This window comes from Thalassoglobus sp. (assembly GCF_048270125.1).
GTDB lineage: Bacteria > Planctomycetota > Planctomycetia > Planctomycetales > Planctomycetaceae > Thalassoglobus.
Genome location: NZ_JBLWTN010000010.1, coordinates 1 through 57,671, shown reverse-complemented (window position 1 = coordinate 57,671; position 57,671 = coordinate 1). Strand labels below are relative to the sequence as shown.

Genomic DNA, 57,671 nt, shown 5'->3' with positions numbered 1-57,671 from the left:
ACTGCATTCGAAAACGCACTGACGTTGACAAAGCAGGAGCCTGAAAAAAAGTTTCTGAATAGAAAGCTCAACGAACTTTCCTCTGCAACGACCAGTTCTCAATAGCAGTTCCAAAGTGTTTTACCTGTGAAAACTGTTACTACGACTCCATAGGCTGCTTGCCACGAGGTCGAATGTGAATCTCGGTGTTGGGTTCGTTCCAGCGATTTCGATCACTCAATGTGAACCAAAATATTGATCAGCTTTCCCAACGGGTCACGAACATAGAACCGTCGGACTCCCCAGGGTTCACTCACCGGCCCATATTCTGGTTGGAGTCCGGCCTCTTCTACACGTTTAAGTGCCTCGTCAAGGTCGTCGACTTCGATCGACAAATCAGGGACGGGAGTCCCTGAGCCTCCTTCGCTGGCGAAGTTGATTTGCACCCGCATTGTCTCTTGCGAACCGAATGTCGTGATCCATCCCTGGTCCATGAGAATTTCAAGGCCGAGAACATCTGCGTAGAAACTCCTCGCAGCGTCTAGCAGATCTGTTTCGATATTGGCAACGATTCGTTTGACTTTCATTGACGGAGAATATGTCAATCTGAGAAAAAGTTCGAGAGCCTGTCGATTTAGTCTTATCCCAATCGACAATTAGATAAGAAGCAGCATAGGCTGCGGAAATGAAATTTCAGAAAGGGTAACGACATGAAATTTATTTGTCTGGGATATATTGAGGAGGCGAAGTGGGACAATCTGTCCGACGAGGAACGACAACGGCTCATGAAGGACTGCTTTGACTATGATGATGAACTGCGTCGTGGTGGTCACTTTCTTGGTGGTGAGGCTCTTGATTCAGCTCGCCATGCTGTCACGTTGCGTGTGAAAGATGGTTCGGTCGATGTGACTGACGGTCCGTATGCCGAAACCAGAGAAATTCTCGGTGGGATACTGCTGCTCGAAGCTCGCGATCTCAACCATGCAGTGAGCCTGATGTCGAATCACCCTGGTGTGAAGATGGGACCGTTCGAAATTCGGCCCGCTGCTGAGGAAATTAACAGTCAAATCGCTGATCGGGACAAAGCATTCGCAAACGAGAAACATTCTCAGTAATCACTTCTGTGGAATGCGATTCGAAAGCAGCTGCAGCGAATCCATGTCAAATTTATTCTTCACAAGAAGATTTTCTCTGCTTGAACACACAGTGACTCCGCAGTTTGGTGGCGTATTGAGTCATCGATTTTTCTTGGCACTGGACAATATATGAATATTCAAAAATAAGTGGTGAAGCCTGTCGATTTGTGGACGAAGCCATCGACAACATTGTGTGAACGGAAAAGTAATTTGACTCGAAAAGGAAAAACAGCATGAACGTCATCGTATTTGTGAAAGCGACCAAAGAGTCTGAGGCGGGGGAAATGCCCAGCCAGGAATTGCTTGAAGCGATGGGGAAGTACAACGAAGAACTCATCAATGCTGGGGTTATGAAAGCAGGTGAAGGTCTTAAGCCAACTTCCGCAGCGAAGCGAATCACATTTCGCGGGAGCGATCGAATTGTGACCGACGGCCCATTCGCTGAGACTAAGGAGCTAGTCGCCGGTTACTGGTTGTGGGAAGTCGATTCGATGGAGCAGGCCATCGAGTGGGTCAAAAAGTGTCCCAACCCAATGAAAGATGAATCCGATATTGAGATTCGCCCGATCTACGAGATGGAGGATTTCGCAGAAAGTGACCCGGACGGAACCGTGATGGCTCACGAAGAATGTTTGCGAAAAAAACTTGCCGATCGTGAGAACCAAACAGCAATGAACCCGGTGGGCTGGTTCGAAATTTACGTGCAGGATATGGATCGTGCCGCGAACTTTTATGAGTCGGTCCTCGACATCAAACTCGAACATCTTCCATCCCCTTTAGAGGAGATCGAATTGATGGCGTTTCCCATGTCGATGCAGTCTTCAGGGGCAGCAGGTGCGTTGACGAAGATGGACGGAGTCGCTTCCGGCGGGAACAGCACGCTGGTCTATTTTACCTGTCAGGACTGCGCGATTGAAGGATCAAGAGTCGAAGCGTCTGGCGGTCGCATTCAGCGCCCCAAGACGTCGCTCGGGCCGTATGGATTTATGGTTTTGGCGGTCGATACGGAAGGAAACATGTTCGGTCTTCATTCGCAGAAGTAACAAAGCCATTTTGAACCTGTCCGGAAAGATGTGGTTTGTCAATTTTTCGGTGTTTGAGAAAGTAAAATCAACGTTGGATTTTACGCTCACCCTTCTGGCGAGCAGTCTATGAAGCCACGAGCTTGGCCATCACTGGCAGGACAAGCATTGAAAATACTCTAGGATTTCCAGTTTGAATAAGGAGGAAGCACGATAATGGGACAGCAAAAAATTGAGACCTGTCTGTGGTTTGAAAGGGACGCTGAGGAGGCGGCAGAGTTTTACGTTTCAGTCTTCGACGATTCTCGAATTCACAACAAGATGCTCAGCCGTGACGACTGGCCTGGTGGTCAGGCAGGTGATGTGATCCTTGTTGAGTTCGAGCTGTTGGGCCAGCGCTATCAGGCTCTCAATGGTGGTCCAAGCGACCCGTTCAACGACAGGATGTCGCTCTCGGTCAGGTGTAAGGATCAGGCGGCAGTCGATCATTACTGGGAGGCGCTGACCGCCGATGGTGGTGAGCCTGTCATGTGCGGGTGGCTCAAAGACAAATATGGTGTGCGATGGCAGATTGTCCCCGAAGCGTTTCTTGAAATGATGCAAGATCAAGACGTCGAAAAATCTCGCCGCGCCATGCAGGCGATGATGCAGATGATTAAGCTCGATGTCGAAAAACTGAAGCAAGCCTACGAAGGAAAACAATGAAATACATACTCCTGATTTACGGAGCCGAAGACTGTTGGACGGACGATGAACGCAATGAGTGCATGATCGAGTCGATGGGCATTTGCGAAAAGCTCAAAGAGGAAGGAAAGCTGATTGATTCCTCTCCGCTATTTCCCGTGGCAGCCGCGACAAGTGTTCGCGTTCGAGATGGTCAACGTTTCATCACTGACGGGCCATTTGCAGAAACAACGGAGCAGCTTGGCGGTTATTATCTGCTCGACGTCGATGACTTAGACGCAGCCATCGCAATCGCTGCCCGCATCCCCCCAGCAAAGAAAGGGACGGTTGAAATCCGTCCGCTGTTCCCGCTACCGGAAATCAAGGATTGATGACAGGCAGCATTGTGTCGATCAACTCAATACGAGTGGCTTCGTTGAGCGATTTTGTTGTCTTTATGACTTTGAAGTCCAGTGGATTCGTGCAAGGTTATCGAACTGAATCCGTTTCCATGACTGCTTCCGTCAGTATGGATTCGGATCAGGCTTCTGATGAATTCGTTGAGCCCAGCCAACTGACCAGATGATTAGCAAGGCTTTCACCAACCTGCTCTTCGTCACCGGCGACAGCGTGTGCTCCGGCTGTTACGAAACTCCCGGTATGGATTTCGTAGCGAGAGCGGACAATTACGTGGGTGTTCGGGGCGTTCTTTCGGACGTGTTCAAGAATCGTGATTGCAGATCTGTGATGCGGGACAGTGATCACGACCGCTTTGCATTCATGTAGACGGGCATGTTCTAGCACTTCACTTTGAGTGGCATCTCCAATTTCTCCATGAAATCCAAGTTGCTTCGCCTTACGGATGCCGTTTCGGTTGAGTTCGATGACCACGACTCGCAAGCCTTTGTCAATCAGCGGGCGAGCTGCAATTTGACCCGCCGGCCCAAATCCGATTATGGCGACCTCAGGAGGTTCTTGCAGCTCAGCTTCACTCTCGGAAGCAAGCTGTTGAGACTGAACCAGCCCCGCAACCCAGTTTCCAATCTGTGGAGCTGCAGGGACCAGGAACGCACTCAAGAAAAACGAAACGATGGCGATGGAGACGACCAGAGCGTATGTCGCTTCGGTCACCACTCCACTGGATCTCCCGATTGACCCGAGAACAAACGCAAATTCACCAATTTGTGCAAGGCACAGGCCAGTCGCCACTGCGACCCGAGTCGATTGACCGAATGCGAGGAAAGTCGCCCAAATGACGAGTAGCTTTCCGATTGTCAGTGCGATGACAACTGAGCCAACAATGTACCAGTTTGTCAGAATCCAGATCGGATCAGCCACCATGCCTGCCGCGCCGAAGAACAGTGTCAACAGCACAACCTGAAGGGGGGAAATGTCTGCACGAATTTGTGTCGCAAAGGCTGAGCTTCCGAGTAACATTCCCGCAACAAAGGCTCCCAAAGCTGGTGAGATTCCGATTGAGTGCGATGCCCAGGCAGCCCCTAATCCTGTGACAACAGCGAAGAGGACCGTCAGTTCACGATTCCGGTGAAGAGTCAGTGTTCCGAGTGCAAGGACAGCAACTTTGGTAAGCAGGTAAAGCCCAATGACTAACCCGCTCGCCATGACTAACAGTCTCCCCACGTTGGAGGCGATTTCGCCGACACTCCCTTCGCCGCCCAGAACAGTCATCATCAAAGCCAGAGGGACCACGGCCATGTCTTGTGTGAGCAGGACGCCAAGGCTGTTGCGACCGTGCGGCATTTCCATTTCGCCGCGTTCCATCAAAATCCTCAATACGACCGCAGTGCTGCTCAGAGATACCATCGCTCCGAATGCGAGTGCTGGCTTTACGGAGAGCCCGATGAGACTTGCTCCTGCGAATGCGAGAAGGATCGTCAACACCACTTGAGCTGCCCCCCCCAGAAGAGGCTTTGCACCAAGTTTTTTCAGTCGCTCAATAGAAAATTCAAGACCAAGACTAAACAGTAAAAGAGCAACGCCCAGCTCCGCGATCGCCTCAATCGGTTGCTCGGAACCAATCAACTGAATACTGCCAGGGCCACCGAGAAACATCCCAGCGAGCAAGTAACCCATAATCGGGCTCTGGCGAAATCGCGAAAAGAGACCGCCGACCAGTAAGCACGCGCCCAGCAAAACAACGATGTCACGGAGAATGGGCCAAAGATCCAATATTTCTTCCCGTTAGAGTATTTTCAATACTTTTAGTACCCGTGAAGTTCGCGTTCACGACTTCATATCTGGTTGCCACATGGCAGAACGCGACTATGAGTTCATTCATTGCTCATTGGGAAAATGCTTACAAAGATTGCACCATGTCGGGGGTGAGGTCATTGAGCGATGCAAGTTGGAAATCAGCGATGGCAAAATGTTTCTCTTTGGCGAACGAAGGTTCAGGGACAACGATTGTTTTCATTTGTGCAGATTTTGCTGAGAGCAATCCGACAAACGAATCTTCGAGTGCTAAGCAGTGTTGTGGCTCGATATTTAATTCGTCGCAGGCATTCAGGTAGACTTCCGGATGTGGCTTTCCGTACCGCAAATCTGCACCGGATGATTTCACTGAAAAGATGCCATCCAGTTTCAGAACATCAATGGTCGCATCGATGAGACTCATCGGGGAAGAGGATGCGATTGCCAATTGCACCCCTTCTTGCCGACAGACTTCGATGGCATGGTTCAACCCCGGCATGGCTGGCTTGTGTTTACGGATGGAATCCAGCACGTAATCGAGCATCTGATCACACGCCTGCTGATAGCGGTCCTCGGTCCATGGCGACTCAGCAAAGTAGATTTTGACAATCTGGTCGATACGCATCCCTGTCGTATCAACCATGTCTTGCTCCGCAATGGGAGTCCCAAGCTGTGAAAAGAATTCAACCTGAGCCTCGTGCCAGTATGGCTGCGAGTCGATCATCAAGCCATCCATGTCAAATACAACCGCTTTAATCATTTTCTCTCACTTGATGCGTTAAAAGCCCTCTCGGAGAACCTTCTATTGAGGAATATTCTCAGTGTTTGAAAGAGCAATTTCAGGTATTTGGATCAGTTTTCGTTTGACTGTGCAACATCTTCGCGAATCGCCGCTGTGACACAGCCCACGCAAATGATCTGTGGTATCTCGGCTTGAGGATTGTGCTTTTGCGTGTTGAGTGACTTAAGTCTTTTGTGTCGAACGTCTTAGGAGATTGTATTGTGTTCTCGCGGTCCTGGATCGGCAGTTGTCTTGAAGTCTCCCTCCGACGCTATAACTTGCTGGCTTCACAAATGTCGTTGGATGTTAATCCAGCTTGAATGAACCACAAGTCGCAATGTGGCGTGGTTCAGCTCAAAGACACGAAGAAAATTGCTGTAATTGTCATGTTTGCTGTCATTGTAAGCTGTTGTTCATGATTCGTGAGAGCTGAGAAACTTAGGCTTTCGGGTACAACCAGCCTTGGAAAAGCTTCGTCAGAAGCGGCAGGACGATCCATGTCATCATTGCGACACTGGTGGCTGCCAATAGTGCACTTGCTAAAAGTTGTGGAATCCCGTCCGTCAAGGGTCTCAGGATAGAGATCATTGGCAGGACAGCCAGGTAGACTGCAATCCAAACCACGACAAACATTTTATACTTCGGAGGTGCTTTGGCCGTCGCATCTGAGCTCTCGGGAGGAATGAACCATGTCTCAAATCCGGTCAGATGCTGGACTTCTGCGGGCTGTTGCTCGAACGGTTCGAGCTGTGCAATTTTTGCTTCACGTTCATCGGATTCGTACCAGCGACGCATGTTTTCATGGGTGTCGAACTTGGTGATCACGCGATAGTAATGCTGATCTGGAGATTCAGGTTGCAGAACCATCGAGCCTTGATGACCGGGGAAGGTCGATGAAGTTCGAATCAGATCTCCGAGTGCTTGTTCCCATTGATGTTCCTGCCCCGGAACCGGAAAGGCAGTCGCGAAGATCGCGGCTTGGGAGACTTGATTGTTTTGGTCTTTGAAGTTCATCATTAACTTTCGAGTAACTTCCCGATCAATCCGAGTAAGAAACCGAGCAGAGCACCAAGGGACGGAAAACGACTGTTCTTCAGCGTGACCTGTGGGGCGACGTCCTCAAAAACAAGGTAGAGGATGCCAGCAGCTGCAAACACTTGCATCCATCCGAGGATTCTTGTCTGTTCGGCGATGATCTGATATCCGAACACGCCCAAGAGCGGACCGAGCATCGCAGCGATGGTAAACCAAAACAAGATTCTCTTCCTCGGAATCCCGCTGCTATTGAGTTCTCGATAAGAGTTGAATCCCTCAGGGACATTTTGCAACGCAATGATCAACGCTAATAAAACGGCACCTGTTTTCCCGCTCGCAATAACAGCTCCGAGTGCGATGACTTCGGGAATGAAGTCGGACAACATTGCAGCGAGTTGCGATGCGGAGGATTGACTGCGGTCGAGTAACACTTGCAGCCCCCAAAAACACAGTCCTCCCAATGCAAAGGCCACAATCACTTCCCATGTGGCGATCATTGAGGTTCCATCAGGGATCAGCACCAGTGCGACTGCAGAGATCAATGCCCCTCCACCGAACGCCATGACGGTGTGCCGAAATTCTTCCTCCAACCATTGCGGTCGGATATGTTCGATTGAGGCAATAAAACCACCGACTGGAATGGCGGCTCCAGCGATGGCTGTTAATAAAATGAGTTGAGTGATTGGATCCATTCAAGGAGTTTAATAAGAACTGGTCCGAAAATCTTTCATCATGGCGATTTCTGGATTGGAACAAGTGGTTCACTCATGCTGAAATGATATCCCGGTGGAATTCGATGAGTGGGGCAAAAAGTCTGCTCAAGCCTTCGAGACACGTCTTGATTCATCCAAGTTCGGAGGGTGCAGGTCAGTTGTTGACTCAACTGTAGACTCAGCTGTCGGCGAATTTCGCAAGGATGCCTTAGCGGGCGCAGATTGCTATATTGATCTGGCAGAGAGCAGAGCGAATCTGCATCGAAGAAGTTACGACGACTGGAGATGAGTGAAATGACCACTTTGCCCCCTTGCCCCGAATGCCAATCGGTTTATACCTACGAAGATCGCAATCTTCTTGTATGTCCCGAATGCGCCCATGAATGGACTCGTGATGAAATGGAGGCATCGGAGGAGGCTCGTGTGTGGAAAGATGCGAACGGGAATGAGTTGAATAACGGCGATGCGGTGTTGGTGATCAAAGACCTCAAGGTTAGAGGGGCGTCATCTGTGCTGAAGGCGGGCACGAAGGTTAAAAACATACGGTTGATCGAAGGGGACCACGACATCGATTGCAAGATCGATGGATTCGGGTCGATGCAGTTGAAGTCTGAATTCGTCAAGAAAGCCTGACGACTGACTGACTGACGTGAGCCGAGTCCCCTTGCAACACTGTTGTCGGTCTTCACAGTCTCGGAATTCTTAAGGCGATGAAGATTCTGGTTGAACGTTAAGATGGAAGCGACGTTGCAGGAGTTCAAAAATTAACCACGAGGCAGCCGCCCACGATACGCCAAAAGCCCAACCTGCTAATACATCGGTCGGCCAGTGCACTCCAAGATAAACGCGACTCACTCCAACGATAAGCAGCAGAAAGACCGGCACAGCCAGCAGAAACACCTTTGCTCTCCGTCTGCGTTCAGCGCGGGCCATGACTGCTCCCAGTGTTAAATAAGCGATCGATGACATCGCAGAGTGACCGCTCGGGAAACTTTTTGTGTAGATGCGAGTTTTGTGAGGCACGAGATCTGGACGAGGCCGATTGAAGCCGAGTTTTAATGCAGAGCTCATTGCCGTTCCACTCAGGACGGCGATCACTACGAAGACTGCAATCCACGGCTGTTTGGTGAAGTACAGGTATCCCGCCGTCGTCGCGGTGAATATCATGAGCGCAACGACGCTGCCGAGTGCGGTGATATCGCGGGCCATCTCTTCAAACCAAGTCGGTCCAATCGGATCACTTCGATTCTCCGCATCTCTCAAACTCAACAAGATCCGTTTGTCGAGTTCATGGCTTTCACCTTCGACGACCTCTTCGGCGATCGATACAAAAACCCATGCACCGAACACAATTACAAGTACCAGTGAGAAGGTGAGCAATTCATCACGCATGATCCACTGATAAGTTCGAACAATAAAATCCATCAGACTCTTTCAGATCAAAATCAATTTAGGTTGAATGTGAAAAGCAAATCCCATTCCAGCTGGCAGGTTGTCATTCAAATCTTGGCAGTGTTGATGAACTCCCTCTGAAGAAATTTCCAGATTGGCGCGGTTTCTGCATTATCGAAATGAAGAAGGACCTGCAGAGAAGAAGACGAAGCGGAGAGAAATGTCATGACCGCAGTCCGTGTCGATGAGCATTCCACAAGTTTTCGGACCGGTTCTGGAGCAATTTGCTCTACCGTGTGCCCGTCAAGAACGCGTTTGATCAATAAAATAGCTGTTCGCCACGAGGAAGAACCTGTACACCAATTCGAAAGATGCTCTAGCAACGATTGAGGCCAAATTTCTCTTCTCCAAGGAAGCCGTCCACTGCTGAATCACCAACGTGGAATCTTCAAAGACATCGTTAACATGACAGGAAAGAACAATGAAAACCTACTCATTTCACACTCTCTTTGTTTTAACAATAACAGCTGCTCTCTCAACTCGAGCGATGAGTGAGGTTCAGGTTGTCTCTCCAGTTGTTGAACCTGGTGTCGATGACGCTGTTCCAGTTCAGGATGAAAGGGCTGTGATCGATCAGACTGATCTGCAAACGCGCAACAGAATCATCATTACCGGGCCGGATGGAAAGAAGTACTCTTTTGATTCAGAAGATGGGATTCGAGCTCCTGTCATTGTTCGAGATCTGGTGAAGCCGTATCGGGTTTCAGAATCCGTGCTTGAGCCGAACGATCTGTATTTCATTGGCGTAACGGTCAAGAAAATTCCAGATGGGTACCATGAGCTGTTGGGAGTACGTGATCAAGAGGGGCTCCTCGTAACGGCAGTGATCGACGACGGTCCAGCAGCAATCGGAGGACTTCAAAAGTTTGACCTTTTAATGCAGATCAACGATCAACCGATTCTCTCCTTAGCACATCTGCAAAGCGAAGTCCGGAAGAGTGAAGGTGAAGCAGTCACGTTGACGATCCGCAGAAAGCAGGAGATCCTTGATGTTCAAGTCGCTCCAATTCTCTGGGAGGATCTGGACGATAAAGCCCGCCTCGTTCTGAATTCACGTCGCCACCGAATTCCGGAGAGCCTCAGCCCGCTCTTTGCAGATCACAATCATTTCTACGATGACTCGCATCTGCTCGTCGATGATGCTTCGTTGCAGGTCACGGAGCTTCGAGATGAGTTGAATCAACTTCGTGGAGAAATCGAAGCTCGCCAGGAACTCATCCTTAAAAAAATCGAACAGCTTCAAGCAGAAGGTCTCAGAAACCAAAATCGAGCGGTCGATCCAATCCCAGCTCCAGTAATTGAATAACTCTGTCGTGAAAGCCAATTTGCGTCGGGAAGAGTTCGTTCGGTGAAATGAATTCTTCGCTGAGAGCGTAGGCTTCACCTTTGCATGAACTTGCGTGAAATGTGAGCCAGAACCTGTAAGTGATTTACAAAACGACTCTTTAGAGCATCTTTCGAATTGGTTTGCAGGTTCTGCCTCGTGGCGAACAGCATTTGTACTAGAGAAACGCGATTTTCACGGGCACACGGTAGAGCAGACTGCTCTAGTAGACTGACAGGGATGACCCATCAGGCCATTGGTAACTCGGCTGGGAGTGAGTGTTCGGGATCCACCAGACTTTTCTGGACGAGGCTTTTCTCGTCCAGGTATGGAAGGATTCCGCGAGACCCGGGGCGGCAATTTGCAGCGACTCCGGTCCCCTCCATGTTTTTACGATTTCTTGCCAGGCAAAGTTTCGCTGCGTGCGTTTGATGTGAATCGGATCGAATCCGAACCAGCTGATATTGGGGGCAACAATCGAACAGCCCAGACCTTCGGCAATTCCCAAAACGCCTTGGTCGACTTCGGTAATGTATTCTCGCATCAGCGGCCAGCGAACAGTTGGTCCCGGGAAGAAAATATTCTTCACCACGTAATAGTGCCAGTCACTGATTTGATACAAACGATCTAGTGGCGGGCGAACGAAGACGGTCTTCGCTCCGAGTTGCGACAGCCGATTCAGGCAGATTCCAACCGCATCGATAATTGGCTGGGGCTTTGCCCCATAAAACAGATCGCACCCTAAATCTGTGACGAGAGCATAAGTCTCTTTTGCAGCTGGGCGTTTTTCGAGATCGCTCCACAAATCACAATGAGTGATCGAAGGTAAGCCGCGATAGAAGACGTAGCTCCACTTCAGATAAGATCGCCCATGTCCGTGAGCGGAGATTACTTCGACTGTTCCAGGAAGAGATGTTCGCAATGAATGGACCAATCGCGGCAGCCCTAATGTGAGGTTACTGGCGCCGAGTAGAATGACTCTGTAATCTGGTCCACATTCCGTGTTTTGTATCATCTATTGCGTCCAGGAACTCCGGTCCAGTGTGCGGTAATTGATCGCCTCGGTGAGGTGCGAAACGTCGATGAATTCCGCTTGATCGAGGTCAGCGATCGTGCGACTGACGCGAAGAATTTTATCGTGTGCGCGTGCGGAAAGTCCCATTTCTTCCATAGCAGCTTTGAGCAACGACTCCGCTTCTTTGCTGAGCTTGCAATACTTTCGAATTTGTTGGGGAGCCATCGTACCGTTGACCAGCGTGCCATCTTTCCCGAATCGCTCTCGCTGTGCTTCTCTGGCGACAATGACTTGTTCTCGCATGGCTTCGCTGCGAGTCCCTTCAGTTTGTGCGGAGAGTTCTCGAAACGGGACCGGAGGAACCTCGATGTGTATGTCGATCCGGTCGAGCAGTGGCCCGCTGATCTTCGACAGATACCTTTCGATCTGCATTGGCGAGCAGTGACATTGCCGTTTGGGATCTCCACGATACCCACAGGGACAGGGATTCATTGCAGAGACCAGCATCAAGCTGGCTGGGAAGGTCACAGATCCAACAGCTCGGGAAATTGTGACGCGGCTTTCTTCGAGTGGTTGCCGCATCACTTCGAGCGTGTTCCGATTGAATTCTGGCAACTCGTCTAAAAACAGGATGCCGTGATGCGCCAGGCTAATCTCACCCGGAGTCGGGATACTTCCGCCACCGACCAGTCCCGCTTGTGAAATCGTGTGGTGAGGGGATCGGAAAGGGCGTTGCAGAAGCAAAGATTCACCTTCTTCCAGTCGACCAACAGCACTGTAGATGCGAGTTGTCTCTAACGATTCCTCAGCTGAAAGAGGAGGCAGGATGGTTCCTAATCTTTGTGCAAGCAATGTCTTCCCCGTTCCTGGGGAACCAATCATCAGCAGGTGATGCCGACCGGCAGCTGCGACGGTGACAGCTCGCTTCGCCATCTCCTGCCCTTTGACATCAGAATAGTCAAAGGGATATGTACCACGTTCTTCGACGGCATCGTCCCAACTGAACGGGACCGGATCGATGGGGAGTACTCCAGTGTAAAAGCCAACTGCTTCCGCCAGTGAGCCGACTGGAATAACGTCGATGCCATCGACGACCGCTGCTTCGCGGGAGTTTTCAACCGGAACGATCAGACCCTTCTTTCCGTTGGCACGTGCTTGAAGCGCCATTGAAAGCGCACCGCGAACCTTGCGAACAACTCCATCAAGTGCCAGTTCCCCGACGGCGCTGTAGTCGGAGAACTGAGACGTTTCTAATTGACCGCTGGCTGCGAGGACTCCCAGAGCAATCGGGAGGTCAAATGATGACGCCTCTTTAGGAAAGTCAGCCGGCGAAAGGTTGATGACAATCCGGTCGACCGGGCGAGTGTATCCGCTGTTGACTAATGCCCGTTCGATACGATGGGTGCTCTCTTTAACGGCTGCCTCAGCTAAGCCAACGAGAATCGTTTTCGGCATTGATGCCGGTGAAATATCAACCTCGACTTCGACCGGTCTCGCATCGATCCCGAAGATTGAGTACGTCAATAATTTCGCCAGCATGAAGAAACAACTTTTGTCTGCCGACCATGCCATACGGTCGAGTCTCGTAAAATAGTGGACACACCATCAGGTATTCTGTCAGCCAGCCTCGCAGGCTGCAAGTGTCGTTCGACCAAAGAGAGAGGCCTCATTTTTTTTGTGTTGGAAACAACGAAAGTACGGGAGAAACTGCGGGAGAAGAACGCTTTGGGAAAAGAAAAACGCCCGACATGACTGCCGGGCGTTTAACGATTTCAATTCAAGATCGAATCTTCGCACTCGCAAGATCTCAACAAGCAGTTGCGATCAAACGAATCACAACGCTGTTGTTCAGGTCTTCGAGTCGTTGAAGATTCCTACAATTTTGCACAGGCTTTTTTGACTGTGTCGATGATCACTGCTGCAACTTTGTAAGGATCGGCGTTTGAAGCAGGGCGACGATCTTCGAGCCAGCCCTTCCAGCCAGATTCAACAGTCGCGATTGGAATACGGATCGAAGCACTTCGGTCTGAAACACCGTAACTGAACTGGTCGATACGCTGGGTTTCGTGGAAGCCGGTTAAACGTTGGTCGTTGTCGGCTCCGTACACAGCGATGTGCTCCTGAACTGTTGGCTCGAAAGCTTGACAGATTTTGTCGTAAATCGCTTTGTCGCCTGCTTCACGAAGGAGCGTGTTGGAGAAGTTCGCGTGCATACCCGAACCGTTCCAGTCTCCTTTCATTGGCTTACAGTGCCAGTTGATTTTGTAGCCATACTTTTCGCCACAACGTTCGAGGAGGTAGCGAGCAACCCAAATCTGGTCGCCAGCTTCTGCTGCCCCTTTCGCGAAAATTTGGAACTCCCATTGTCCCATCATCACTTCGCCGTTGATTCCCTCAACGTTGAGACCTGCATCAAGGCACTCATCGAGGTGTTCTTCGACAAGGTCGCGACCGATGGCATTCGTGGAGCCAACTGAGCAGTAATAAGGCCCCTGTGGTCCAGGGTATCCTTCTGCCGGGAAACCGATGGGACGGTTAATACTGATGTCCCAAATTGTGTATTCCTGCTCAAAGCCAAACCAGAAGTCTTCATCGTTGTCGACAATTGTGGCTCGACCATTCGATTCGTGAGGAGTTCCATCGGGGTTGAGGACTTCCGTCATGACCAACCAGCCGTTCTTACGAGCGGCATCTGGGTAGAGTGCCACTGGTCTGATGAGACAGTCTGAAGATCCCCCTTCTGCCTGTTGAGTAGACGAACCATCAAAGCTCCAGATCGGACAATCTTCAAGCTTTCCGCTGAAATTTGAAACGATTTTCGTCTTACTTCGTAGGCTTTGTGTGGGTTTGTAACCATCAAGCCAGATGTACTCCAATTTTGCTTTTGAGCTGCTCATCAATAAATCCTTAGTAAGTGATTGTCACCTGACGTCAACCAGGAACCTGCGAGGTGGTCTCGCAAACATAGTTGAATTCCGACTTTCGAGCGCGGACGTCAGAACTGCAACGCCCGAGAAATCTGGTGAATCGCTTGTTTTGTCTTCACAAAAACAATCGAATCATTTGCTTCATGCTGATGTTTGGGGCAGCTGGTTGCTGATCCGAGAGGCAGTTTTGCTTAATTTGTATGCAAGTAAGGCTCTCATGTAGCACTCGTCCCTGCAAGAAATGCTTGAAATGCTACATCCAACTCATTCGGTGGGAGCAAAAGCAACTCACATGCCAAAGTGAGATTCCTGTGTGCCGTGACCAGAACGGATCTTACTGATTCGTTTTCTCGATTTCCAGTTCATTCGCATGGCAACTTCTGATGGGTGTCAAAGCGAAATTCTGCTTCAGGCTTTCATGGAGCATGGTCGCGCAATTCTGCAAGGAAATGGGGCTCCCCTTGTTGGTATTTCACTCAGGTTTGACTCGGATTGGTTGATTCGAGTCAAACAATTCGTCATACATGAGATCTGTTATATTCTCTTTGATCGAAATGAAGGACTCCAATGTCGCGTCTTCTCTTGTTTCTCGCTGTTCTCATCTCTTTCCCGTTAGCAGCTCAGGCTGAGCATCCTGTTAAGTTTCAAGTCAAATGGCTGGCGGTCGATGCTAACGAAGGTTGCGACGTCGCTGACTTCGATGGGGACGGCAAACTTGATGTCTGTGCGGGACGGTTTTGGTTCCGGAATGGGGACTGGGTTGCTCGACCTGTGCGAGCGTTTGATGATGTCAATGGATACGTCCACTCGAACGGGGATTTCGCTTACGACGTTAATCAGGATGGGCATGTCGACATCGTCGCCGGAGGATTCTTCCAAACGACAGTTCACTGGTATGAAAATCCTGGTCCAGAAGCGCTACATAATGGATTTATGTGGAAGGAGCATCTTCTCGTTGATACAGGTCTCAGCCAGAACGAAGCGAGCTTCATGCACGATTTCAATGGGGACGGCGTCCCTGAGTGGATCTCGAACTCCTGGAACAAAAAGAACCCGTTGATCATCTGGTCATTTGATTCCAAAACAGAAGAAATTGCTGTGAAGCAAGGCAATAAGGTCAACACGAAAACTGTCACAGTGCCAGTGCTCAAGCGTAATTTGATTCACGAAGGAGGAGAGGCACAAGGTCAAGGACATGGGTTCGGTTTTGGCGATATCAACAACGATGGTCGAGAAGACATTCTGACAGGCACTGGCTGGCATGAACGCCCTGAAGGTGATCCTCTTACTGAGCCCTGGGTCTATCATGCTGACTGGGATGCTCATTGGAGCGATCCCGTCCTCGTTCGAGACATGAACAAGGACGGCAAGAACGACATTGTCTGGGGGAACCCGCACGATTTTGGTTTGTTCATCTGGTACGCAGATGGAAAAGATGCCGATGGTAAATTGAAATTCCGCGAAGAAGTGGTCGACAAAGACTTTTCACAGTTGCATTGCATCCTTTTTGCTGATCTCGATGGAGATGGCGTGGAAGAACTGATCACCGGGAAACGAGTCCGAGCCCACAATGGAAATGACCCAGGAGGGAAGCAAGACCCTGTCGTTTGCTACTACACGATTGATGAAGCTGGGAAGTTTACCAAGCACATCATCGAAAGCGGGAGCGTTGGAATTGGCCTGCAAATTCGGACGGCAGATATCGATGGCGATGGTGATCTTGATATTGTGCTGGCGGGGAAAGATGGAACGCAAATCCTGTTCAACCAGTTGAAGTCATCCAATTGAGCAGCGAATTGGAACTCCCAGTTTGCGATTGCTTCCAGACGAATCGCGTCCCACACTTGCAACGATCCGCAGCACCACTTGTGTTGCGGATTTTTTTATAGTGGGGAGGCATCTACGACATTTTTTTGAAGGCGTGATCGATAAATTCCATCGATTTTTCAGCCATGGCAGTGAAGTACCGCCAGTTGTGACCTCCATGAGATGTCTTCAGGTCACATTCGTACATGATTCCCGATGACGACAACTTGCTGGCGAGGATTTCGTTGCCTTCAAACCAGGTTGGGTCCATCGGATCGCAGGCGAAGAAATGAAATTTCGGCCAGTTGAGTGGATGGATATGCAAAACGGCTGACTGTTGCCGTGCCAGCTCTGCACTTGCGAACATTTGATCGAGCGGAAAGCCCTGACCGTAAGCTTTGTGGAAATCGACTGCGGAGGAAATTGCAGCGACAATCGGAAACGTCAACGCATATCGGTATGAGATGTTGAGCGCCCCTTGCCCCCCCATGCTAATGCCGAGCAATGCCAGGTTGGGAGCGGAAATTTGGAGTTCCTTCTCGATCCAATGAACGACGTCGTTGCGAACGTACTCCATCGGAGTTGTTTCTGGATCAAACTCTTCGCACACAACATCCATCCACCAGCCTTTTTTCCCGCGCGGACAGATGACCGGGTATCCATATTTCTCGAACAGGTTCGTGAACTCATCCTTCTCAGACAGGCGTTCTTCACCATGTGCATGCAAGTAAATGATTGCATGATTCGAAGTTCGGTTCTCGGGCAAAAACGCTTCTGCTTCCTTGCCACCAATTTCAATCGACTGCCACATGACTATGGAATGATATCCCGAGATTCTAAAAATTCAGATGAAAAAACGGTCAACCTCATAGGGAGGTTGACCGTTTAGAGAGACTGCGGATTAACCTGCTGACTTCTTATCAGTAGGGAAGAACTTCGCAAGTGTTGCCTCACTCGGTGGCGATGTGATGAGAGAAACAATCACTAAAGCTGCCGTGGAGGCTGCGATCATTGTTGCGACAGGTTGCATTCCGAAATAGGTAAAGTCCGGAATCTTTCCGAAGTTCGATTCGCGGAACAGCCAGATCCAAGACCCGATCGATGCCAGAATACAGGCATACGCACCGAATTTTGTCATTCGCTTCCAGTACAAACTGGCAAGAATGAGCGGGAACAGGCTCGCAAATCCGCTGAACGTCCAAACTCCCAGTGTGAAGACTCGCCGGACTTCAAGGAGGCTGAAACAGTACGTGATCGCCACAATCAAGATGATAAATAACCTTGCCATGAAGACCGTCTGTTTGTCGCTGAAACGATCTTTTCCACCGTAGTGCACGGCAATGTCTTCAGTGAACATTGTGCCGATGCACAAGAACTGACTGTCTAAAGAAGACATAATGGCTGCCAGAATTCCGGCAGTCAGGAAGCCTGAAAGAACGTCTCCAGTTAATTGACCAACCATATAGGCGAGCACGCCGTTAGGGTTGAAGTGCGGTGGGACGAGTGCAACCCGAGGGTTATCCGGCATGGCTGCTGAGGTCGCCCAGACTCCGACCAGCACACAAGGAACCCAAACAATCGCGATGAAAATCGGATGAGCGATGACAGGCAGCTTGAAGCTGTTCGCGCTCTTAGCTGTGAGCCAGTGCTGAAACAGGTGTGGGAACATTCCGACTGAAAGCGGGATGAATAGATAGGTGAGAAACGCCCACTTATCGAGTCCTCTTGGTTCTTCAGGGGCCCAACGCATTGCTCTGTAGCGCCCCAGAGCTTGCTTGTTGGTCATTTTCCCTTCTTCATCCGGGTGACCAATCGACTCCGCAAAATATTTTTTGGCGATCGGTTGCCAGGCTGCTTCCGGGAAGTCCGACATCGGCATTGTGATGAAGTTTTCCGGAAGTGGATCTGGGACAATCCGGTCGTTCTGCGAGAGTTCAGCAACTTTTTGTTCTTCCTCTGTCAGCTCCGGGAGCAAATTTTGAGCAACACTGTAGGCCGCTTCCGCTCGTAACTGACGAAATCTTAACGACCAAGGAGGGCCGGGGGCCATTTTCTCATGTGCGGCCTGCTTCTGTTCTGGAGTCAGGCTGAAGCCTTTTTTGTCAACTGCATAGTTGTAGCTGGCGAGCTTCTTCCAGATCGCGAAATCTTTCTCGTAAGTCTCCTGTTCAACAGGAGCGACAGATCTCATCAGTTTACTCGGGTGCTTCTCCGCGACAGTCTTGCTCGCGGCTTCAAGCCCTCCCAGTTCACTTGAGATAATGTAAAAAGTGACCACTCCCAGGATCATGAAAATGACTGTCTGGAAAGCGTTCGCCCAAGCGGTTCCACGCATTCCACCAAAGAAAACGTAAACCAGGACGACGATGCAAATGACGAAGGATGCCAGCCAGGGGGGGACACCATAATCGTATTGAGGGAACCAGTTCGTGAAGGCTCCCTCGGTAATATTTGAAACGACTGTTCCAGCGGACATCACACCAATGAGAAGGTACGGAATGACGAGACCAACCAGGATTGGAAAGAGAAGAATCCCAATCTTGTCGCTCTCGAAGCGGTCTCGGAAGAACTGGATTTGGGTGGTGTATCCGTATTTTTTCCCGAAGGTATAAACCTTAACTCCAATCAGGAAGAAGCAGAGCGAGTGAATGATTCCACTCGATGAGGCAAGCTGACCATAAACTCCGATGCCTTCTTTGTACGCTTCGCCGCTTGAACCGACGAGTGCGAAGGCTGTCATGGTCGTTCCGAAAATCGACATCAACAGCAGGAATGGACCAATGCTATGACTGGCAAGCATGTAGTCCTTACTTGTTCCCTGAAACATGCGGCTCGCAAAAGCTCCAAGTCCCAGCAACATTAGTAGATAGCAGCAAACAATGATTAGAGGAATCATGTGGTCGGCCCTCCTTCGTTTGCTGGTTCGACCGGTTGGACTTCAGCAAGCTCTTCTGGCCAGCAGTAGAGCGTTGCCAGAAACCAGGTGACTGCAGCGGCAATAGAAATCCCTGCATGATAGGCAAGACCGATCGGCAAAAACCCGAACAACAACGTGGGATCGTCCCAGAACCAAACGTCCTGGTGAATGATAATCAGGAGCACGACCAGGCCCCAAACAACTTTATTCATGGTGGAAACTCGAGGATCTGAAGGGAGGTCAAACAAATGTGGCTGGATCGCCCATGCTCACCCTTAAAGTGTGCCGGGCTTCGAACGAGGGTGTCCAACGTGCTCCGCAACACATGGCTGCTCTGGCTGGATTTGTCGGACTCTATTCTTGGGACTGAGTTCTTAAGGCTGCCTGCTTGAGACAGACCAAGTTCGAACAGTGCTTCTTGGACAGTGCAAATTTTGCACTGTGATTGTACAGCAGTGTATCAGTCAACCCCTATGACCGGAACTGAGTCCGCGATCTGGTCGAGATTTTTTCTTGGCGTCAGGCATTCGTCCATCCTGACCTGGTCGTTTTGAATGAGATTGATCGAGATTTTGGGAGAGGGAGGCGAGGGGAAAGAAGCAGCCTGGAGAGTAAAACTGGGGAGAATTGTGTAAGTTATTCAGGATGAATTGCAAAGTCAGTTTGGGGGCACATGGCAAGGAGTGACACAACACATGACAATGACAAGAGGGTTCTCGTCGATCTGCCTCTGTGCGATCGTGCTTTTGACATCTTCACTCTCAGCCGCCGAGAGGCCAAATGTTCTGTGGTTTGTTGTCGATGATATGTCCGCAAATTTTTCGTGCTATGGCGAGAAGACGATACAGACACCGCATGTCGACCAATTGGCAGCAGCAGGAATTCGGTTTACGCATGCGTACGCGACTTCACCCGTCTGTTCTCCATTTCGTTCAGCTCTGATCACGGGAATGTACCAGACTTCGATCGGCGCGCATCACCACCGTAGTGGTCAGGGAGAACATCGCATTCAATTGCCAGAAGGTGTGCAGCCGATTCCAGCCATCTTTCAGGAAGCAGGCTATTACACCTGCATAGGAAGTGGATTGACGGATTTCGATTACAGGATGTTGCCGCTGACTCCGTCGACAAAAAATAGACTGGGGAAGACGGACTACAACTTTGATTGGGACAAGTCGATCTACGACAGCAACGACTGGGCGAAACGAAAAAATGACCAACCGTTCTTCATGCAGGTCCAGTTGCATGGAGGAAAGCTGCGCGGTGCATCCGTGGCAAGCTATGACAAGTTTGATAAGCAAATCGAAAAAGTCTTCGGCAGCATTACCGAGCCGCAGTCTGTGCAGCTTCCTCCATACTATCCTCGCGATCCCGTTCTCCTGAGAGACTGGTCGACTTACCTCGACAGCGTCCGACTGACAGATCATCACGTCGGCTTGGTGATCGAAAGATTGAAGCGAGAGAATCTGCTCGCCAATACTTTGATTGTCTTCTTCACCGACCACGGCATCAGCCATGCACGCGGCAAGCAGTTCCTCTACGACGAAGGGACACACATCCCGTTGATCATCACTGGACCAGGAGTCGAGAGAGGTAAGACTCGCAGCGACTTGGTTGAACATATCGACATCGCTGCTCTCTCTTTGGCTGCTGCTGGGATTCAGGTTCCGAAGATCATGCAGGGAGACGATCTGCTCTCGCCGAACTACAAACAAAAGTCAGCCTTGTTTGCTGCACGTGATCGTTGTGGTGAGGCTGCCGATTGGATTCGCTCTGTTCGGACCGACGAGTATCTTTACATCAAGAACTTCTATCCGTTGCGACCTCACTTGATGCCGAGTTCATATAAAGATGGCAAGCTGATCGTGCAGCGACTTCGAGAGTTACATGCCGAAGGAAAGCTCAATTCGCTCTCCGAACAACTCCTCTTTTCTCCAATTCGCCCAGCTGAGGAACTGTATCTTTACGGAATTGATCCCTGGCAAACGAGAAATCTTGCTGACGACCCTGCGCACAAGAACGCACTCGCGAAACACCGAGAGCGATTGAACGACTGGATCCAAAACACTGGCGACCTTGGCCCCGAAACACCTGAAGTTTACGATCAGGAAATTCAAGCCCAGTTGAACTCAACGCGAAACAAACAAGTTCGAGAAACGTACCGTCGCAACGCCGAGCAATACAGACGTTGGGCAAGCGAAGGCAAGTAGTCGTTCTGCTCGTTGCGTCATCGCTGACTTTCTAGAGCAGTTTGCTCTACCGTTTGCCCGTGAAGAACGCATCTCTCCAGTAAAAATGCTATCATGAATTGAGTGGAGAGTCAGCGTATCAGGCTGGTGTTGATGGCAGCCGTTTGATTGTCGAGTTGCAGCTCTTCAATTGGGAAGACAAGCTCCGGTTCACCTTCCTCAGTGGCTTGCTGGAATGGATGGACCAGGGCGACGTAAACCCGAATCGGTTCGCTTTTCTTGGTTTTCCCCCATTGAAGTGTGATTGGCTCTTCCATGAACTCGATTTTGTTCGGCTGAGTCTCTGACTGGAAGCGGACCATCAAGCCGTCGTTGGAGTAGTCGACGTCGGCAACCTGATTTTCATCATTGGGTAAGTCGGCATCCGTCCAAAGGATGATTCCGCCACTTTTCAGAAGTGCAGCGTCGTCCACCCCAACCGATTTCGAATCGTCCATGTCATTGTACGCGAGCGGCCGCTGAACCGTCCCGTGGTACCAACTTGCGTTTTGAGCCAGTCGGCCAGGACCAGCGATAATCGCAAGCTTTTGCTCGTAGCCTCTGTTCTTCCAGATCGAACGGACTTCCTTCGCGAGTTGTTTTCCGGGGAAATGGATGTCCTTAGGTTGGCTGCTGTTCATGATGTAAGGAAGCATGAAGTTCGAAATGACGAGCAACGCCGCGAATCCACCACCGACAGTTCCGCTGTGCAAGATTACGCGTCTCCAGGCGATACGATTCTCTTCAAGGTCCGACCACAACAGCAGCAGGACACCAATGAAGGTCCAAAGTGTGAGACCCGTCGAGCCCAGATCAACACCAACGATTAGAGCTAAAGCGAACATGAGCGCGGCTGGAAGTAGTGTGACGACCAGTAAGTACTGGCGGACAAAGTCTCGTTCTTCATCTTCTGAAGTTGTCGGTTCATCAAAACGAAACGAGGCAATCACAGGGATAAGCAATAGCAGAATCGGAACAACGGCAAAAATTTGAGAGATCAAAAATTGGATCGTGAACTGCCCTCGGCTGCTGATCGACTTCCAACCGTGCATCGCTGTTGAAACGGTGCTGAAATCGTTCGACCAAGCCCACCAGAAGTGTGGCAGAACAATCACGCCAGCAATTGCTCCAGCGAGAAATGGCCAGGAAGTGTCCCAACATCGTCGAGCCTGATGGTTTAACAATGAGAAGGTGACCATTGAAAGAATCAGCAACGCGGTGCTGTAGTGGCTGAGCATCCCCAACCCCAAGCATATCCCGACAATGACCCAGTCACGTCGGTGTTCCAGGTGAAATCCCTGATACAACGCGAGGATTCCGAGTGCCCAGAAGCAGCCAGCCAAGTGTGCACTCGAGAAGGCTGTCGATCCAATTGTAAAGAAAAAACAGCCTTCCAGAACAATCGCTCCGCAGATGGCTGTCCAGGGGTGTAGAAAGTCTTTGCCGATTTTCCAGGCGGCCCACATGCAGGTGGCAATACAAACCTGTGCCATGAAGTATGCCGGCCAGGCAGCGGGGGCAAAAATCGTCGAGACGAAGGACATCATCCAGACTGCCAGCGGTGGCTGATCAAAGTATCCCCAGGCGGGAGACTGACCAGCGGTCAGCAACTGGAGTGTTTCGTCCGGCAAATTCGGTTGAGTCAGCGACGCCAGAATGGTCCAGATCAAAACATGTGCGACAAGAAAGATCCCGAAGAAGTTGATTGTCGGGTCCTCGCCAGCGAGGTCACGTTGTGACTTTCGCTGAATTGCCTGCGCAGCCTTCGTGAGCCGTTCCACTTGCCGTTCCTGATTCCAATTCATAATGGGAGGCTCCGTCCTCGTGATTTTTTAGAACCGATTTGCTCAGCGCTCTTGGGATTCTTCAATCCTGAGAGAAGTCTGCAGGCACTCAGTTATCTGGTGTTTTTAAGTTGTACGCGTTCTGCCTCGTGGCAACGGGGGCTTCACGATATGAAAACAGTCTTGGCTGACGCTGGAAACATGGAAGTGTTCTAAGCTGCCAGCTCTTCGTAAACTGACAATGTGTCCTCCAGCATTTTCGATTTTAAATAAGGGTGTTCGCTGGGGACTTTGATTTCATTTTGGATCATCTTTTGAATTTGTTTGGCCGCTGATTCAAGGTCTCCCGCCGGGACGAGTCCTTCCGGGAAAACGTTTCGGAGAATCTCACCGGTCCCACCATGATCGTACCCGACAACAGGGACACCCATGGTGAGCGCTTCGACCGTTGTTCTTCCGAATGCTTCAGGAGGGTTTGAAGTGAGCGACAGGACAACATTTGAGGCCGAATAGATTTCTCGAATTTCTGAACGATGCCCAGCGAAGATGATGTGCTGTTCCAGATTTCGTCGAGCCACTTCTTTTCGGATCTCTTCTGCGTACTGGGCACGACGAGGATCGACACCCCCCACGATGAGTGCTCTGATCTCTGGGATCTGATTCCGTAACCGATCGATGATCTCGATCAGATCCTGATGCCCTTTCAGTCGGGTCATGCGACCGATTAGAGAGATGACCGGTCGACCGACCAGTTCTGGGAACTCTTCGAACCAGGCCTGTTGCCACTCTTGTGATGGCTGAAACCCTCGCGGGAAATCCAGCGGGTCGATGCCGCGCGGGATGAGAGTGATGGAGTCGATCTTAATTTTTGAATAATTCGTCTGCAAATAATCGCGAACGGTTTCTGAGATCGCGATGACACGTTCTCCTTTGGTCATCACTTCGCTGTAACGATTGACGCTATACAATCCATGAGCAGTGGTGACAAAGTGGGGACGTCTCTGCTGATTCATCCCTTTCCAGGCAAGATAAGCAATCCAGGCTGGGATTCTTGATCTGGCATGAACGACATCTACTTTGTTTTTGAGTAAGAAATTGCGAAGCGGCCAGATCCAGCGCAAACTGAGAGGAGATTTCGCACGGATGTTCCACTCGATATGCTCAGCCCCGTGGCTGTGCAATTGTTCCACGAGCCGGCCACCTGCTGAAATCACAATCGATCGATGTCCTTGGCGGACTAACTCTTCAGAAAGTTCAATCGTTCCACGTTCGACCCCTCCACCGTTTAATTCGGGGATCATTTGAACGATTGTGAGTCTTCGTGCAGGCATTCCTTTGCCATTCCATTTAAGTGTAGTGAAGCTCTCAAACTCTTTAGCACAGATCCTGAGACCTGAATTCGCTCTCTCAAACGCTGAGAAAAGCGACCATGCCACAAGTTCCCGTGCTGGTTTTAGAGTTTCCTGACTCCGTGAAGATCGCTTTTCATCTGCCGAATCACTCATTGTCTACGCGGCAGAATGCGTTCTTCTCTTTCAAACATGTTCTCGCAGGGCTACTGAAATCGTGGTCAATCACTAAGGATTAGTCGGTCACTTGTGCCATGACGGACTTCCTCAGTTTCTGAGAGATCACGTTCAATTGCTCGAATCAGTCGCCAAAACAGGCTGGCTGATTCAGACTTTGCTAAGCGAGTACATTCTTATTCACCGGGAACGTACTGGAAAATTGTAAAATTGGTCAATATGGGCTCGATGTGGGCGGAATCTCGATGTGGGCGGAATATTGTGAGGGCCAGCTTTCGGTTTGCTTACCACCGTTCGACTTGCTCAACGGAAACAATTCGCCGCGAAGCCGTCACTGCAGGAATTGTTGATCCCAACGTTGATTCCAACAACGAGGGAGATGACCAAGTCAAAGGCCTCGCAAAACATCCATAAGCGACTTTTGAGTCTTTAAAAATTGTTTTATGATCCGCCTTTCAACGTTGATTGACCTCAGAGGAAATTCGATGACACGCACACTTGCTCTTGTCTTACTGCTGTTTGCTGTCGGGAGGCAATCTGTTTCGGCGGACGATGTCTCGGAAACCTACTTTCTTTGGCCGGACACTGCCGCAGGGCAATCGGCCTCGGAAATCGGGCGAATTCTCCCCGCCCGAGAGAACGAAGATCCCCCCGCGATTCGAATCACTGATATTGAACATCCCTTCATCAAACGTTTCGACCCTGATTCAAGTCAGAAGAATGGGACGTCGGTCCTGATCCTTCCGGGTGGTGGTTACAACTATGATGTGGTGGGCAAGGAAGGGGCGGAGGTTGCGGAGTGGTTCAATTCAAAGGGGGTGACGGCGTTTGTGCTTTACTACCGGTCACCAACTCGCAAGTTGGAACAGGATTGGCTGATGCCCGTACAAGATACTCAACGCGCCATTCGGTGGATTCGTTCACATGCGAAAGAATGGGGGCTCGACCCGCAAAGAGTCGGCTCGATCGGGTTCTCAGCGGGTGGAAACGCAGTCGCGATTGCTTCGACGAAAATGGATGTCGAAAACCGATTTGAAAAGCAGGACGAAATCGACAAAGCTTCTGCGCGACCAGATTTTACAATGCTGATCTACCCCTGGAAATTGCTCAATGCGGATGAATCAGGACTTCGAGCAGAAGTTGTTGTCGATAAGCAGACATCCCCAACATTTCTTATTCATGCGCACAATGATGCTGTGACGTCGCTGAGTAGTGTCGAATATTACAAAGCGATGAAGAAACTCGGACTTCCCGCAGAGCTTCACATCTTCGAAAGCGGAGGCCATGGGTACGGACTGCGAAAGGTCGAAGGAGCCAACGTCCACACTTGGCCCGACAAGGCAGAGGCCTGGATGAGGGGACGAGGCTTGCTGAAGGAGTGAGTGATTTAAGAATACGACACATCTCGCCGGACACAAAATGTGTCCGGCGAAGATTCTTCATCAATTACCCTCAAAGACTATTGCAGCGATTTCCTCAAGGCTTGAAGCCCCCTTCGATGAGAGTTTCTCGCACGAGTTCTTCAGGGACATCTTCGACAAGTTCAACATGTCCGAGACGTGTCGGCAAGACGAAGCGAAGTTTGCCACCGACAGTTTTCTTGTCGAGTTTCATGCGGCCGATGATCTCTTCAACCGAAATTCTTTCCGGCGACGTCACATTCAGCGGGAGTCCAACCGCATCCAGCAGTCCGATTTGTTGATCGGTAAGCTGTCGCTCGATTCGCCCCATCTTCTCTGCGAGACGACTGGCGTAGACGATCCCAATCGAGACCGCTTCTCCATGAAGAAGTTCGCCGTATCCGGTTAACGCTTCGAACGCATGGCAATAGGTATGCCCGTAGTTCAAAACGGCTCGGAGTCCGGTCCGCTCATATTCATCTTGTTCGACGACTTGAGCTTTGAGTTCGCAGCTGCGAGAAATTGCAGTCCGCAGGACACCCTCTTCCCGCTGTTGAATCGGACCGATGTTCTGCTCAAGAAACGCAAAGAATTCTTCATCAAGAATCACACCATACTTAATGACCTCTGCCCAGCCAGCTTTGTATTCTCGGTCAGGAAGTGTTTTAAAGGTCTGAGTATCGATCAAGACACCGAGCGGTTGATGAAAGGCGCCGATGAGGTTTTTGGCCTGCGGATGGTTGATCCCCACTTTTCCGCCAACGGAACTGTCCACATCTGCGAGGAGTGTCGTTGGGATTTGAACGAACGGCAATCCTCGATTGAACGTGGCTGCCATGAACCCTGCGGAATCACCAACGACACCACCTCCAATGGCGATCACAACGGTCCGACGATCTGCGCGAAACTCCACGAGAGAATCCCAGGCTTTGGAGATGACTTCTAAACTCTTCGAGGTCTCTCCCGGTTCCATCGTGAACGTGGTCGTTCTCCATCCTTGTGATTCCAGGCTCTGCGAGACGGTCTCGGCGTAGCTGGTGACGTTCTGATCGGTGACCAGAAAAGCTGATGGATGCTCTCTCTTTCCAGCTTTGGCAACCAACCAGGGGTGAATGATCTCGGCAGTCTGCTTCAGTAAACCTTGTCCAATCAGGATTTCGTAACTTCGATCTCCCAGGTTCACAGGGACGTGAGATGTTTCTTGGTTCGACATGACAAAACGTTCGTGGGATTACTGGAGGAAGTCGATGCAGCACCGACTCAAAATAAAAAAGGCTGTGATGTTGGAGAATGCTCCACCACATCACAGCCTGAAATTGTCTATTGCACTCGAAGGTTATCGAGTCTCAGCGAAAATTACCAACCGCAAAGATTACCAGCCGTAGTATCCGCCATATCCGTATGAGCCACAAGTTCCGAAGCCGCAGCTATGCCGTTTGAACGGGCAAAGTGGTCCCAGAAGACCACAGCTTCGAACGCCACATGCTTTGTAAGTTTTGTGTGAAAAACATCCCGGCTGATAGGCGACTGTTGTAGAGCAGCAAGTCGGAGCATACGCAGTTGGGGCACAAGTGGAGCAGTTGTCTGTGACTACTGGTCCCGATGTCCCGCAAGTGTTGCACCCAGTTCCGGCGTAAGTAGGAGCGTATCCGACGTACTGAACTGAAACGGGATTTGTGTAGAACGATTGTTGGTAGGCGTAAGGACGATAATCAGACCAGCCGCCGTAGTAGCTGTGGTAGTTGTAGCCGTACCCGGTGTATGGAGTCACTCCATAGTATCCGTAATAGCTACCGTGCGGGCGATGTGAGTATCGCGCTCCGTAGTTGTAATAATCATGAAAATACCCAGAGGAGTATCGAGCGCTTGAAGAAAAACACCATCCGCCGGCATCAACTTCCTGAGTCTCTACCGAGAGAAATAGCGCGAACACCAGGCAGCTTGCTGCCAAGGACGAAAAACGATACATGGGTGTGTGCCTTTTTTGAAACCTGATTTATTGTGAACATGGAGGGTTACTTAATGTTAAAATGGGCAAAATGGAAAAGCAATAAAACTCTCGCAAAATTCAGATTTCGCCAAAAAACTCTAATCCTTTGCTACGCATTGTTCGTATCGCAAGGGAAGTGTCACGGCCGTTTTTGATGCAAAACAGGCGTGGAATCGAGTTTGTCGGCTCGTTTGGGGCTTTTTGAGCCTTCGAATTCCACTCTTCAAGACTGTTGAAAAGTGTTGACAAGTTCAGGGTAGAAAGAGACAACAACTGAGCGTTCCACTCGCTTTTAACCCCTCTCTTTCATGAAAGAGCTCTGTTTTTTACCGAAATCACCTGTGAAACCCGCTGGCTTGCTGGTCTGCTCACTTGAGTTGGAAGTGCATCTCTCATCAAAATGAGGGGCAGACAAGTGTTTCTGCATTTGCACCCATCAGGAATGAGCAGTTCAACAAGATCACCTCATTACTCAAGTCTGGATTCCCATCTTCAGGCTGAAGCACCCCTAACCCGAAGCTAGCCACTATGTTTAAGAGGATCTTCTTTTCTGTGAGTTTGAGTTTGAGCCTGACGGTCTCTGCCGTCGCTCAAGATTCACCTCTGGAACTCTTCCATAAAGATGTCGATCTTGTCCTTCGACTCGCCGAGCCGGATAAAACGACGGAAAACATCGTTGCCTTAGTGAATGGCGCACAGCCTGGCTTTGGGGAACTTGCACGGGGGCCAATCCGAGAAAACCTCGGGAAAGCGATCTCGAACCCTACGCTCACAGGGGCGGATCAATCGCGAGACTGGCATGTTGGAATTTTCACGAATGGTCAGGCTGAACCGTCTGTTGTCTTCGCGATTCCTGCAATTGAAGCGGATGATTTGGTCGGTGCACTCGGAGATGGATTCGATTCATCGGTCCACGGGAAATACGTCCTTTATACAGATAAAGGGGATGTGCCAGATGTTCCCGACGTTGCGAATTCACTGGCAAAAGCGATGAGCGAAAAAGCGAAAGCTGCTTTTGACATGGGAGAAATTTCACTCTACGTCAACTCAAAGCACCTCGCCAGCATCTACCGAGACGAGTTGAGTACGGCTTACGATCAGGTGTTGGAAGGCCTGAATCAAATTCGTTTTGCCATGCCACAAGATTCCGGAATCAATATTGGTCCGATCATCGAACTATACGGGACTTTGGCTGAGCATCTCTTCCAAGGTGTGAGAGATTCGAATTCATTGACTGTCGCAGTCTCTCTGGGAGCAAAGGGAGTTCGAATTGAAGAGTACACAGAATTCACCAAAGGCAGCAAAACCTCCAAACTGCTCTCCGCTCACCCCACAGCAGGGATGGCTGACCTTGTGAAACTTCCTAAAGGTGCAATCGCCTATTATGGACTGAGTGGCGGGTTGGAAGAATCGATCAAATGGAGCATGGATCTGACTGCAGGAATGTCACAGGATGCTGACGTCCGCGAGAACCTGAAAAAAGTCTTTTCTGATCTCGAAGAAGTCGAATTCGGTGTCATGGTCGGAAGCGTCTCGATCGGGAACTCGGCAGAGGGGCTGTTTCAGGTCGCGGGGATTGCAGATGTGAAGCCAATGGACAAATTTAAGTCCTACATGCGGAACAGCATCGGAGCGATGGAAGAGCTGAAGATGTCGGGAATGACTCAAACCAGTGAAATTGCAGAAGAAGCGGAAACCTACGGTGATTACAAAGCGGACGTTGTGACCATCAAGCAGGAATTCGATGAAGACGCGCCACAAGCTGAAATGCAGACAAGAATGCAGAAAATGCTGTTTGGGGCAAATGGCATCCAGTCCCGTGTGATCTACATGGAAGATCGATACTTGACCGTAATGGGAGGCGGTCCGGAAGCGACCAAGAGTGCTGTCGCCGGGTTGAGTAGTTCAAGTAACACGCAGATTGAAAAACCTCGCGAAATTCTAATGAAGGAAGCCAATTTTATTGGGTTGCTTGATCTTCCCGGTGGAGTCGCAGCTGGGTTGAAAGCTGCGTCAGAAATGGATGAGTTCCCACTCCCAGTTGATGCACAGATGGTCGATAACCTGAATCTCACGCCATCGTTCATTGGTTTGGGAATCGCCATCGAAGCAGACGCGATCCGTTGCCGAACAGATATTCCCATCGAACAAATTCAGGGGATCTCTAAACTCGCAATGCTGTTCATCGGAATGCAAAACCGTCTGTAACAGCTGTTGATTCTCAATGAAATGTTGAAGCAGCACACTTTATTGTGTGCTGCTTTTTTTATAGTTCGACGAACAGTAGTGGGGGCGTTGCCGTTTCGGTGGCGAAGAGGCTCCCTTTCGACTGGCAATGCTGGATCATCCTCGCGTAAACTGCTTTCCGCCAAAGATTTTCTGGTTTCGCTTCCTGGTCGGTGATTGAGAAAGCTGTGCCGATCGAGTCCACTGAGAACATCAACGTTTGAATTCAAGCATGAAACGAATTGCTGTTTACGCCGGAACATTTGATCCAGTTACACTGGGACACGAAGATATTGCGATCCGAGGAGCAGCACTCTTCGACGAGATGGTGATCGGTATCGGGATCAACCCTGATAAGCAACCACTTTTCACTCCTGAGGAACGTCAAGAGTTGATGCAGGAAATCTTCCGCGAAACGAGCAACGTGACCGTCAAATGCTTCACCGGGCTGACCGTCGATTTTGCACGCTCGGTCGGAGCAAGCGTCATGGTCAGAGGTGTGCGGACCGTGTCAGATATCGATACTGAATTCACCATGGCTTTGGCGAATCACACAATTGCTCCCGATTTAGAGACTGTCTTTCTCATGGCAGCGGAGTCGTACTCACATATCTCAAGTACACTCATCAAGCAGATTGCGTTTATGGGACAGGGCAAAAGTGCTGAGCAACTCAGAAAGTTTGTGCCGGAACCTGTGATGGCTCCGCTCCTTGATAAGGTCAGCAAAAGCGGATAACTGCTAGAGCAGTTTGCTCTACCGTGTGCCCGTGAAGAAAGCATTTCTCTAGTAAAAATGCTGTTCGCCACGAGGCAGATCCTGCAAACCAATTCGAAAGATGCTCCAGGCTCATTTCCTTGGGCACGACGAATTGTTCGGGAGATGTATGAACACCCGCAATTCAGGCAGCGACTTCTTCTTGCTGTTCCGCCAGTTTCCTTGCCTGTTCAGAAGCTTTCTTTCCAGCAGAAGTAATGCGGTATAAGAGCCCTTCTTCGCGCCCTTCCAGCTGAAACGTCAACCATCCATAAGCGATGAGTTGACCATGGATCCAAGAGAGTTCGTCTGCGTCCGTTTCATCGAGAGAGATGATTCGACTGGCCCAGCGAGTTCCTTGCTCATCTTCCAGACGTTCTTGTCCGGCTTGGATGATCAATTCGTTGTAGGTCTCCAGGACTTTCATCCAGAGAGGCTGATCGACAAGTTGTTCCAGTTCTGCGATGTCCATGCTGACGAGTATCGGATGAACTCGCCAGGAGTCTCGACGATCAGCCTGCCAAGAGGTGCGACCGCTACAATCGGAAAAAGACACCATTCCCACATTCTGCAAAACCATTGCCCTGAGAGGGTTTCTCGTCCGCGAACATCTATAATTTCTGCACTATGAAAAATGGATTTCTGGGTTTTGATGCGTCCTTCATGTTGGACTTCGTGGTAAGTGCTCTCGTACTTATCGTGCCGATCCTTTTGTACAGCCTGTATGTTGTCAAAGTTCAAAAGAATTACACGCTCCACCGGAATCTTCAGATCGTGCTGGGGGGCGTGCTCCTTGTCGCTGTCGGTGCTTTTGAGATCGATACGCAACTTGTTCATGGTGGCTGGGAAAACATCGTCAATAAGAATCCAGACGAACCACGGTTGACTGGCGAAGCCTATCTCACTGCCCAGCGGATTCTTCGATTTCATCTGATCTTTGCAATCACGACCCCCTTTCTTTGGGTCATCACTCTGGTCTATGCCCTGCGGAAATTCCCCAATCCCCCGCAACCTGGCGTGCACAGCAAGCTTCACTCGACTCTCGGGTGGCTTTCCGTCATCGATATTGTGATGACTTCGGTGACTGGATTGTGGTTCTATTACGCTGCATTCGTTGCTTAAAGCGATTCGAATTCGCGGGGCCGATTTGCAAGTTCTACAAGGATAAATTGTCGAATGGTAAATCTTGCCGATTGATCTTGGATGAAGAAACATGATCCGCCTATACTCGGATCTCGCTCAGGGAATGGGCGGTTCAGGCAGATACAAGGCAACGCGCAACGCATGGAGGCACAGCGTGGATAAATTTCTCATCGTCGGAGTGGATACGGTCGCAGGAGCAAATTTGGCACTTTCTCTGGCTGAGAAATACCACGTGACGACTTGGCATCCCGAAGATAAATTCGATGTCGTCAATTGCGATGCTCTCGACCCCACCGATTCCCCGCGTGATGCCATCGAAAATGCTGCTCCGGACTGGGTGATTTATTGTGGACCAGAGTCCCGCTCATCATGGGATCCGACGACAAAAGGTCTGATCAACGAGACCATCGTTGAGAACGCCGGAGAATGGGCCAACGCCAGTACGAAGGCCAACGTTCGTTTCCTCATGATCTCCTCAGACAGCCTCTTTACTGGTCCATGGATGTTCCACGACGAGCAAAGTCTGGGGCATTGCCAAAGTGTTGAAGCTGTGACGATTCGAGCAGCTGAAGAGGCTGTTCGACTTGCCTCGCCGCACGCACTGATTATGAGAACAAATACCTATGGTTGGTCGGCCGATCCTTCTCGGAATGGCTGGATTGAAAATCTTCTCGCAGAAGTCGAGATGAGACGAGTCGTTGAACAGGACTCAATCCGTCACGCTACTCCAATTTTGATCACGGACCTGACAGCCATTATTGAACGTGCCTGCCTGGAAAATCTGTCAGGGACATTCCATGTTGCAGGAGCAGAACGTGTCAGCCCGTTAAACTTCACTCAGCGACTCTCAGACCTGTTTGAACTTCCCTGGCTGGCAATCAAGAAAGAGACCACACTCACCGAAGTTCCTCAAGATTTTGCTTCGGGGGAATGCTCACTGCAAACGAAAGAAATTCGTAAAGCCCTGTGCGTTGCGATGCCGCTTCTTTCAGAAGGTCTTCAACGTCTCTACGAACAGTCGGCGAACGGATACCGAGACAAACTGGTTGGAAATCGCAACTACAAGACGATCTCACGAGTTGCATAACCTGGCAACTTCTGGAGCTTCCTCAAGATGATGTCAGCGTTCGGGCTCGTGTGTTTGTGTGATTTCCTACGTGAAAGCACTCTCCACGGGCAAGGCAGTCATTAACAATGCTCTCGAATCGATTCAATAAACTCCACTCGTTGGGAACGATCCGTTCCAGACGTTGTGGAGTTTTTTGGTTTGAGCAGACAAAAAACAAAATGCCTGCGTGTTTTCTCACACGAGTGAAGAAATGACGTTTCGCCTCGTGGCGAGCAGTCTATGTGGTCGTGAAAGCGATCTTCACGGGCACGACGAGCATTGAAAATGCTTTAAAATCCCATCACTGGTCGGGCGACAATCAGTGTGATCGCGGTGACCAAAATTGAGCCGATAATGTTGAGGATGATTCCGTAGCGAATCATGGATTTGATTGGGACAAGGTTCGAGCCAAAGATGATGGCATTTGGCGGAGTTGCAATTGGGAGCATGAATGCACAGCTCGCCGAGACTGTCGCAGGGATTAACAGCAGACGAGGATCGATTTCCAACTGAGCTGCCATGGCTGCGAGTGTTGGTAGAAGTGTGTTGACTGTGGCGACGTTGGTTGTGAATTCAGTGAGGAATGTGACCAATACGCAAACGCCGAAGATCAGGACAATCGTCGGTTGGCCTGTGAAAAACTCTGAGAACGCTTTTCCTAGCCAGTCGGAAAGACCGGTCGACTGAAATCCTGCCGCCATAGCGAATCCGCTGCCGATGAGCAGAATCATTCCCCATGGAAGTGACTTCTCTGCGATCTCCCAAGTGAGGACAGGTGAGCGATTCCCACTTTCGTTAGGCTCACCGGGGATCAGGAAGAGCAACGATGCCATCGCAATCGCCACAGTTGAATCCTGAATCATCGTCCGCAGGAAGTTGAGATCTGCGTTGAATTGCGCCCCAATCCAAATGACAAAACTGGGCCAGTCGGGAAGAATTTGCACTGATTCAAGCTTCAATGGTTTTCGCAACATCCAGAGCAATGCAGTGCAGATGAAAATTACAAAGACACGCTTTTCTGTTCCGGAGGCTGGACCAAGATTTCGTAGTTGATCACGGAAGAAAACTTTGCTCAATCGCTCCGCGTTAGGAAGCGGCTTGAGTCCGGTCGTCATGACGGCACCCGTTGCAATGAGCATGAGGATGCTCAGGGGAACGAATGAGGCCATCCATTCGACCATCGATAGGCTTTCAAATCCTAAAGGGACAAACGTTTTGTCCCAGAATCCGAGGAGGCTGACGTTTGTTGGTGTGCCGACGAAGGTTGAGAGTCCACCAATACTCGAGGCATAGGCAATCCCCAAGAGGACCGGAATCGTTAGCTCGTCAATGGCATCCGAAGGACCATCGGGGTTCGAATGCAGCACTGCTTCGCGCAAGGTTGATAATAACGCCAGGGCGATCGGGAGCATCATCATGGTTGTCGCGGTGTTGCTGATCCACATCGATAGAGAAGCAGATGCTAGCATGAATCCGAAGACGATCCGGCGAGGGCTGCTTCCGACTCTACTGATGATGTGCAGTGCGATGCGTTTGTGAAGTCCGCATTGTTCGATGGCGAGAGCAATCGCGAATCCACCCAAGTACAAAAAGACGTTGTGATTCGCGTACGGTAGGCTCACATCTTTGGCGGAGAGAATCCCGAAGAGCGGGTAAGCTGCAATGGGGATTAAGCTCGTGACGGCGATCGAGACCGGTTGAGCCAGCCAGAAGACTGCCATGAAAATGGTGATAGCAGCCAACCGCTGAGCTTCGATTGGCATTCCGGCTGGAGTTGGCATCAACCAGATGATGGAGAAAAGCACCGCAGCAGTTGCGATCGAGAGCCACCTTCGCGATGTCGACGTTGCCGATTGAGATGCATTCGGATTCGGCATGGACGAGTCAGATTATTTGAAGGGATATCGTTTTCGTGGCATGATTGGCGTCGTTTCAGTCGAGCGATCAGAAATAACACTCTGTCGCCCGTTCCCCTGTACTTGCCTGCGAAATGCGCCGGTTGTGGATGCCTGTTGACTCTCCGGGACAATGGTCCCGAACTACGATAGGGACAGGAATCCGCTCTTGGTTTTCACGTTCAGTCTCGTGGCGAGCAGTCGGGAATGTCGTAAAAAACATCATCCCGGGCACGACAAGCCCCGAGCAGGACATGCGTTGAAACGCTCTAGTGTGAGTCTTCTTGCGGTTCAGGATCTTTGAAGCAACAAAAACGGTCGCAAGCACCTGACAGTTGGACTGTTCCGCAGAGGAATGCGATCACAACCAAACTGGTAACATAGATGGCCTTACCGGGGGCATTGCTCACTTTGAGACCATACAGGTAGTGGTATCCCCCCTCTGGGACAGAGATCACGCTCCAGATGAGCACCGCCATCAATGCCGTGAGGATCACACCGATGATCCCCCCTTTTTCCAGGATGGGATACAGTTGTCGCCAGTTGACCGCACACAACCAGAAGGCGATCCAGGCGAGAAGAGGGACCCATGGAGAGACAAATTGCACCAAATCGACCACTAATTGACCGAGGGCAATGACAACATTCCAGATTGATTGGAGAACGTCCATCAGTATTTCCAGCAGATGTCTTAAGGAGCGCAAATCTGTTTTCCACTCTTCCCATCTTTCTGGGAAATGCTCCGTGGATCAGGATTTGGGTTGTTTCTTCTTTCTGAAGATCCAAAGGTTCGCGAATTTGAAGCTCTGTTTCAAGTCTCTTGCCTCAAGAAATCAACCCGTTCCTGAACCCGATAAGCGGTCGTTTTGGTGAGTCGGTCATACGAAGTGTCCCGCTAACCTTTCCTTCAGATGGGTGAGCTGGATAGGATATGCTGCTAAGGATTTGAGTCCCAAAGCCAGGACTGTACAACCAAGGAATGAAAATGACGGCTGAGAACAGCGACGCAATTACAAAGCTCAGTAAAGCCTACAGCGATATTCGCGAGCAGATGTCCAAAATCATCGTGGGGCAGGAAGACGTCATTGACCAATTGCTGATTGCTCTGTTCAGCCGTGGTCATTGCCTGCTGGAAGGAGTACCCGGTCTGGCAAAGACATTGATGATTAACTCGCTGGCACAATGTTTGTCGATGAGCTTCTCAAGAATCCAGTTCACGCCTGACCTGATGCCTGCGGACATCACCGGGACCGATGTACTGTCGGTCAATCAGGAAACCGGCGAACGGGAATTCCGATTTATTCAGGGGCCGATTTTCCATAATGTCGTCCTGGCAGATGAAATCAACCGGACGCCACCGAAAACGCAGGCTGCACTACTGGAAGCGATGCAGGAACATCAAGTGACTGTCGGGCAGACCCGGCATAAGCTGAACGCTCCCTTCTTCGTTCTGGCTACGCAGAACCCGATTGAGCAGGAAGGGACCTATCAGCTTCCGGAAGCGCAACAAGACCGGTTCATGTTCAAGGTGTTCGTTGACTATCCGAGCTTCGAAGAGGAAAAGCTGATCGCCAAAGCGACAACCGGAAATGTCACATCCGAGATCACGCCCGTTCTGACTGGTGAAGAAATTCTGGAACTGCAATCGATAGTTCGTGATGTTCCCGTGAGCGATCATCAGGTTGACTATGCGCTGGCTCTGGTGCGGCAAACCCGTATTGGTCAGGAAGGGGTTCCCGATTTCGTCAATGAATGGATCAGCTGGGGAGCCGGACCGAGAGCAGTTCAATATCTTCTTCTCGGTTCCAAAGCCCGGGCACTGCTCAATGGTCGTGCGAACGTTTCCACTGAAGATATCGCGGCACTCGCGGGACCGATTCTGCGTCACCGCATCGTGACAAACTTCTCAGCGGAGAGTGAAGGCATCACAACCGACGACGTGATCGAACGACTCGTGAAAGAAACTCCCGACAAAGACGGCGAACTGACTACCGATCCTCGTTTGAAGAAAATGTTTGCTCCACCAGCAACCGCGAGTTAATTTCGATCTCGCTCACTTGAGTGAGTGCTGAGTGAAAACGAACAGGTCATTCCCAAATCCTAATCCCGACTTCAACGTGCCAAAGTCTCCCGATCAAATCCTGCCATCTGATGCCATTTCCCGAATCTCCCGTCTTGAGGTTCAGGCGCGGAAAATTGTGGAAGGATTTCTTTCCGGTCAACACCGCAGCCCGTATTTCGGTCAATCGATTGAATTTGTCCAGCATCGTGAATACGCGCCCGGCGACGATATTCGACACGTCGACTGGAAAGTCTGGTCGAAGACGGACAAGTATTACATTAAGCAGTTCGAAGAGGAGACGAACCTCCGCACAACTCTCCTGGTCGATGCCAGTGAGTCGATGCAGTTCGGGTCGGGCGATCTCACGAAATATGATTACTCATGTTCCATCGCAGCCTGTCTGACATATCTGTTGCTTCGTCAGCAGGATGCGGTCAGCCTTTCCGTCTTCGATGAAGAGATCCGGCTTCGGGCCCCCTCACGAAGTCGGCACAATCACCTCGGAACTATTTTGTCTGTTCTGGCGGAAGAACATGCTGCCAAGAAGACCAGCATGTACAAGCTGCTCCGCACTGTTGCTGATGAGAAAAGCGAACGCGGAATGGTCGTCGTGATCTCCGACCTGTTTGTGCCTGTTGAAGATCTCTTCAAGGGCTTGCGGATGCTCAAAAAACGTGGGCACGAAGTTCTGCTCTTTCACATCCTTGATGATCAGGAACTCGACTTCGAATATTCCGGAACGACACGTTTCGAAGGTCTCGAAGATGCCGGTGAACTGACGTGCGATCCGAAGTCGCTTCGAGACGGATATCGGGCAGCGATGACTTCTTTTCTTGATGAAGTCCGTCGCCGTTGTTCACGAAACATGATCGATTATCAAACGATCCGCACCAGTGAACCTCTCGATGCTGTGCTTCGGCACTACATGAACCACCGCGTTGGGTTGCGCGGCACGTCGCGATAGCGGGTGAAGAATGATTTACCGTCAGTCTTTCTGTGTTTTATAGCGGGTGCTGGCTTGTTGCAGGAATTTTTTCTCCGCCTCGGAGAGGGAGTCCATCCCTGCGGTGTTGATCTTCTCCAGCAGAGCGTCCACTTTCTGTGAAGTCTCAGCCCGGGTTTGTGCCTCTTTAACGCGGCGTTTTTCTTCTCGTCGCTGACGCCAGCGTTCTACCATGCTGAGTTGCGGTTCGCGCTCTTCTTCGAACAGCCCGTATTCGTCTTCGTTGGACATTCCATACTCAAAACCGAGCTCGCCAAATTGCTGTGCGAATACGGCGTTCATGTGAGCCTGGAGTCCGAATGTCATCAACAGAAATCCGATGAAGACGATCTCTGTGGATTCCATAAACGTCCCCGCGATTGCCAAAATCAGGCAAATCGCCATGCTCGCGTAAAGAGTTCCTATGCGAGCCGTTCCGCGGTCCCAGTACAGCTTGGAGATCGAAAACGCGATTTGTCCTCCATCAAGCGGGTGGATCGGCAACAGGTTCAAGACGAGCAGTTTGAAGTTCAATGAGAACATCAAGACAAAGACGCTGTTGAGCGCCGTTGTGAAGTTTGAAAGGGAGAAGTCGAGATGTGGCAGAACAATTGGGTGCAGGGAATCCCAAAAGGCTCCAGCGGAGAGGACAGCTGGCAAACAGATCAGGCAAATGAGAGCGTTGGAAATTGGACCAGCTGCGGTTGTCCAGAATTCAGAGCGAAAATTTGGACCCGGCGAGACAAACGCTAAACCTCCTAATGGCCACATCAGGATTTCGTCTCCTTCGCCACCAGTCGCTCTGGCTCCAAAGACGTGAGCGAACTCGTGAATCAGGATGCTGATAAATAGAATCGCAGATGCCCACAATCCAATCACGATTGGCAACCGCAGGCAGAGAATCAGGATCAGTACGAGGAACCATACACTCATCCTGACCGTTACGCCGAAATATCGACCTAACGAGAATCCGAGAATCAGCGGTGATTGGCGAATATCCATACAAGAATTGGTGTCGATCCGGGACTGGTTCAGTAACTCCTGATGGAAATCGTATCACGCTCTGAGGGGCCGGGCAATTCGCAAGTTTGACTTTTCATTGACAGCAGGAGAACAATTCGCCCTAACTGAGGCTCTCAATGCCCTTTGAGGACTTGGAAACTGTGTGGCAGGTCAGGCGATTTCGTCTCGTGAAGATTGCAGCAAATTGACATTCTGGTAATATCTTTTCACATTGAAGCGATGACGTGTCGCTTTAAACGATGTCCGTATTTTATTCGACGTCATTTCCAAGCCACAAATTGGCCCTACGAAACTGATTTCGTTACGGAAGCCATTCCATTTCAGATAGTTGTGCTCAGTCGAGTATTCGCCTTTTATTCCTAATTATTCATTATTCATTTCGTTCCGGCGAACGTTTTATTGAGTCGGGGATTGATTCCTCATTTCAAACTTTCAATGTTGTCTTATTGGTGTTTTATGCGGTGCACGATTGCTTCGCTGGCTCTCCTGATTCTGTGGGTGAAAAGACTCGCCTGGAATCAGGCTTGGAATCGTCAAGCTGACGAATCTGAAGAGCTCTCTGAAATTCTGAACGACCAACGCACCTGCGCCTCTCAAAGCATTTTTGAGAGACTGGCAGTGTGGGGTGTCGACTTTGGAATTTCAGTCGTGCGTCTTTCCATGTGCGGATCGATTCTTCAGCGTCTTGATGAATGTCGTTCCGTCGTAGAAATTGGGTTATCGCCCAGCTTTAGCACCTCCTGACAACTCGTTGCAAATCAACTTATTGCAAATCAATGGCCTTCTGAACGATTCAAACGGCGCAGCTTGATTTCAAGAATTCTGCGATCTGGGTTCAGGTCTTGGGGAGACGTATCCAAACAAGGATGCAGCTATGCCCCCTTATGTCGCTGCTGGGATTGCACTTGTGGTCGGAGTTGCAATCGGCTTTTTTCTTGACCGCATGCGCATGGGAAGTGCCTATCGCAATCGCGATGAACTTCTTAAAGACGCAGAGCGCGAAGCTGAAAACATGCGTCGCACTCAAGAGCTCGAGGCGAAAGAAGAGTTTTTGAAACGCCGCGAAGAGCTCGACAAAGAACTCGACCTTCACCGGGACAAGCTCCGCCAGCAAGAACGTGTTCTCGACAAAAAAGAAAACACGCTGGCAGATCAAGAGGAGAACCTGAAGAAGCGGGAGCGGATGGTTGAGCAGACCCAAAGCCGTATCGCCGACCGCAGCAAACAAATCGAAAAGAAAGAATCCGACCTCGAAAAGATCATCGAAGAGGAACAGGAGAAACTGTATACCATCAGCGGGTTGTCTAAAGAAGATGCGACCGATCGTTTGCTGATGCGACTCGACAAGCAGTTGAAAAGCGAAACCGGAAGTTTAATCCTCAAGCATCAACAACAGTTGAAACAGGATTCTGAAAAGCTGGCTCGCGAAATTATCGGCATGGCGATTCAGCGGTTCGCTTCTGATCACACTTCAGAGACAACTGTCTCGACGATCGACATCCCAAGCGATGAAATGAAAGGCCGGATCATTGGCCGCGAAGGTCGTAATATTCGAGCCTTCGAAAAAGAAACCGGCGTCGATGTGATTGTCGATGACACCCCCGGCGTGGTTGTCGTTTCAGCCTTCGATACCGTTCGTCGAGAGATCGCGAAAATTTCGCTCAACAAACTGATTCAGGATGGTCGGATTCACCCGGCACGTATTGAAGAAGTTGTGACCGAAACGAAAACGGAGATGGACGAGCGGATCATGGATCTGGGGCATCGTGCTGCCGATGAAGCAGGCGTTCCGAACTTGCATGAGAAACTCATCTACCTGATGGGACGTTTAAACTTCCGCGTCAGTTACAGTCAGAACGTGTTGCAGCACTCCATCGAAGTGGCTCACTTAACTGCAATGATGGCTGAGCAACTTGGACTCGATGCGGACATCGCCCGTCGTTGTGGATTCTGTCACGATATCGGAAAAGCAGCGGACCATGAGATGGAAGGGGGACACCCTGCCATTGGTGCCGACTTCCTCAAACGTTACGGCGAAGGGGAAGAAGTCGTCCACGCAGCCGCTGGTCATCATGATGATATTCGACCAGAGTACATTTATACTGTGCTGACGGCAGCCGCCGATGCCTGCTCTGCTTCACGTCCAGGTTCTCGTCGTGAGACTTTGGAGAAGTACATCAAGCGACTCGAGGAGCTTGAAGCAATTGCCTGCGGATTCCCCGGTGTCAACGAAGTGTACGCAATTCAAGCGGGCCGCGAAGTCCGTGTGATTGTCGATCCGAAAAGAGTCAAAGACCGTGAAGCCGCCAAGATGGCTCGCGACATCGCTCAGGCAGTCGAAGAAACGATGACTTACCCAGGCGAAGTGAAGGTCGTTGTGATGCGAGAGATTCGCACGATCGGAATCGCACGATAACACGAAACGATTCCAGAGCGTTTGGAACCTTTCAATCAATCAACAAGGCGGTCGACGCATACAGCGTCGACCGCCTTGTTTGTTTGAATTATCCACTTTAAGTGTTGGCTCCCGACGACTCACCGTGTGCCCGTGAAGAACGCATTTCTCTACTTAAAATGCTGTTCGCCACGAGGCAGAACCTGCAAACCAATCCGAAAGATGCTCTAGTTTGCTGGCTTGACCCAGTCTGGGTTGCTGTCTTCTTTTTCTGATGAGGCGGGATCGATTTTTGGAATTGGAACAGCATCGAGAGCGATTTGTTCGTTGAGTTGATTCGGTGGACTGAAGGTCACTACGTGAGAGACGTTGCTATATTTCAGTGCAGCAGCGCCGGAAGTTCCGTTGCCAATTTCTTCTTTCAACTCGCCACTTCGGAATGGTCCGGTTCCGGCAAGATACCAGTTGTTGTCTTGAGACTGAGCAAGGCTCATCCCGCCTGTTCCAAGTGCGCGGCCTGACTTTGTCTCGAAAGCGACGATCCCCAGCTTGGCAGTGCCCAGCTGACTCTTCTTTTCAGCGATACGAATTTCCGGAAGTGTTACGACACCTGGCAAGACAACTTCAGGAAGTCCGAGAAAAGAATCGGATGAAAATGTCCCGACTGCTCCACTTCGAATTTCGACGGTGACGACACTTTTATCGGCAGAATCGACCAGTAAGCCACCCGCTTTCAGGATACGATGCCGCACCGATGCAACTACGTAAGGCTTGTCGACACATTCAATATACTTCTCGTTCAGGAAGACTTCGTGGCCGTGGAACGGGGTGAAGTCGATCTTGTCGAGTGATTGATCCACAGCGTTGGCGATGAGTAGCTGTTCGGTGGAAGTCCTTGCTGTATTAGAAGTTTTGGCGGCCGTACAGCCCAAAAGGCAGCATGACATGAGTGCAAGAAAGCTGAAGTATCGAAGTATCATCGTTTCTCCTTAATGGGCGTATCGTCTCCGCCCGAGAACCCGCATCGGTGAATAATGGATTGAAATTGAGGAGTTGACCGCTTGAAGTTCAAGGTCCTGAGGATCGAAAGCCAACTCTCATTTTCGTCTACACGCATCCAAATAACGGGTCAAGTTCAGTTTTGAGGGGCGTTAGGAGATTTGATTCGGGCATTTTCTCGCATGGTTCTTCATGAAATTCCGGCTGCGACACTCTCTGCAAACAACGTTTGTCGCACAGCAATTCGCACGTCGAGAGAACGGCGTCCTGTCAAAATACGAAAAAACCCCGCTTCAACAGTTGTTGAAGCGGGGCGGGTCGATCACGCGTTCAAGTCAGAGTCAGCAGTTCCTATCGACCAGACATGTTCATCTGGAGTTGTTGAGTGAAGTTGTTGAAACTGTTATTCGCCTGACCAGGAGTCTGGTACTTCGGTTGATTGCAGTTGGCAGCCTGTTGTGCGAGTCGGCTTGGGATTCCTTGATCGACAACTGAGATGGCTGCTTCGATGTCGGCATCGTAGTCAGCTCTGTTGCTGTTCGTTTCTGTTGCTCGAACGAGGAGATCTGGAGTCACACCGGAACCGGCCATTTCGCGTCCTGCTGGAGAGTAGAACTTGGCTGTGGTCAGTTTTAACAGTCCTGAAACTGTCTGGAGTGGGAAGTGTGTTTGCACAGTTCCTTTTCCGTATGAGTGTCGACCGACGACAACGCCTCGTTCATTTTCCTGAATTGCAGCTGCGAAGATTTCACTGGCACTTGCCGATCCATCATCCACAAGAACAACCAGCGGGATGCTCCATGTTTTTTCTCGTGTTGCAGTCTCCGAAGTGTTGTCCGTGTAGTTTCGTCCTTTCGTGGAAACGATTGTTCCGCAAGGAAGGAACAGGTCTGAGACTTCGATGGCCTGATCCAGTAATCCGCCAGGATTTCCTCGAAGGTCGAGGACGAGTGATTTCATTCCCTGATTGTGAAGAGACCACATGGCTGCTTCCAAATCTTTTCGTGATGACTCAGAGAACTGTTTGAGTCGGACGTAACCAACTTTTTTGATGTTGTCCAGCATTTCAGTTCCTGTGACACTACTCACGTAGATTCGTTGGCGAGATAACTGTCCACGGTATCGTTGTCCATCGCGTTCGATGTCGAGTGTGATTTGGGTTCCCAGTGATCCACCCAGTTTTCCGGCAACGGTGTTCAGTCCTAAGCCTCGAACCGACTGGCCATTCACTGCAACGATCAAATCACCTTTCTTAAGTCCGAGTCCTGAGGCGGGGCTGTTCTCCACGACACCGACCAGGATTGCTCCCATCGGATGGGTTTCGAGTTCAACGCCGATGCCGACGATGTTCTCTTCAAGACTCGCTGTTTTACGGTTTTCCAATTCTGCTCCGGGAGCAAAGGCTGTCGATTCAGGCATGAATGATGAGTATTTATCGAGTGCATCGATTGTTCCATTCATGAATTCGAGAGCAACAGCTTCTCGGCGAACTCCCAGTTGTCGATTGACCAGTTCGGCCGACCATTGCATCAAACCGACTGCCTCAGTGGCGTTCCGTGCAGGTTGCGAGTTGATCGTTTGTGCCAACTCGGCCTGGACCTGGCGGATTGCGGTTGACTGCGAGGACAAATTGTTTGCTCTCTGGAAGTCAGGATTGTCTAAGGCAAGGATCAAGTTGTTTAAGGAAGACTTCATGCGGGTTTCGTATGCAGGAGGATTGACGTGCTTGGCGTCAATCATTCGTGACGCTTCGTGGTACAAGCTGGTCAACTCTTGCATTGATGTGGTGCGCAGGAATCCGAGCATTTTCGGATCAGTGTTGCGTGACGAAATTTTCACCTGAGGATCAGTAGGCTTGTTGTTGCCTAAGAATTCTCCTCCCGCAGGAGTTTGCGGTGATTGAGGAGCAGGCTGGTTGTACTGAGGGATTGTTGGTTGTTGGTATTTCGGAGCTGGCTGCTGGTACTGCGGTGCTGGTTGGTACCGAGGTGTAATCGGTGTGTAAGTTGGGTGAGTTTCACGTGGCGTTGTCGATGGAACGAACGCTCGACCTGGAACCACTGCGGTCCTGGTGAGATCCACATCCTCGCGGGCCAACGGCATTCCCTGATCAGTAGGGAAGACAGTATGAGGAACTCGTGAAGTAAGAGGTGAAGCGGCGTCGTGATTGGAGGGGGTAGCGGTTGCGAATTGTGGTTGTGGACTTTGTACGATTGTTTCATCTGCATGAGTTGGGGAGCTCATCAGAAGAACAAACAAAGCCAGGTTGAGTGTGGTCAGTTTCGAGATCGAGTTGTTGAGTGAAGCTTTCATCTTGAACTTGCTCCTATAGCATGAGATTTTTTGAGATCTTAAATGGAAATTTTGACTTTGGCGCTTAAGATTTAACGGTTGCTTCTGGTGAAACGAATGTTTCAGAAATTCGTGTTTCGTTATCTGCGATGAGTTGCGCGAGTTCACCTCGAAGAACTCGAGTTGTTGAAGGGGCATCAATTCCGATCTTCACTTTGCCTCGTCCTGTTGATATCACCTTGATGACAATCGAGTCGCCAATTTGAATCGTTTCGTGTTTTTTTCGAGTAAGAACTAACATCTTTTTCTCCATATCCTTGGAAATTTTGTCAAGATTTGTCGTTTCATGGCTGCTGATTGGTCTTGACATCAATCTTCGCCTGACATGAGAAATCTAATGCACGGACCGTGCCAAAAGTTGCCTGGTGGGGATTTGTTAGGTTGTAAGTTCTTTGTTTATGGTTATTTGCGACTTAATTATTCGTGTGCGAAAAGAGTTTGATCCGCGCCGAGCGACTCTTTTCTTGTAAGGCATGCAATTCTAGACTGTCGCGGACAACGAGGTTACAAAATAGAATGCGCTCAAAATGAGTTGTTCGGCAAGTTTGGCCGGATTGGCGAAGTTTGACGTGTTGCGAATCTGGGACAGTTGCGCAATTGTTACGGAACTCATGTTCAGTGGTTTGGCCGCACTTCATTCTTGCTTTGCTCTATTGAACGGCAAGAGGGCGAGAGAAAAATTTTAAAATAAATTCAAGAAGTTGATGTCCAGAGCCATCAAATTTTGAACTTTGCTCAACGGCAAGCAGACACACGTTGATCACTGAGTAAACTTCAATGAATATAAGGGTGAACTTGGAGTTTGTTCTGCAACGTGTGGAGCAAATTAGTTGTGAGTATTCGAACACTCGTGCTCTTTGGTTTGATATGTGGCATCAAAAGTGAAATCACAGTCAGACCAATAAAGCAGTCACGCCTGTAAAGTGATCAAGACCAGCATGACAATTGGCTGTGCGAGTCGCAGCGACATTGATTGAAAGAACATAATGAAGCTTCGCGTTGGCTTAGGGCATGACACACATCGACTCGAACAGGGCAAGCGGTTGGTGATCGGAGGAGTCGATATTCCGCATTCACATGGTCCTGTGGCACACAGCGATGGAGATGTTCTCCTGCATGCACTGACCGATGCCATCCTCGGAGCGCTCGGTTGGGGGGACATCGGAGAGTGGTTTCCCGATACTGATGAGATGTTTCAGGGGGCTGACTCTGCAGAACTCTTGAACCAGGTGATGCAGAAAGTGCAGGCTGATGGCTGGGAAGTTGGCAATGCCGACTGCATCGTCTTCGCGCAGAAACCGAAACTGTCGCCTTATAAAAAAACGATCAGTGAAAGGATTGCGGAACTCTTGCACGTCGATTCGGAGAACATCAACGTGAAGGCGAAAACCGGAGAGAAGGTTGGCCCGGTCGGAAGAGAAGAAGCGATCTGCGCAGAAGTCGTCGTGCTGCTCACTCGCCCGTGACAACACGACGCCTGCGCGTGATGCTTCACTTCGCATGCTTTTTGACAAATTTCAAAAGCAGCGGAAACGCGGGGCCAGCCATGCCGCCATGGTTATATCCATCCAGCTCAAAGAGTTCTGTATCTGGATGCCCGATGACCTGCATCATTCTCCACATGTAGGCGTTTTCTTCATAACGGCCGAGAAGTTCCAGGTCACGATCACCGGTGATCAGCAAGAGCGGTGGGGCATCCTTGCGAATATGAAAGAGCGGTGCCATCTCGTCAATGATCGGTTGCTTGCCATCGATCCCGCGCTCAGCCCGGACCGTGAAGTGAGTGATCGTGTGACCACTGAATGGAATCAGTCCGGTGATATTGTCCGCATCAATCTGGTGCGCCTTCAGCCATTTTTTATCGAGACCGAGCATACTCGTTAAGTATCCTCCGGCTGAGTGTCCGCTCACGAAAATTTTCTCAGGGCTTCCGCCATATTTTTCGATGTCACGAAATGTCCAGGCGACAGCAGCTGCGGCGTCGTCAATGCAATCAGTCACCTTGACGTTTGGACTCAATCGGTAATCCACAGTGACAACGGCGATTCCCGACGATTTCAGTTGCTCCGGAATTTTTCGCTTTCCGCCGGTGAGTCCTCCTCCATGAAACCAGACGACCGTCGGAAAGTCTTTTGCGTCCACGGGCGAATAGATGTCCAGCCGGCACATCTTCTTCATTCCGTCAGTGAGGTCATCCCCTGTGCGATAGAGAATTCCCTCTTCAATCTGATAGGACGAAGCGGAGGAGGACGCGTTTTGAGCATTCAGGGACGCGCATGATAATAAAACGAGAGCAACAAAAGTGGTTCGAGAGAGCATGTGAGCCTGACTGGATTTCTAGGGATCGTTGACTGATTTCAAAACACTTCGTATGACATTTCGGGATCGACTGTCAACGATGTGGAGAGCGATCTTAAAGACAGTGTGCTGAACCGATGCTCACAAGACTGCGGTTGCTGAGTGACTGCAATTGCCTTCAAGCGGCAAGCCGGAGTGGGCCGAAGTTGTCAGACCTTTAAAGCGCTCGCTAGAATATTTTCGTCTGTCAAAGCGTTTTGAAGCGGGTGGGGAAAAGGGCCTTGATTATCAAAGTCAGCTGTGCGGAGTGTTCGCACGAATATCGCCTTTCTGAAAACAAGGCTGGCCGAAAGTTTCGGTGTAAGGAATGTGGCGAAGCGGTCAGCGTCCCAGGTCAGGCAGAAGAGGACTGGGATGATTTCGGAAGCTTAGCGGACGAAGACGATCTAGAAGATGACTCTGATCAGCCGTACCGTCCGCCACGAAGTTCGAGCCGGAAAAAGAGGCGTAAGTCTTCCCAATCTCGCAACACCAATCATGAGAACGTGTCACGAAGTATCCGGGCGATATGTGTGCTTTATGTGGTCATAGGGGGGATGTTCACAATCGCGAGTCTCGCACTTTTCTCTCGCGAACCGATCCTCTCGCTCGTTTTGCTGCCTTTGGGGAGTGGCGGGCTCGTCTCTGGAATCGCGGTCCTCAACAGACGCTCCTGGGGAATTCCATTTTGCCAGATTGTCTCTGCTTTCTACTTGTTCAGCTTTCCGATCGGGACGATCCTGGGCGGCTATTTTCTCTTAAACATCCATAAGGTTCGGGATGAGTTCGAGTGATTCAGAACGAAAACGTCCTTTAACTAAGAGTTTTCTCAATGTTTGTAGTTTACATGAAAAGCACTTTCACGACTCCATCGGCTGCTCGCCACGAACTGAACGTAAGGGACACGATTGGAACTGCTCCGGAAACTTAAATTTGTTCTCTCCGGTCCGGAAGGAAGTGGTAATTCAATAGTTTCTGACCAGGTTCTAGATTTGCTTTAGACCACTCTGAGTTTGCAAGGTGTTTTTCATGGTAATCAAAGTCTCGTGTCCGAATTGTTTTCGTGAGTTCCGTCTGTCGGATGACAAAGCAGGAAGAAAGTTTCGCTGCAAAGAATGTAGTAATGCAGTGGCAGTTCCTTCGCAGGAAGAAGATGACTGGGACGATTTCGGAAGCTTGGCTGACGACTACGGCTACGAGGAAGACGAATATGACCAACCGTATCGCCCGCCACGAAGTTCGAGCAGGAAGAAGAAGCGGTCGAAGAAAGATGCTCCAATTGCTGATCTAGGTAAGCGGTTTTTGGGAGCCATTATTGATGGTTTCGTTTATTTCATGGCATATTTTCTCCCGGCATTTCTGTTTGGAATGTTTGCCGCCATGAATGATATTGATATCGACAGTAACATGCCGATGCTGGTTGTGCTGGTCGTACTTGGCTTGGGGAGCGCGTTTGGGCTTCAAGTGTTCCTGCTGGCAACACGAAGTCAAACCATAGGCAAAATCGTCGTTAATACCTGCATTTATGATTATGACTCTGGGCGGCCCGCCACGTGGGGGAAAACTGTGGGAGTGCGACTGATTCTCAATCAGCTCATCAGTTTTCTCCCCTTCTACGGGCTTGTTGACATTCTCTTCATTCTGAGTGACGAACACAGATGCCTGCATGATCGGCTGGCGAACACCTATGTTGTTGACCTCAGTTAATCTCACTTCAAGAGAATGAATCAAGCCAGTGGTGGCGTGCCCTCGATGAGGCGTTGGAGCAAGACTTCGCTGATGCGGCCTTTGAAGCGTGTTTTGCCGTCCACCTGAATAACAGGGATCTCTTCCCCGAGTCGCTCCTGGAGATCGTGATCGAGATCAATATCGACTTCGGTGGTTGGTGGCAGCCAGCGGCGATACGCTCCGAGGAGTTCTGCCGCTTCGTCGCACAATGGGCATCCGCTGCGCGTGTAGAGAACAATCGTTCGAAATCGCCGTCCCGAGTACGTGGGGCGCCAAGTGGTTTGCGCGTGAGATCGATTCCACAACAGCCAAATGCCCAGCCCGAGCATCCCGGCGAATGTCATCCCCCAGATCGGAGCGTGCGCTGTCAGAGGGTGGCTGAGCCTTCCGGTGAACGTTCCGTTTTGTGATTCCAGCAATAGATACATCCCTGTCGCTCCAAGAAGAACAAACGCAGTTCCAATGAATACAGGGGCTCGAAGGTTTGACATATCTTTAGCACACTTCCGTGTCTCTTGTGCCTGTGTCGAACGCGTTTTACCAGCAAAACTGCTGTTCGTCTCGAGGCAAGGTCCCAACACCAATTCGAAAGATGCTCTAGTTCAAAATCGAGACATTTCTCCTGAGTGCCGAGCGGACGTTAAAAGGAATCTTCCCAGCGTTTTCTTTCATCGACCAGCTGATGAACGATTTCAGGGAATTGTTTTGCGACGTCGTTTTTTTCTTGGAGATCCTTATTGAGATTGAACAACTTCCAGATCTCAGTCGGTTTTTCGCGGACAATTTTCCATTCACCCCTGCGCAACGCAGCATGTTTCTGGTACTGAAAATAAAATGATTCGTGAGGCGACTTGGCTTGTTGCGTGAGAGTGGGTAACGGGTTCTTTCCATCGTATACAACATCGGCAGGCAAGTTCGTGTTTGCCAGTTGGGCACAAGCGACCATGAGGTCGGGAGACCAGAGTGGCTCATCGATAATTGTTCCAGCTTCAATTTTTCCGGGCCATCGAGCCATCGCTGCCACGCGCAGCCCCCCTTCCCAACAGGTCACGCCGCCACTTCGCAGCGGCGAATTGATGCCGACGTCGAGTCCTTTGCGGTTCAGGCGGAACGCTCCGTTGTCGGAAAAGAAAAAGACGAACGTTTGGTTCTCGACCTTTGCAGCTTCCAGTGAGTCGAGTACGCGTCCGATCGCTTCGTCGAGCGAAGTCACGACTGCGTAGTAACGTTTCAGTGCGTCCGTTTCATCCGGCCCAAATTCATAAGGCTCAAACGCTCGGTCGGGAGCTTGCCATTCAAATTTTTGTCCCGGCTGTTTGTTTTTCTTGTTTGGGAAATGTGGAGAATTAAAGGGGAGATAACAAAACCAGGGGGCATCTGCTTTCGACTTTCGTTTGATGAAATCGATAGCAGCGTCAGCGAAGAGATCGGTTGCGTACTCACCATCGGCATCAAATTCTTGAATCCCTTTGAAGAGATCGTGCTTGCCGTTGTAGATGTGGTGATAGTAATCGATGTTCCCCGAAGCATGGCCGAGGAATTCATCGAAACCTCGCTCAGTCGGTCGCGATCCTGGTGCGAATCCGATGTTCCATTTTCCGAAACATCCGGTGCTGTATGGAGTCGGCGACTTTTTCAGCACCTCGGGAATGAGGATTTCGCTTTGATTGAGTCCGATACCGTAGTTCCCCGCGAGTCCGCCTAACTGATTCGTTAATCGATGTCGCTGTGGGACTCGCCCGGTCAGTAAACAGGCACGCGAAACGGTGCAGGTTGGCGAGGCGGTATAGAAGCTTGTTAGCCGGGCACTCTCATGTGCAAGTTCGTTCAACCGCGGAGTGACGATCGGAGAGTCCGGGTTGTAACAAGCTAAATCACCGTACCCAAGGTTATCCGCTGTGATGATCAGAATGTTCGGCGGCTGGGATTCCGCTTGCAGGGAGTCTCCTCCGAACATCAGGCTGAACAGGCTCACCAACAATAGAGCAACTTTCGAACTGGTTCGCAGGTTCTGCCTCGTGGCGAACAGCATTTTTACTGGAGAAATGCGTTCTTCACGGGCAAACGGTAGAGCAAACTGCTCTAGCTCGGGGATGATTCGGCTCATGTTAAATTCTTCGGTCTAGTCATTCGCTCAAGACGGATTCATTCATTGAGAGGTGATTCAAGCGATGCGGCTCTTCAACGAATTTTCTAAGGTGGTACGACGGGATTGAAGTCCCGTCGTACGTGCTCCACCTTGCATTAAGCCGATGCGGTTTACTTCACCAGATCGTTCCATGCTTTCCGGTTTTCGTGCATCGCAGCGACGATGTCTTTCGGGACTGCGCCATCTTCAAGCAGTGCCCAACCAGTGAAAGAGGGGGCGTTTGTATCTTTCAGTAATGGAAACAATTCTTTCCAGGGGTATTTCTCATTTGTTAAATCATGAATATGAATTGTCCCCATACGGTCTTTCAACAGATTGTAATTGTGTTCCAATCCTTCGCCGACGAGGTCTGTCGGGTTGCAGTTCCAGCAGACAGCAACGTTGGGGTTGTCTGCGATGTCCATGATCGACTTCATGTGCGGGATTTCACTCGTTCCTCGTCCGTGGACTTCGACACGAATCTGGACGTTGTGCTCCCCTGCAAACTTGCCGACTTCGTTGAGTGATTTCCCGATTTGCTCCAATGTCTTCTCGATTGGAACATCTTTAGGGAACCCGTTCGGGCGGACTTTCACACCACTGCCACCGACATCCTGGCAGAGTCGAACAAAGGCCTTTGTCTCTTCGATGTTTTTCTTGACAACAGCTGGGTCGGCAGCGTGGTACTCACATGCACTTCCCAGTCCAACGAGAGTCACATCGCTATCCGCGAACTGTTTTTTGACCTCTTCGCGACGTTTCTTGTCGAGTGTGATTTCCACACCATGTTTGTGAGTGCTGCGAAGTTCGACGCCAGCGAAACCCGTTTCCGAACAATTCTTGATAACCGTCGGGACGTCCCAGTCTTTTCCCCAGTTGTAGGTGACAAGTCCCAGCTTGAGCTTGTTTGCGGCGGGTTGATTGGTGACGAAACTCACATTTCCGGTTGTCTGGCGTCTTCGTGAATTTCGTCGATTACGACTGCGATCAGAGGCAAGACCAACGGAAGGGATTAGAACGGAAGCGGCGGCAGCCTTGATGAAGTCGCGACGTTGAAACGGCATGAGATACCCTTTGTGTGAAGTTGAGAATGTTCAAATGAGTGAGAGCAGTTTTAATAGTTGTCGTGCCCATAAAGTTCACCTTGATGACTTCATAGGCTGCTGGCCAAGTGCCAGAACGTAAAGACCAAAATTAAATTTGCTCTCTCAAATATGGAGAAAGCATCTGTTTCGGAGGCTTTCGGACTGGTTCTGGAAATATCCGCAGAAGCTGTTGTCGGATTCAGTTCAACGATCTTCAGGGGGACGCCAAACCATTGGCCAACGGCTGATGCTGGCTACTGAGAGCGAACTACTGAATCACCATTTCCAGGTTGATAATGATTTCTTTGAGTTTTGGGTGGTTGGTTGTCAGGACAATTTTTCCTTGAGAGTCTTTTCGCCATACGCCAGCTGGACTTCCTGGAGGGACTTCGATGTTGAGAGTGTAGCGATGGCGTGATGCTGTTTCACTATTTTTAGCAGCTTGAAAATCGACAGTGATAAAGTCAGGTTGAATCTGAGACTCGAGGATTTTTAGCTCCTCATCGAACGGTTCGACCATCATCGTCAGACGGTGCTTCTTTCCATCCTTTTCAGAGACCCTGCCGAGATTGAGGAGTCGCTTTCCGGCTATCCAGCCTGAAGCAATAATCGCGATGGGGCCTGTGCGACTTCCAGTCACGTTAAAGACGATTTTTGCGTACTTGTCTAAACTCGTTTTCACTGTCACTGTTTCACGGAATTTTCCAGCCTCGTCTGGTGGGTTGTATTCTCCGATCAATTCGTAGCCCGATTTTGCATTTTGCGCTGCCAGGTCTTCTGGCAACATCGGTTTGCTGGTGAATGTCAAGCGATCAGATGTTGTCTCGATTGAAGTGATCTCAAACGAATCGTGGAGGCCAGTCGAGATCCCTCCTCCAATTTTGGTGGGACGCCCACTGGGGACATTGGCGAGAATCCAACCGTTTTCCGGGTTGATGTTGATCTCGGAAACCATTTCGCCTTCGACTCGCAGTTCGAGTTTTTCATTGGCAGGGTCGTTGGTCCAGATAACTGCTCCCTGACCGAATGGTCCCATCGACTTGGGAGTCCACTCCAAATGGATCTTAGCTTCACCGCCAACAGGAACTTCTTCATCCTGAAGTCCGCTGACAGTACATTTGCACTGAACTTGCCCTTTGGCCAATTTGAGGGGAGCCTCTCCTTCGTTTCGAATTACAAAGTTGTGAGTGCCGGTTTGTCCAAGTGCCATCACACCAAAGTCATGGACGAGTGCTTCAATCACAACTTTTGGCTGTGGTCCTTCTGTGGTCGGAGTAAATGGGTTGACGTTGTGGACGCCCTCTTCCGTTGGTGTATCAATGGGGGCATCCGGAGCGTTTTCTTCAGTTCCCTTCTCACGAACTGTTGTCGGGGCTGAACCTGCCAGCCACAGCACGATTCCCAAGGAGAGAAGTAATGTGAACATGACGGCTGCAACTTGGGCGATTTTCATATTGCACCTCTTCTACAAGCAAAGTCAAAAGTTGAAAAATAAAATAGAAATACGGAAAATGAATTTTAAGTGGTCTTGGCTGCAGGTCAAATCGAGCCGATCATTCGACTGAGGCATCTGGCCCGACAGCAGCAAATCGCATGGAAAAATAATGAGACTCAAGGATGGCGCGGTCTCCTGTTTCTCGAACTCGCTTCCAGAGTTTCGCCATCATCTCTTGAATACGGTCTTGCTGTGTTTCTTCGTTGATGAGATTCTGCATTTCGTGCGGATCATCATCGAGATTGTAAAGTTCGTCGAAGTCGAATCCGTTGAAGACAAACTTCCAAGGGCCTTCCCAAAGAATTCTTTGCATCAACGGAAATCGTGTTCCATGATACTCAGCGTAACCCGTTTGGAATCTTTCCGGGATGTCATCGGGTGAGCTAAGCAATGATTTGAAGGAATTTGAATCGGGGGATGCCATCGATTCAGCCTGTCCCAAGTCGTTCAGCGTGACGCCAACATCTCCGATGCTGACAAACGCCTCGCAAGTTTTTCCTAAGGCGACTTCGGGCCCAGCGACAATCAAAGGGATGCGATAGATTTCCTCAAACGCCCCAAAATTGTGAGCATCAAAACCGTGTCCGCCGACGTATCGACCATGGTCGGCGACGAAGACAACAACGGTATTTTCGAGCTGGCCTGCCTTTTCGATGGGAGCGAGAAGACGCGGCAGCAGGGAATCGACTTCTGTGATCCGACCGAAGTAGCATCTTCGCGCAGACTTCCAATGTTCATCCGAAAGGTTTGCTCCGATCTTTCGCTGGCGTTGATAGATATTGGGGCGGTCCGAAAGGTCATCTTGAAAATTGACCGGTAACGGGATGTCGATATTTCCGTATTGGTCCCACGTTTCCCGACCGACGACAAGTGCTTCGTTCGGCTCAGAGAAGCTGACACAACAACACCAGGGAGACTGCTCTGTTGTCGCTTTTTGTAGATAGTCTTCGGCATCAAGGACGGTGGTGCCGGGGTAGCGTTCAAGGAGTGGTGTATCTGTAATGCCCCAATGTAAAACGGTGCGGTATCCTTTTGGACCACTCACTTCACCCCGCAAAGTTTCATCGATTTGAACGCTTTGTGGACCACGGTCTCCGCGACCAAGTCCTTTGACGTGCTCGGCCCCTTTGACAACACTTTCCTGCCATCCGAACTTTGCAACATCGTTTGTTCGTTCGATATGCCACTTCCCAAAGTACCCGGTCGAGTAGCCCGCGTCGGAAAGTCGCTGAGCAAAATGCGGGTACTGTGTTCGTAGCACAGATTGGTCTTCGTCGCGACCATGCTCCACTTCGAGAACACCGTGGTTATGCGGCAACAGCCCGGTCATTAAACTGGCTCGTGCTGGTGAGCAAGTTGGGCATGTTGTGTGAGCGTTTTTGAATCGGACTCCTCGATCAGCGAGGGCGGTCAGGTTTGGTGTGAGACAGGGATGGTTCGGCTCGACAGCACCCGCCTGCATTCCATCGGCGATCACGAGCAGGATGTTCGGTTGGTTCATGATGGCTAGCCGGTGAGCCCCAGACATGGAGTCTGGGGCAATATGAAATTCACAATATTCAAGCTGATGTCAGACGAACAGCTTCGGCGAGATCGACGGTTCCTTCGTAAATCGCTCGTCCGGTAATCGCACCGATCAAATTGGGATGTTCCTTCGATATCGCATTCAGCTTGGTGATGTCCTCCATTGTGGTCACTCCTCCGGAAGCAATCACTTTGAGACCCATCTCCGCAAGTTGCACGAAGTCCTTCAGGGTTCCATCGTCGATTCCCTGCATCATTCCATCGTTCGCAATGTTCGTGTAGATAACCGCTGCCAATGGAAGCCCAACATATCCTTTTGCCAGTTCCAGAGCGGATGTCTTCGAGACGTCCAGCCAACCTTCGGTCGCAACCATTGAGTCTCGAGCATCGAGCCCCAGACAGACCTGATTCGGAAATTTCTGAACGATCTCTTTGAACCATTCCGGTTCTTTGAGCGCCTGCGTTCCGATGATGACACGGCTGAGGCCAACATCTTTTAACATCGACTGCACGATCTCTTCGCTGCGAATTCCGCCTCCCAGCTGACAGGGGATCTGCACCGCTTCCACAATTTTTCGGATGACATCGACGTTTGCCGGTTTGCCAGCTTTTGCACCATCCAGGTCGACAAGGTGCAGCCATTGGCCTCCTTCGTCCTCCCAGCGTTTCGCCATGGCGACAGGATCATCTCCAAAGATTGTTTCCTGGTTGTAGTCTCCTTGTCGGAGCCGGACACATTTACCGTTTCTAAGATCAATTGCAGGCAGGATTTCCATCGATTCTACGTTCTTTTCAGATTCTGTTTTTCTGGAGCCGTTCATTTGACAGCTTTGTGTTCATTTCGATCAATACAGAATACTCGGTGAGACTCGGAACTTGAAGCCGCCTCAAGCCGAAGCCGAGTAACTTCATACTGAAAGAGCAATCGGCTGAACAATCATCAGAGGTGGGCAATTCGGGCTAGCATCGATCCGTAGTAAGTGGATATCTTAGGTCCTCCTTCGGAAATCTTTGCGATAGAGGCTTTTCTCAGTGTTTGAGAGGTCAAATTGAGGTTTTCGAACTCGGTTCTAAAAGTCTTGCACAACTTAAGTGTGCAAGTTTTGTTCATTCGATCATGTTTCCGGAACTCAGGTAGCGCACTGATTCTGGATTGGACGCACAGATCCACTTTGGCTTTTGAATTCTCGCCTTCGGATCAGCGGCTACTGTTTGGACCTCAGAATTGGTTGCAGCTCACCAAAGCTGTGATCGAGACACTCAGGCAACATCGCGCAGGAAACTCTCATGCTTTCGATCGTTATCCCCGTTTTGAATGAAGAAGAATCGCTCCGAGAGTTGCATCGGCAGATTATCGATGTGTGCCAGTCGAATGCGATTAACGTTGAAGTGATTTTCATTGACGACGGCTCGACCGATTCATCGTGGTCGATTATCTCGGACCTGGCGGAAAAGGATCAACGCATTTTCGGGATTCGCTTCCGTCGCAACTTCGGGAAAGCGGCAGCGTTAACAGCCGGAATGAATGCCGTCCGTGGTAAGTACATCATGATGATGGACGCGGATCTGCAAGACGATCCCGCCGAGATTCCGAGTTTCCTTGCGAAAATCGATGAAGGGTACGATGTCGTCAACGGATGGAAAGAGCGTCGGCTCGATCCTTGGCATAAAGTCTATCCGAGTAAGGTTTTCAACTGGATGGTTGGCGCTTTAAATGGATTGAAGCTGCACGATCACAATTGCGGTATCAAAATGTTCCGGGTGGAAGTCCCGCGAGAAGTCCGCCTGTATGGTGAGATGCACCGCTTTATCGCTGTGCTGGCACATGCACGTGGCTTCAAGGTTGCAGAGGTCCCGGTCCACCACCGTCCGCGTCAGTTCGGCTACTCCAAGTATGGTGTTCGACGGTTCCTGCGCGGTTTCCTCGATCTCCTGACGGTCAAGTTTCTGACAGGTTTCGGGCAGCGGCCACAACATATGCTCGGCGGAATCGGTCTATTCTTCTTCGGGCTCGGTGTTCTCGGACTGACATACCTGGGAGTGCTCTGGATATTCATGAATATGATTCATGTTTTTGAGCCAGCACCGATTGGTGGTCGTCCGCTGTTGCTCTATTCTGTCGCTTCGCTGTTACTCGGAGCTCAGGGGCTCTCACTTGGCATGCTTGCAGAATTGATTGTCGCAAATACAGGTCGTGAGCGAGACACTTACAGCGTCTCCGAGCGAACTCCGTTTGTGGACCAGGATCGCCCGACCGTTGATGTCTAACAGGAATTAACGACAGACATCTGGCTCATTCCAGCGAAGTCGACCTGAACTCTTTTTAGAACTGATCCTGAAACTGAAAATTGCTCTCTCAAACGTAAAGCAAAGCGGCTATTCCAGAGGTTTCCGGACTGGTTCCTAGAGCAGTTTGCTCTACCGTGTGCCCGTGAAGAACGCATTTCTTTAGAACCGGTCCTGAAACTTTGCTTTTAGTGTACAAGTTGGTTTGGGATTTGCATGTGTTTCTTCTCAGAAAGGAGG

At 50.3% G+C, this 57,671-nt stretch carries 52 protein-coding genes (1 of these 52 running past the window's edge); 22 read left to right on the top strand and 30 right to left on the bottom strand.

Translation table 11 applies throughout. From position 1 onward, the window contains the following. Positions 1-105 carry the 3' end of an RNA polymerase sigma factor gene (locus tag ACN0YR_RS13480; RefSeq protein WP_417849757.1) on the top strand. The gene continues 1,167 nt to the left of window position 1, outside the view, so only the last 105 of its 1,272 coding nucleotides appear in the window; its start codon lies off the left edge, out of view; its stop codon occupies positions 103-105. A gap of 107 nt (positions 106-212) precedes the next feature. Here the strand turns inward: ACN0YR_RS13480 and ACN0YR_RS13475 are convergent, their stop codons facing one another. Then, entirely contained in the window at positions 213-566 is a 354-nt protein-coding gene (locus tag ACN0YR_RS13475; protein ID WP_417849756.1) for a VOC family protein, read from the bottom strand. A 123-nt stretch (positions 567-689) separates the two neighbouring features. Here ACN0YR_RS13475 and ACN0YR_RS13470 point away from each other — a divergent pair, with 123 nt between their 5' ends. From ACN0YR_RS13470 to ACN0YR_RS13455, 4 genes are all read left to right on the top strand, one after another. Beyond that, positions 690-1,094 carry a YciI family protein gene (locus tag ACN0YR_RS13470; RefSeq protein WP_417849755.1) on the top strand — a complete coding sequence of 135 codons (405 nt, stop codon included), beginning with the start codon at positions 690-692 and terminating at the stop codon, positions 1,092-1,094. A 254-nt stretch (positions 1,095-1,348) separates the two neighbouring features. After that, positions 1,349-2,158: a YciI family protein gene (locus ACN0YR_RS13465; RefSeq protein ID WP_417849754.1), complete on the top strand. Its 810-nt coding sequence runs from the start codon at positions 1,349-1,351 to the stop codon at positions 2,156-2,158. 195 nt (positions 2,159-2,353) lie between these two features. Next, positions 2,354-2,842 carry a VOC family protein gene (locus ACN0YR_RS13460; protein WP_417849752.1) on the top strand — a complete coding sequence of 163 codons (489 nt, stop codon included), beginning with the start codon at positions 2,354-2,356 and terminating at the stop codon, positions 2,840-2,842. Next, on the top strand, positions 2,839-3,192 hold the full coding sequence (locus tag ACN0YR_RS13455) for a YciI family protein (protein WP_417849751.1): 354 nt from the start codon (positions 2,839-2,841) through the stop codon (positions 3,190-3,192). Before ACN0YR_RS13460 ends, ACN0YR_RS13455 begins: the two co-directional genes overlap by 4 nt. A gap of 148 nt (positions 3,193-3,340) precedes the next feature. Here ACN0YR_RS13455 and ACN0YR_RS13450 read toward each other — a convergent pair whose 3' ends face one another. The 4 genes from ACN0YR_RS13450 to ACN0YR_RS13435 all read right to left on the bottom strand — a co-directional run bounded on the left by ACN0YR_RS13450 (position 3,341) and on the right by ACN0YR_RS13435 (position 7,519). Then, complete coding sequence (locus ACN0YR_RS13450; protein ID WP_417849750.1) at positions 3,341-4,990, bottom strand: cation:proton antiporter; 1,650 nt, start codon at positions 4,988-4,990, stop codon at positions 3,341-3,343. 127 nt (positions 4,991-5,117) lie between these two features. Beyond that, a complete protein-coding gene (gene hxpB / locus ACN0YR_RS13445) occupies positions 5,118-5,771 on the bottom strand; it encodes a hexitol phosphatase HxpB (RefSeq protein WP_417849749.1) in 654 nt (217 codons plus the stop codon). 459 nt (positions 5,772-6,230) lie between these two features. After that, positions 6,231-6,809: an antibiotic biosynthesis monooxygenase gene (locus ACN0YR_RS13440; RefSeq protein WP_417849748.1), complete on the bottom strand. Its 579-nt coding sequence runs from the start codon at positions 6,807-6,809 to the stop codon at positions 6,231-6,233. Beyond that, entirely contained in the window at positions 6,809-7,519 is a 711-nt protein-coding gene (locus ACN0YR_RS13435) for a ZIP family metal transporter (RefSeq protein ID WP_417849747.1), read from the bottom strand. The genes ACN0YR_RS13440 and ACN0YR_RS13435 overlap by 1 nt, the downstream gene beginning before the upstream one ends. 315 nt (positions 7,520-7,834) lie before the next feature. Here ACN0YR_RS13435 and ACN0YR_RS13430 point away from each other — a divergent pair, with 315 nt between their 5' ends. Continuing rightward, positions 7,835-8,173, top strand: coding sequence for a zinc ribbon domain-containing protein YjdM (locus tag ACN0YR_RS13430; RefSeq protein WP_417849746.1), 339 nt, complete (start codon positions 7,835-7,837; stop codon positions 8,171-8,173). A gap of 69 nt (positions 8,174-8,242) precedes the next feature. On the opposite strand, the gene ACN0YR_RS13425 is transcribed toward ACN0YR_RS13430, so the two are convergent. After that, the gene (locus tag ACN0YR_RS13425) at positions 8,243-8,965 is read right to left on the bottom strand and encodes a phosphatase PAP2 family protein (RefSeq protein ID WP_417849745.1); all 723 of its coding nucleotides are present in this window, start codon (positions 8,963-8,965) and stop codon (positions 8,243-8,245) included. Between the two features lie 448 nt (positions 8,966-9,413). Between ACN0YR_RS13425 and ACN0YR_RS13420 the strand changes: the two genes are divergently transcribed. Next, on the top strand, positions 9,414-10,298 hold the full coding sequence (locus ACN0YR_RS13420; protein ID WP_417849744.1) for a PDZ domain-containing protein: 885 nt from the start codon (positions 9,414-9,416) through the stop codon (positions 10,296-10,298). 241 nt (positions 10,299-10,539) lie between these two features. On the opposite strand, the gene ACN0YR_RS13415 is transcribed toward ACN0YR_RS13420, so the two are convergent. From ACN0YR_RS13415 to ACN0YR_RS13405, 3 genes are all read right to left on the bottom strand, one after another. Then, positions 10,540-11,331, bottom strand: coding sequence for a hypothetical protein (locus ACN0YR_RS13415; RefSeq protein WP_417849743.1), 792 nt, complete (start codon positions 11,329-11,331; stop codon positions 10,540-10,542). Further along, entirely contained in the window at positions 11,332-12,870 is a 1,539-nt protein-coding gene (locus tag ACN0YR_RS13410; RefSeq protein ID WP_417849834.1) for a YifB family Mg chelatase-like AAA ATPase, read from the bottom strand. Between the two features lie 335 nt (positions 12,871-13,205). Further along, entirely contained in the window at positions 13,206-14,228 is a 1,023-nt protein-coding gene (locus tag ACN0YR_RS13405; protein WP_417849742.1) for a glutamine synthetase beta-grasp domain-containing protein, read from the bottom strand. 597 nt (positions 14,229-14,825) lie between these two features. Between ACN0YR_RS13405 and ACN0YR_RS13400 the strand changes: the two genes are divergently transcribed. Continuing rightward, positions 14,826-16,046: an FG-GAP repeat domain-containing protein gene (locus ACN0YR_RS13400; RefSeq protein ID WP_417849741.1), complete on the top strand. Its 1,221-nt coding sequence runs from the start codon at positions 14,826-14,828 to the stop codon at positions 16,044-16,046. A gap of 112 nt (positions 16,047-16,158) precedes the next feature. On the opposite strand, the gene ACN0YR_RS13395 is transcribed toward ACN0YR_RS13400, so the two are convergent. The 3 genes from ACN0YR_RS13395 to ACN0YR_RS13385 form a co-directional block, all read right to left on the bottom strand. Then, the gene (locus ACN0YR_RS13395) at positions 16,159-16,875 is read right to left on the bottom strand and encodes an alpha/beta hydrolase-fold protein (protein WP_417849740.1); all 717 of its coding nucleotides are present in this window, start codon (positions 16,873-16,875) and stop codon (positions 16,159-16,161) included. A gap of 90 nt (positions 16,876-16,965) precedes the next feature. Continuing rightward, positions 16,966-18,960 (bottom strand): sodium:solute symporter family protein, encoded by a 1,995-nt coding sequence (locus ACN0YR_RS13390; RefSeq protein ID WP_417849739.1) that lies wholly within the window; start codon positions 18,958-18,960, stop codon positions 16,966-16,968. After that, positions 18,957-19,193: a DUF3311 domain-containing protein gene (locus tag ACN0YR_RS13385; RefSeq protein WP_417849738.1), complete on the bottom strand. Its 237-nt coding sequence runs from the start codon at positions 19,191-19,193 to the stop codon at positions 18,957-18,959. Before ACN0YR_RS13385 ends, ACN0YR_RS13390 begins: the two co-directional genes overlap by 4 nt. A gap of 483 nt (positions 19,194-19,676) precedes the next feature. On the opposite strand from ACN0YR_RS13385, the gene ACN0YR_RS13380 reads away from it, so the two are divergent. Continuing rightward, positions 19,677-21,191 (top strand): sulfatase, encoded by a 1,515-nt coding sequence (locus ACN0YR_RS13380; RefSeq protein WP_417849737.1) that lies wholly within the window; start codon positions 19,677-19,679, stop codon positions 21,189-21,191. A 110-nt stretch (positions 21,192-21,301) separates the two neighbouring features. Here ACN0YR_RS13380 and ACN0YR_RS13375 read toward each other — a convergent pair whose 3' ends face one another. Further along, positions 21,302-23,014, bottom strand: a complete 1,713-nt coding sequence (locus tag ACN0YR_RS13375; RefSeq protein WP_417849736.1) for a glycosyltransferase family 39 protein — start codon at positions 23,012-23,014, stop codon at positions 21,302-21,304. 191 nt (positions 23,015-23,205) lie between these two features. Continuing rightward, positions 23,206-24,324 carry a glycosyltransferase family 4 protein gene (locus tag ACN0YR_RS13370; RefSeq protein ID WP_417849735.1) on the bottom strand — a complete coding sequence of 373 codons (1,119 nt, stop codon included), beginning with the start codon at positions 24,322-24,324 and terminating at the stop codon, positions 23,206-23,208. Between the two features lie 680 nt (positions 24,325-25,004). Here ACN0YR_RS13370 and ACN0YR_RS13365 point away from each other — a divergent pair. Then, positions 25,005-25,901, top strand: coding sequence for an alpha/beta hydrolase (locus tag ACN0YR_RS13365; RefSeq protein ID WP_417849734.1), 897 nt, complete (start codon positions 25,005-25,007; stop codon positions 25,899-25,901). A gap of 94 nt (positions 25,902-25,995) precedes the next feature. Here ACN0YR_RS13365 and aroB read toward each other — a convergent pair whose 3' ends face one another. Next, positions 25,996-27,132, bottom strand: coding sequence for a 3-dehydroquinate synthase (aroB, locus tag ACN0YR_RS13360; protein ID WP_417849733.1), 1,137 nt, complete (start codon positions 27,130-27,132; stop codon positions 25,996-25,998). 34 nt (positions 27,133-27,166) lie between these two features. Between aroB and ACN0YR_RS13355 the strand changes: the two genes are divergently transcribed. Next, positions 27,167-27,304 carry a hypothetical protein gene (locus ACN0YR_RS13355; protein ID WP_417849732.1) on the top strand — a complete coding sequence of 46 codons (138 nt, stop codon included), beginning with the start codon at positions 27,167-27,169 and terminating at the stop codon, positions 27,302-27,304. Here the strand turns inward: ACN0YR_RS13355 and ACN0YR_RS13350 are convergent. After that, on the bottom strand, positions 27,292-27,888 hold the full coding sequence (locus ACN0YR_RS13350) for a hypothetical protein (RefSeq protein ID WP_417849731.1): 597 nt from the start codon (positions 27,886-27,888) through the stop codon (positions 27,292-27,294). The two genes, ACN0YR_RS13355 and ACN0YR_RS13350, sit on opposite strands and share 13 nt — an antisense overlap. Positions 27,889-28,461: 573 nt before the next feature. Between ACN0YR_RS13350 and ACN0YR_RS13345 the strand changes: the two genes are divergently transcribed. Both ACN0YR_RS13345 and coaD read left to right on the top strand, forming a co-directional pair. Then, a complete protein-coding gene (locus ACN0YR_RS13345) occupies positions 28,462-30,117 on the top strand; it encodes a hypothetical protein (RefSeq protein ID WP_417849730.1) in 1,656 nt (551 codons plus the stop codon). Between the two features lie 250 nt (positions 30,118-30,367). Further along, entirely contained in the window at positions 30,368-30,871 is a 504-nt protein-coding gene (gene coaD, locus ACN0YR_RS13340) for a pantetheine-phosphate adenylyltransferase (protein ID WP_417849729.1), read from the top strand. A 163-nt stretch (positions 30,872-31,034) separates the two neighbouring features. Here coaD and ACN0YR_RS13335 read toward each other — a convergent pair whose 3' ends face one another. Then, complete coding sequence (locus ACN0YR_RS13335) at positions 31,035-31,448, bottom strand: hypothetical protein (protein ID WP_417849728.1); 414 nt, start codon at positions 31,446-31,448, stop codon at positions 31,035-31,037. Between the two features lie 68 nt (positions 31,449-31,516). Between ACN0YR_RS13335 and ACN0YR_RS13330 the strand changes: the two genes are divergently transcribed. After that, the gene (locus ACN0YR_RS13330; RefSeq protein ID WP_417849727.1) at positions 31,517-32,011 is read left to right on the top strand and encodes a DUF420 domain-containing protein; all 495 of its coding nucleotides are present in this window, start codon (positions 31,517-31,519) and stop codon (positions 32,009-32,011) included. Positions 32,012-32,186: 175 nt separating this feature from the next. Continuing rightward, complete coding sequence (locus ACN0YR_RS13325) at positions 32,187-33,119, top strand: sugar nucleotide-binding protein (RefSeq protein WP_417849726.1); 933 nt, start codon at positions 32,187-32,189, stop codon at positions 33,117-33,119. Positions 33,120-33,430: 311 nt separating this feature from the next. Here ACN0YR_RS13325 and ACN0YR_RS13320 read toward each other — a convergent pair whose 3' ends face one another. After that, positions 33,431-35,017, bottom strand: a complete 1,587-nt coding sequence (locus tag ACN0YR_RS13320; RefSeq protein ID WP_417849725.1) for an SLC13 family permease — start codon at positions 35,015-35,017, stop codon at positions 33,431-33,433. Between the two features lie 287 nt (positions 35,018-35,304). Further along, positions 35,305-35,706: a hypothetical protein gene (locus ACN0YR_RS13315; protein ID WP_145203117.1), complete on the bottom strand. Its 402-nt coding sequence runs from the start codon at positions 35,704-35,706 to the stop codon at positions 35,305-35,307. A gap of 308 nt (positions 35,707-36,014) precedes the next feature. On the opposite strand from ACN0YR_RS13315, the gene ACN0YR_RS13310 reads away from it, so the two are divergent. Together ACN0YR_RS13310 and ACN0YR_RS13305 are read left to right on the top strand one after the other, a co-directional pair. Further along, positions 36,015-37,076, top strand: coding sequence for an AAA family ATPase (locus tag ACN0YR_RS13310; protein WP_417849724.1), 1,062 nt, complete (start codon positions 36,015-36,017; stop codon positions 37,074-37,076). 100 nt (positions 37,077-37,176) lie between these two features. Then, complete coding sequence (locus ACN0YR_RS13305) at positions 37,177-38,061, top strand: DUF58 domain-containing protein (protein WP_417849833.1); 885 nt, start codon at positions 37,177-37,179, stop codon at positions 38,059-38,061. Between the two features lie 21 nt (positions 38,062-38,082). Here the strand turns inward: ACN0YR_RS13305 and ACN0YR_RS13300 are convergent, their stop codons facing one another. Further along, positions 38,083-39,012, bottom strand: coding sequence for a site-2 protease family protein (locus ACN0YR_RS13300; protein WP_417849723.1), 930 nt, complete (start codon positions 39,010-39,012; stop codon positions 38,083-38,085). 964 nt (positions 39,013-39,976) lie between these two features. On the opposite strand from ACN0YR_RS13300, the gene rny reads away from it, so the two are divergent. Next, on the top strand, positions 39,977-41,518 hold the full coding sequence (rny, locus tag ACN0YR_RS13295; protein WP_417849722.1) for a ribonuclease Y: 1,542 nt from the start codon (positions 39,977-39,979) through the stop codon (positions 41,516-41,518). 206 nt (positions 41,519-41,724) lie between these two features. On the opposite strand, the gene ACN0YR_RS13290 is transcribed toward rny, so the two are convergent. From ACN0YR_RS13290 to ACN0YR_RS13280, 3 genes are all read right to left on the bottom strand, one after another. Next, on the bottom strand, positions 41,725-42,477 hold the full coding sequence (locus ACN0YR_RS13290; protein WP_417849721.1) for a DUF6655 family protein: 753 nt from the start codon (positions 42,475-42,477) through the stop codon (positions 41,725-41,727). 370 nt (positions 42,478-42,847) lie between these two features. Further along, a complete protein-coding gene (locus ACN0YR_RS13285) occupies positions 42,848-44,809 on the bottom strand; it encodes a S41 family peptidase (protein WP_417849720.1) in 1,962 nt (653 codons plus the stop codon). A 64-nt stretch (positions 44,810-44,873) separates the two neighbouring features. Further along, positions 44,874-45,089 (bottom strand): carbon storage regulator, encoded by a 216-nt coding sequence (locus ACN0YR_RS13280; RefSeq protein WP_417849719.1) that lies wholly within the window; start codon positions 45,087-45,089, stop codon positions 44,874-44,876. A 745-nt stretch (positions 45,090-45,834) separates the two neighbouring features. Here ACN0YR_RS13280 and ispF point away from each other — a divergent pair. Further along, the gene (gene ispF / locus ACN0YR_RS13275) at positions 45,835-46,314 is read left to right on the top strand and encodes a 2-C-methyl-D-erythritol 2,4-cyclodiphosphate synthase (RefSeq protein ID WP_417849718.1); all 480 of its coding nucleotides are present in this window, start codon (positions 45,835-45,837) and stop codon (positions 46,312-46,314) included. 25 nt (positions 46,315-46,339) lie between these two features. On the opposite strand, the gene ACN0YR_RS13270 is transcribed toward ispF, so the two are convergent. Then, on the bottom strand, positions 46,340-47,167 hold the full coding sequence (locus tag ACN0YR_RS13270; RefSeq protein ID WP_417849717.1) for an alpha/beta hydrolase: 828 nt from the start codon (positions 47,165-47,167) through the stop codon (positions 46,340-46,342). Between the two features lie 260 nt (positions 47,168-47,427). On the opposite strand from ACN0YR_RS13270, the gene ACN0YR_RS13265 reads away from it, so the two are divergent. Both ACN0YR_RS13265 and ACN0YR_RS13260 read left to right on the top strand, forming a co-directional pair. Further along, positions 47,428-47,979, top strand: a complete 552-nt coding sequence (locus ACN0YR_RS13265) for a hypothetical protein (RefSeq protein ID WP_417849716.1) — start codon at positions 47,428-47,430, stop codon at positions 47,977-47,979. A 334-nt stretch (positions 47,980-48,313) separates the two neighbouring features. Beyond that, positions 48,314-48,892, top strand: coding sequence for an RDD family protein (locus ACN0YR_RS13260; RefSeq protein WP_417849715.1), 579 nt, complete (start codon positions 48,314-48,316; stop codon positions 48,890-48,892). Positions 48,893-48,912: 20 nt separating this feature from the next. Here ACN0YR_RS13260 and ACN0YR_RS13255 read toward each other — a convergent pair whose 3' ends face one another. The 6 genes from ACN0YR_RS13255 to hisA all read right to left on the bottom strand — a co-directional run bounded on the left by ACN0YR_RS13255 (position 48,913) and on the right by hisA (position 55,921). Beyond that, a complete protein-coding gene (locus ACN0YR_RS13255; protein WP_417849714.1) occupies positions 48,913-49,404 on the bottom strand; it encodes a glutaredoxin family protein in 492 nt (163 codons plus the stop codon). A gap of 149 nt (positions 49,405-49,553) precedes the next feature. Next, on the bottom strand, positions 49,554-51,020 hold the full coding sequence (locus ACN0YR_RS13250; protein WP_417849713.1) for a sulfatase-like hydrolase/transferase: 1,467 nt from the start codon (positions 51,018-51,020) through the stop codon (positions 49,554-49,556). Positions 51,021-51,172: 152 nt separating this feature from the next. Beyond that, positions 51,173-52,105 carry a sugar phosphate isomerase/epimerase family protein gene (locus ACN0YR_RS13245; protein WP_417849712.1) on the bottom strand — a complete coding sequence of 311 codons (933 nt, stop codon included), beginning with the start codon at positions 52,103-52,105 and terminating at the stop codon, positions 51,173-51,175. Between the two features lie 289 nt (positions 52,106-52,394). Beyond that, positions 52,395-53,579 carry a DUF1573 domain-containing protein gene (locus ACN0YR_RS13240; protein ID WP_417849711.1) on the bottom strand — a complete coding sequence of 395 codons (1,185 nt, stop codon included), beginning with the start codon at positions 53,577-53,579 and terminating at the stop codon, positions 52,395-52,397. A gap of 100 nt (positions 53,580-53,679) precedes the next feature. Then, a complete protein-coding gene (locus tag ACN0YR_RS13235) occupies positions 53,680-55,149 on the bottom strand; it encodes a sulfatase-like hydrolase/transferase (RefSeq protein WP_417849710.1) in 1,470 nt (489 codons plus the stop codon). A 31-nt stretch (positions 55,150-55,180) separates the two neighbouring features. After that, on the bottom strand, positions 55,181-55,921 hold the full coding sequence (gene hisA, locus ACN0YR_RS13230; RefSeq protein WP_417849832.1) for a 1-(5-phosphoribosyl)-5-[(5-phosphoribosylamino)methylideneamino]imidazole-4-carboxamide isomerase: 741 nt from the start codon (positions 55,919-55,921) through the stop codon (positions 55,181-55,183). Positions 55,922-56,432: 511 nt separating this feature from the next. Here hisA and ACN0YR_RS13225 point away from each other — a divergent pair. Further along, positions 56,433-57,413 carry a glycosyltransferase family 2 protein gene (locus ACN0YR_RS13225; protein ID WP_417849709.1) on the top strand — a complete coding sequence of 327 codons (981 nt, stop codon included), beginning with the start codon at positions 56,433-56,435 and terminating at the stop codon, positions 57,411-57,413. The last annotated feature ends 258 nt before the right edge of the window (positions 57,414-57,671 follow it).

Coding starts and splice junctions, on each gene's coding strand:
- ACN0YR_RS13405 (WP_417849742.1), bottom strand. CDS start 14,228: ATGAGCAGCTCAAAAGCAAAATTGGAGTACATCTGGCTTGATGGTTAC.
- ACN0YR_RS13240 (WP_417849711.1), bottom strand. CDS start 53,579: ATGAAAATCGCCCAAGTTGCAGCCGTCATGTTCACATTACTTCTCTCC.
- ACN0YR_RS13420 (WP_417849744.1), top strand. CDS start 9,414: ATGAAAACCTACTCATTTCACACTCTCTTTGTTTTAACAATAACAGCT.
- ACN0YR_RS13435 (WP_417849747.1), bottom strand. CDS start 7,519: ATGGATCCAATCACTCAACTCATTTTATTAACAGCCATCGCTGGAGCC.
- ACN0YR_RS13300 (WP_417849723.1), bottom strand. CDS start 39,012: ATGAGTGTATGGTTCCTCGTACTGATCCTGATTCTCTGCCTGCGGTTG.
- aroB (WP_417849733.1), bottom strand. CDS start 27,132: ATGTCGAACCAAGAAACATCTCACGTCCCTGTGAACCTGGGAGATCGA.
- coaD (WP_417849729.1), top strand. CDS start 30,368: ATGAAACGAATTGCTGTTTACGCCGGAACATTTGATCCAGTTACACTG.
- ACN0YR_RS13290 (WP_417849721.1), bottom strand. CDS start 42,477: ATGATACTTCGATACTTCAGCTTTCTTGCACTCATGTCATGCTGCCTT.
- ACN0YR_RS13280 (WP_417849719.1), bottom strand. CDS start 45,089: ATGTTAGTTCTTACTCGAAAAAAACACGAAACGATTCAAATTGGCGAC.
- ACN0YR_RS13310 (WP_417849724.1), top strand. CDS start 36,015: ATGAAAATGACGGCTGAGAACAGCGACGCAATTACAAAGCTCAGTAAA.
- ACN0YR_RS13235 (WP_417849710.1), bottom strand. CDS start 55,149: ATGTCTGGGGCTCACCGGCTAGCCATCATGAACCAACCGAACATCCTG.
- ACN0YR_RS13225 (WP_417849709.1), top strand. CDS start 56,433: ATGCTTTCGATCGTTATCCCCGTTTTGAATGAAGAAGAATCGCTCCGA.
- ACN0YR_RS13475 (WP_417849756.1), bottom strand. CDS start 566: ATGAAAGTCAAACGAATCGTTGCCAATATCGAAACAGATCTGCTAGAC.
- ACN0YR_RS13415 (WP_417849743.1), bottom strand. CDS start 11,331: ATGATACAAAACACGGAATGTGGACCAGATTACAGAGTCATTCTACTC.
- ACN0YR_RS13270 (WP_417849717.1), bottom strand. CDS start 47,167: ATGCTCTCTCGAACCACTTTTGTTGCTCTCGTTTTATTATCATGCGCG.
- ACN0YR_RS13315 (WP_145203117.1), bottom strand. CDS start 35,706: ATGGACGTTCTCCAATCAATCTGGAATGTTGTCATTGCCCTCGGTCAA.
- ACN0YR_RS13410 (WP_417849834.1), bottom strand. CDS start 12,870: ATGCTGGCGAAATTATTGACGTACTCAATCTTCGGGATCGATGCGAGA.
- hisA (WP_417849832.1), bottom strand. CDS start 55,921: ATGGAAATCCTGCCTGCAATTGATCTTAGAAACGGTAAATGTGTCCGG.
- ACN0YR_RS13365 (WP_417849734.1), top strand. CDS start 25,005: ATGACACGCACACTTGCTCTTGTCTTACTGCTGTTTGCTGTCGGGAGG.
- ACN0YR_RS13440 (WP_417849748.1), bottom strand. CDS start 6,809: ATGATGAACTTCAAAGACCAAAACAATCAAGTCTCCCAAGCCGCGATC.
- ACN0YR_RS13400 (WP_417849741.1), top strand. CDS start 14,826: ATGTCGCGTCTTCTCTTGTTTCTCGCTGTTCTCATCTCTTTCCCGTTA.
- ACN0YR_RS13375 (WP_417849736.1), bottom strand. CDS start 23,014: ATGAATTGGAATCAGGAACGGCAAGTGGAACGGCTCACGAAGGCTGCG.
- ACN0YR_RS13465 (WP_417849754.1), top strand. CDS start 1,349: ATGAACGTCATCGTATTTGTGAAAGCGACCAAAGAGTCTGAGGCGGGG.
- ACN0YR_RS13250 (WP_417849713.1), bottom strand. CDS start 51,020: ATGAGCCGAATCATCCCCGAGCTAGAGCAGTTTGCTCTACCGTTTGCC.
- rny (WP_417849722.1), top strand. CDS start 39,977: ATGCCCCCTTATGTCGCTGCTGGGATTGCACTTGTGGTCGGAGTTGCA.
- ACN0YR_RS13255 (WP_417849714.1), bottom strand. CDS start 49,404: ATGTCAAACCTTCGAGCCCCTGTATTCATTGGAACTGCGTTTGTTCTT.
- ACN0YR_RS13350 (WP_417849731.1), bottom strand. CDS start 27,888: ATGTATCGTTTTTCGTCCTTGGCAGCAAGCTGCCTGGTGTTCGCGCTA.
- ACN0YR_RS13470 (WP_417849755.1), top strand. CDS start 690: ATGAAATTTATTTGTCTGGGATATATTGAGGAGGCGAAGTGGGACAAT.
- ACN0YR_RS13245 (WP_417849712.1), bottom strand. CDS start 52,105: ATGCCGTTTCAACGTCGCGACTTCATCAAGGCTGCCGCCGCTTCCGTT.
- ACN0YR_RS13425 (WP_417849745.1), bottom strand. CDS start 8,965: ATGGATTTTATTGTTCGAACTTATCAGTGGATCATGCGTGATGAATTG.
- ACN0YR_RS13460 (WP_417849752.1), top strand. CDS start 2,354: ATGGGACAGCAAAAAATTGAGACCTGTCTGTGGTTTGAAAGGGACGCT.
- ispF (WP_417849718.1), top strand. CDS start 45,835: ATGAAGCTTCGCGTTGGCTTAGGGCATGACACACATCGACTCGAACAG.
- ACN0YR_RS13335 (WP_417849728.1), bottom strand. CDS start 31,448: ATGGTGTCTTTTTCCGATTGTAGCGGTCGCACCTCTTGGCAGGCTGAT.
- ACN0YR_RS13385 (WP_417849738.1), bottom strand. CDS start 19,193: ATGAATAAAGTTGTTTGGGGCCTGGTCGTGCTCCTGATTATCATTCAC.
- ACN0YR_RS13430 (WP_417849746.1), top strand. CDS start 7,835: ATGACCACTTTGCCCCCTTGCCCCGAATGCCAATCGGTTTATACCTAC.
- ACN0YR_RS13395 (WP_417849740.1), bottom strand. CDS start 16,875: ATGTGGCAGTCGATTGAAATTGGTGGCAAGGAAGCAGAAGCGTTTTTG.
- ACN0YR_RS13390 (WP_417849739.1), bottom strand. CDS start 18,960: ATGATTCCTCTAATCATTGTTTGCTGCTATCTACTAATGTTGCTGGGA.
- hxpB (WP_417849749.1), bottom strand. CDS start 5,771: ATGATTAAAGCGGTTGTATTTGACATGGATGGCTTGATGATCGACTCG.
- ACN0YR_RS13320 (WP_417849725.1), bottom strand. CDS start 35,017: ATGCCGAATCCGAATGCATCTCAATCGGCAACGTCGACATCGCGAAGG.
- ACN0YR_RS13355 (WP_417849732.1), top strand. CDS start 27,167: ATGCAGCACCGACTCAAAATAAAAAAGGCTGTGATGTTGGAGAATGCT.
- ACN0YR_RS13330 (WP_417849727.1), top strand. CDS start 31,517: ATGAAAAATGGATTTCTGGGTTTTGATGCGTCCTTCATGTTGGACTTC.
- ACN0YR_RS13455 (WP_417849751.1), top strand. CDS start 2,839: ATGAAATACATACTCCTGATTTACGGAGCCGAAGACTGTTGGACGGAC.
- ACN0YR_RS13370 (WP_417849735.1), bottom strand. CDS start 24,324: ATGCCTGCACGAAGACTCACAATCGTTCAAATGATCCCCGAATTAAAC.
- ACN0YR_RS13285 (WP_417849720.1), bottom strand. CDS start 44,809: ATGAAAGCTTCACTCAACAACTCGATCTCGAAACTGACCACACTCAAC.
- ACN0YR_RS13380 (WP_417849737.1), top strand. CDS start 19,677: ATGACAATGACAAGAGGGTTCTCGTCGATCTGCCTCTGTGCGATCGTG.